General features: G+C 64.0%; 51 protein-coding genes and 2 pseudogenes (2 of these 53 cut by a window edge). 27 read left to right on the top strand and 26 right to left on the bottom strand.

What is annotated here, in order from left to right; translation table 11 throughout:
* Together CK220_RS07865 and CK220_RS07860 are read right to left on the bottom strand one after the other, a co-directional pair.
* Window positions 1-1,604: the 5' portion of an NADP-dependent malic enzyme gene (locus tag CK220_RS07865; RefSeq protein ID WP_095810979.1), read on the bottom strand. 718 nt of this gene lie to the left of the window's left edge; only the first 1,604 of its 2,322 coding nucleotides appear in the window; its start codon is at window positions 1,602-1,604; its stop codon lies off the left edge, out of view.
* 160 nt (window positions 1,605-1,764) lie between these two features.
* Window positions 1,765-2,544, bottom strand: coding sequence for an SDR family oxidoreductase (locus tag CK220_RS07860; protein WP_095810978.1), 780 nt, complete (start codon window positions 2,542-2,544; stop codon window positions 1,765-1,767).
* A 118-nt stretch (window positions 2,545-2,662) separates the two neighbouring features.
* Between CK220_RS07860 and CK220_RS07855 the strand changes: the two genes are divergently transcribed.
* Window positions 2,663-3,493, top strand: a complete 831-nt coding sequence (locus CK220_RS07855) for a UDP-2,3-diacylglucosamine diphosphatase (RefSeq protein ID WP_095811170.1) — start codon at window positions 2,663-2,665, stop codon at window positions 3,491-3,493.
* A 150-nt stretch (window positions 3,494-3,643) separates the two neighbouring features.
* Complete coding sequence (locus tag CK220_RS07850) at window positions 3,644-4,858, top strand: MFS transporter (protein ID WP_095810977.1); 1,215 nt, start codon at window positions 3,644-3,646, stop codon at window positions 4,856-4,858.
* Here the strand turns inward: CK220_RS07850 and dgcA are convergent.
* Window positions 4,829-5,812, bottom strand: coding sequence for an N-acetyl-D-Glu racemase DgcA (gene dgcA, locus CK220_RS07845; RefSeq protein ID WP_095811169.1), 984 nt, complete (start codon window positions 5,810-5,812; stop codon window positions 4,829-4,831). The genes CK220_RS07850 and dgcA overlap by 30 nt on opposite strands.
* A 77-nt stretch (window positions 5,813-5,889) precedes the next feature.
* Between dgcA and CK220_RS07840 the strand changes: the two genes are divergently transcribed.
* The 4 genes from CK220_RS07840 to CK220_RS07825 all read left to right on the top strand — a co-directional run bounded on the left by CK220_RS07840 (window position 5,890) and on the right by CK220_RS07825 (window position 9,964).
* Window positions 5,890-7,077, top strand: coding sequence for an ABC transporter permease (locus CK220_RS07840; protein WP_095810976.1), 1,188 nt, complete (start codon window positions 5,890-5,892; stop codon window positions 7,075-7,077).
* Between the two features lies 1 nt (window position 7,078).
* Complete coding sequence (locus CK220_RS07835) at window positions 7,079-7,897, top strand: ABC transporter ATP-binding protein (RefSeq protein ID WP_095810975.1); 819 nt, start codon at window positions 7,079-7,081, stop codon at window positions 7,895-7,897.
* 14 nt (window positions 7,898-7,911) lie between these two features.
* Window positions 7,912-9,285 (top strand): MlaD family protein, encoded by a 1,374-nt coding sequence (locus CK220_RS07830; RefSeq protein ID WP_095810974.1) that lies wholly within the window; start codon window positions 7,912-7,914, stop codon window positions 9,283-9,285.
* 88 nt (window positions 9,286-9,373) lie between these two features.
* Window positions 9,374-9,964, top strand: a complete 591-nt coding sequence (locus tag CK220_RS07825) for an ABC-type transport auxiliary lipoprotein family protein (RefSeq protein WP_095810973.1) — start codon at window positions 9,374-9,376, stop codon at window positions 9,962-9,964.
* 254 nt (window positions 9,965-10,218) lie between these two features.
* Here the strand turns inward: CK220_RS07825 and CK220_RS07820 are convergent, their stop codons facing one another.
* A complete protein-coding gene (locus tag CK220_RS07820; RefSeq protein ID WP_095810972.1) occupies window positions 10,219-16,422 on the bottom strand; it encodes a kinesin in 6,204 nt (2,067 codons plus the stop codon).
* A gap of 292 nt (window positions 16,423-16,714) precedes the next feature.
* Here CK220_RS07820 and CK220_RS07815 point away from each other — a divergent pair, with 292 nt between their 5' ends.
* The 3 genes from CK220_RS07815 to CK220_RS07805 all read left to right on the top strand — a co-directional run bounded on the left by CK220_RS07815 (window position 16,715) and on the right by CK220_RS07805 (window position 18,638).
* Complete coding sequence (locus CK220_RS07815; protein ID WP_095810971.1) at window positions 16,715-17,083, top strand: Hpt domain-containing protein; 369 nt, start codon at window positions 16,715-16,717, stop codon at window positions 17,081-17,083.
* Window positions 17,084-17,190: 107 nt separating this feature from the next.
* Window positions 17,191-17,511, top strand: a complete 321-nt coding sequence (locus CK220_RS07810; RefSeq protein WP_066992377.1) for a 2Fe-2S iron-sulfur cluster-binding protein — start codon at window positions 17,191-17,193, stop codon at window positions 17,509-17,511.
* Window positions 17,512-17,606: 95 nt separating this feature from the next.
* Window positions 17,607-18,638, top strand: coding sequence for an NAD(P)/FAD-dependent oxidoreductase (locus CK220_RS07805; protein ID WP_067319714.1), 1,032 nt, complete (start codon window positions 17,607-17,609; stop codon window positions 18,636-18,638).
* A 5-nt stretch (window positions 18,639-18,643) separates the two neighbouring features.
* Here the strand turns inward: CK220_RS07805 and CK220_RS07800 are convergent, their stop codons facing one another.
* On the bottom strand, window positions 18,644-20,131 hold the full coding sequence (locus CK220_RS07800) for an MDR family MFS transporter (protein WP_095810970.1): 1,488 nt from the start codon (window positions 20,129-20,131) through the stop codon (window positions 18,644-18,646).
* A gap of 218 nt (window positions 20,132-20,349) precedes the next feature.
* Window positions 20,350-20,970 (bottom strand): DUF922 domain-containing protein, encoded by a 621-nt coding sequence (locus CK220_RS07795; protein WP_095810969.1) that lies wholly within the window; start codon window positions 20,968-20,970, stop codon window positions 20,350-20,352.
* Between the two features lie 84 nt (window positions 20,971-21,054).
* On the opposite strand from CK220_RS07795, the gene folP reads away from it, so the two are divergent.
* The 3 genes from folP to folK are packed head-to-tail and all read left to right on the top strand — an operon-like array spanning window position 21,055 to window position 22,764.
* A complete protein-coding gene (gene folP, locus CK220_RS07790; protein ID WP_095810968.1) occupies window positions 21,055-21,906 on the top strand; it encodes a dihydropteroate synthase in 852 nt (283 codons plus the stop codon).
* A 2-nt stretch (window positions 21,907-21,908) separates the two neighbouring features.
* Window positions 21,909-22,268: a dihydroneopterin aldolase gene (folB, locus tag CK220_RS07785; protein ID WP_066992392.1), complete on the top strand. Its 360-nt coding sequence runs from the start codon at window positions 21,909-21,911 to the stop codon at window positions 22,266-22,268.
* Window positions 22,252-22,764 (top strand): 2-amino-4-hydroxy-6-hydroxymethyldihydropteridine diphosphokinase, encoded by a 513-nt coding sequence (folK, locus tag CK220_RS07780; RefSeq protein ID WP_095810967.1) that lies wholly within the window; start codon window positions 22,252-22,254, stop codon window positions 22,762-22,764. Before folB ends, folK begins: the two co-directional genes overlap by 17 nt.
* Window positions 22,765-22,829: 65 nt before the next feature.
* Here the strand turns inward: folK and CK220_RS07775 are convergent, their stop codons facing one another.
* A complete protein-coding gene (locus CK220_RS07775; protein WP_095810966.1) occupies window positions 22,830-23,378 on the bottom strand; it encodes a DUF924 family protein in 549 nt (182 codons plus the stop codon).
* 10 nt (window positions 23,379-23,388) lie between these two features.
* Window positions 23,389-25,224, bottom strand: a complete 1,836-nt coding sequence (locus tag CK220_RS07770) for a monovalent cation:proton antiporter-2 (CPA2) family protein (protein WP_095810965.1) — start codon at window positions 25,222-25,224, stop codon at window positions 23,389-23,391.
* Between the two features lie 265 nt (window positions 25,225-25,489).
* On the opposite strand from CK220_RS07770, the gene CK220_RS07765 reads away from it, so the two are divergent.
* Window positions 25,490-25,765: a hypothetical protein gene (locus CK220_RS07765; RefSeq protein ID WP_245429039.1), complete on the top strand. Its 276-nt coding sequence runs from the start codon at window positions 25,490-25,492 to the stop codon at window positions 25,763-25,765.
* Between the two features lie 70 nt (window positions 25,766-25,835).
* On the opposite strand, the gene CK220_RS07760 is transcribed toward CK220_RS07765, so the two are convergent.
* The 4 genes from CK220_RS07760 to CK220_RS07745 form a co-directional block, all read right to left on the bottom strand.
* Window positions 25,836-26,390 carry a hypothetical protein gene (locus CK220_RS07760; protein ID WP_095810963.1) on the bottom strand — a complete coding sequence of 185 codons (555 nt, stop codon included), beginning with the start codon at window positions 26,388-26,390 and terminating at the stop codon, window positions 25,836-25,838.
* A gap of 99 nt (window positions 26,391-26,489) precedes the next feature.
* Entirely contained in the window at window positions 26,490-27,569 is a 1,080-nt protein-coding gene (locus CK220_RS07755) for a TIGR01620 family protein (protein ID WP_095810962.1), read from the bottom strand.
* Complete coding sequence (locus CK220_RS07750; protein WP_095810961.1) at window positions 27,566-29,035, bottom strand: YcjX family protein; 1,470 nt, start codon at window positions 29,033-29,035, stop codon at window positions 27,566-27,568. The genes CK220_RS07755 and CK220_RS07750 overlap by 4 nt, the downstream gene beginning before the upstream one ends.
* A 63-nt stretch (window positions 29,036-29,098) precedes the next feature.
* Window positions 29,099-29,602: a histidine phosphatase family protein gene (locus CK220_RS07745; protein WP_095810960.1), complete on the bottom strand. Its 504-nt coding sequence runs from the start codon at window positions 29,600-29,602 to the stop codon at window positions 29,099-29,101.
* 255 nt (window positions 29,603-29,857) lie between these two features.
* On the opposite strand from CK220_RS07745, the gene dksA reads away from it, so the two are divergent.
* The gene (dksA, locus tag CK220_RS07740; RefSeq protein ID WP_040972254.1) at window positions 29,858-30,274 is read left to right on the top strand and encodes an RNA polymerase-binding protein DksA; all 417 of its coding nucleotides are present in this window, start codon (window positions 29,858-29,860) and stop codon (window positions 30,272-30,274) included.
* 92 nt (window positions 30,275-30,366) lie between these two features.
* On the opposite strand, the gene CK220_RS07735 is transcribed toward dksA, so the two are convergent.
* Window positions 30,367-31,077: a flagellar biosynthetic protein FliO gene (locus CK220_RS07735; RefSeq protein WP_176479021.1), complete on the bottom strand. Its 711-nt coding sequence runs from the start codon at window positions 31,075-31,077 to the stop codon at window positions 30,367-30,369.
* Window positions 31,078-31,285: 208 nt separating this feature from the next.
* On the opposite strand from CK220_RS07735, the gene CK220_RS07730 reads away from it, so the two are divergent.
* Window positions 31,286-33,862 carry an ATP-binding protein gene (locus tag CK220_RS07730; RefSeq protein WP_095810959.1) on the top strand — a complete coding sequence of 859 codons (2,577 nt, stop codon included), beginning with the start codon at window positions 31,286-31,288 and terminating at the stop codon, window positions 33,860-33,862.
* 170 nt (window positions 33,863-34,032) lie between these two features.
* Window positions 34,033-34,740 (top strand): purine-nucleoside phosphorylase, encoded by a 708-nt coding sequence (locus tag CK220_RS07725; RefSeq protein ID WP_095810958.1) that lies wholly within the window; start codon window positions 34,033-34,035, stop codon window positions 34,738-34,740.
* A 97-nt stretch (window positions 34,741-34,837) separates the two neighbouring features.
* On the opposite strand, the gene CK220_RS07720 is transcribed toward CK220_RS07725, so the two are convergent.
* Entirely contained in the window at window positions 34,838-35,230 is a 393-nt protein-coding gene (locus CK220_RS07720; protein WP_095810957.1) for a hypothetical protein, read from the bottom strand.
* A 306-nt stretch (window positions 35,231-35,536) separates the two neighbouring features.
* Between CK220_RS07720 and urtA the strand changes: the two genes are divergently transcribed.
* From urtA to CK220_RS07690, 6 genes and pseudogenes are all read left to right on the top strand, one after another.
* On the top strand, window positions 35,537-36,847 hold the full coding sequence (gene urtA / locus CK220_RS07715; protein ID WP_095810956.1) for an urea ABC transporter substrate-binding protein: 1,311 nt from the start codon (window positions 35,537-35,539) through the stop codon (window positions 36,845-36,847).
* Between the two features lie 111 nt (window positions 36,848-36,958).
* Complete coding sequence (gene urtB, locus CK220_RS07710) at window positions 36,959-38,575, top strand: urea ABC transporter permease subunit UrtB (protein WP_095810955.1); 1,617 nt, start codon at window positions 36,959-36,961, stop codon at window positions 38,573-38,575.
* Window positions 38,572-39,630: pseudogene (urtC, locus tag CK220_RS07705) on the top strand (urea ABC transporter permease subunit UrtC); the annotation flags it as partial. The gene urtB and the pseudogene urtC, both read left to right, overlap by 4 nt.
* A gap of 168 nt (window positions 39,631-39,798) precedes the next feature.
* On the top strand, window positions 39,799-40,545 hold the full coding sequence (urtD, locus tag CK220_RS07700) for an urea ABC transporter ATP-binding protein UrtD (RefSeq protein WP_095810953.1): 747 nt from the start codon (window positions 39,799-39,801) through the stop codon (window positions 40,543-40,545).
* 70 nt (window positions 40,546-40,615) lie between these two features.
* On the top strand, window positions 40,616-41,311 hold the full coding sequence (gene urtE / locus CK220_RS07695) for an urea ABC transporter ATP-binding subunit UrtE (RefSeq protein ID WP_095810952.1): 696 nt from the start codon (window positions 40,616-40,618) through the stop codon (window positions 41,309-41,311).
* Between the two features lie 351 nt (window positions 41,312-41,662).
* The gene (locus CK220_RS07690; RefSeq protein ID WP_082953673.1) at window positions 41,663-41,839 is read left to right on the top strand and encodes a hypothetical protein; all 177 of its coding nucleotides are present in this window, start codon (window positions 41,663-41,665) and stop codon (window positions 41,837-41,839) included.
* 362 nt (window positions 41,840-42,201) lie between these two features.
* On the opposite strand, the gene CK220_RS32355 is transcribed toward CK220_RS07690, so the two are convergent.
* The 9 genes from CK220_RS32355 to CK220_RS07645 all read right to left on the bottom strand — a co-directional run bounded on the left by CK220_RS32355 (window position 42,202) and on the right by CK220_RS07645 (window position 49,879).
* On the bottom strand, window positions 42,202-42,456 hold the full coding sequence (locus tag CK220_RS32355) for a hypothetical protein (RefSeq protein WP_095810951.1): 255 nt from the start codon (window positions 42,454-42,456) through the stop codon (window positions 42,202-42,204).
* Window positions 42,457-42,671: 215 nt separating this feature from the next.
* Window positions 42,672-43,475 (bottom strand): DUF72 domain-containing protein, encoded by an 804-nt coding sequence (locus CK220_RS07680; RefSeq protein WP_095810950.1) that lies wholly within the window; start codon window positions 43,473-43,475, stop codon window positions 42,672-42,674.
* A gap of 29 nt (window positions 43,476-43,504) precedes the next feature.
* Complete coding sequence (locus tag CK220_RS07675; protein ID WP_095810949.1) at window positions 43,505-43,969, bottom strand: GNAT family N-acetyltransferase; 465 nt, start codon at window positions 43,967-43,969, stop codon at window positions 43,505-43,507.
* 35 nt (window positions 43,970-44,004) lie between these two features.
* Window positions 44,005-46,926, bottom strand: coding sequence for an excinuclease ABC subunit UvrA (gene uvrA, locus CK220_RS07670; RefSeq protein ID WP_095810948.1), 2,922 nt, complete (start codon window positions 46,924-46,926; stop codon window positions 44,005-44,007).
* A gap of 751 nt (window positions 46,927-47,677) precedes the next feature.
* Window positions 47,678-47,944: a hypothetical protein gene (locus CK220_RS07665; protein WP_245429035.1), complete on the bottom strand. Its 267-nt coding sequence runs from the start codon at window positions 47,942-47,944 to the stop codon at window positions 47,678-47,680.
* 81 nt (window positions 47,945-48,025) lie between these two features.
* Entirely contained in the window at window positions 48,026-48,631 is a 606-nt protein-coding gene (locus CK220_RS07660; RefSeq protein WP_095810946.1) for an ATP-dependent Clp protease proteolytic subunit, read from the bottom strand.
* Between the two features lie 23 nt (window positions 48,632-48,654).
* The gene (locus tag CK220_RS07655; RefSeq protein ID WP_095810945.1) at window positions 48,655-49,143 is read right to left on the bottom strand and encodes an SRPBCC domain-containing protein; all 489 of its coding nucleotides are present in this window, start codon (window positions 49,141-49,143) and stop codon (window positions 48,655-48,657) included.
* Window positions 49,140-49,454, bottom strand: a complete 315-nt coding sequence (locus CK220_RS07650; RefSeq protein WP_095810944.1) for a metalloregulator ArsR/SmtB family transcription factor — start codon at window positions 49,452-49,454, stop codon at window positions 49,140-49,142. The genes CK220_RS07655 and CK220_RS07650 overlap by 4 nt, the downstream gene beginning before the upstream one ends.
* Before the next feature lie 44 nt (window positions 49,455-49,498).
* On the bottom strand, window positions 49,499-49,879 hold the full coding sequence (locus CK220_RS07645) for a cupin domain-containing protein (RefSeq protein ID WP_245429032.1): 381 nt from the start codon (window positions 49,877-49,879) through the stop codon (window positions 49,499-49,501).
* 194 nt (window positions 49,880-50,073) lie between these two features.
* Between CK220_RS07645 and CK220_RS07640 the strand changes: the two genes are divergently transcribed.
* The 3 genes from CK220_RS07640 (at window position 50,074) to CK220_RS07630 (ending at window position 51,553) form a co-directional block, all read left to right on the top strand.
* On the top strand, window positions 50,074-50,592 hold the full coding sequence (locus CK220_RS07640; protein WP_095811166.1) for a single-stranded DNA-binding protein: 519 nt from the start codon (window positions 50,074-50,076) through the stop codon (window positions 50,590-50,592).
* A 33-nt stretch (window positions 50,593-50,625) separates the two neighbouring features.
* Window positions 50,626-51,024: a DUF2306 domain-containing protein gene (locus tag CK220_RS07635; RefSeq protein WP_095810943.1), complete on the top strand. Its 399-nt coding sequence runs from the start codon at window positions 50,626-50,628 to the stop codon at window positions 51,022-51,024.
* A 103-nt stretch (window positions 51,025-51,127) separates the two neighbouring features.
* Window positions 51,128-51,553: an OsmC family protein gene (locus CK220_RS07630; protein ID WP_095810942.1), complete on the top strand. Its 426-nt coding sequence runs from the start codon at window positions 51,128-51,130 to the stop codon at window positions 51,551-51,553.
* Between the two features lie 17 nt (window positions 51,554-51,570).
* Here CK220_RS07630 and CK220_RS07625 read toward each other — a convergent pair whose 3' ends face one another.
* The 3 genes and pseudogenes from CK220_RS07625 to CK220_RS07615 all read right to left on the bottom strand — a co-directional run.
* Window positions 51,571-52,200 carry a MarC family protein gene (locus CK220_RS07625; protein WP_066992466.1) on the bottom strand — a complete coding sequence of 210 codons (630 nt, stop codon included), beginning with the start codon at window positions 52,198-52,200 and terminating at the stop codon, window positions 51,571-51,573.
* 92 nt (window positions 52,201-52,292) lie between these two features.
* A complete protein-coding gene (locus tag CK220_RS07620) occupies window positions 52,293-52,670 on the bottom strand; it encodes a VOC family protein (RefSeq protein ID WP_095811165.1) in 378 nt (125 codons plus the stop codon).
* 48 nt (window positions 52,671-52,718) lie between these two features.
* Window positions 52,719-53,235 (bottom strand): annotated as a pseudogene (locus CK220_RS07615) (hypothetical protein); the annotation flags it as partial.
* A gap of 85 nt (window positions 53,236-53,320) precedes the next feature.
* Here CK220_RS07615 and CK220_RS07610 point away from each other — a divergent pair.
* Both CK220_RS07610 and gyrA read left to right on the top strand, forming a co-directional pair.
* Window positions 53,321-54,157 (top strand): AraC family transcriptional regulator, encoded by an 837-nt coding sequence (locus CK220_RS07610; protein ID WP_095810941.1) that lies wholly within the window; start codon window positions 53,321-53,323, stop codon window positions 54,155-54,157.
* A 178-nt stretch (window positions 54,158-54,335) separates the two neighbouring features.
* Window positions 54,336-56,308: the 5' portion of a DNA gyrase subunit A gene (gene gyrA, locus CK220_RS07605; protein ID WP_095810940.1), read on the top strand. It continues 823 nt past the right edge of the window; the window shows 1,973 of its 2,796 coding nt (coding positions 1-1,973); its start codon is at window positions 54,336-54,338; its stop codon lies beyond the right edge, outside the window.

Here is a 56,308-nt window from a genome sequence, read left to right as displayed (position 1 = left end):
GCCTCCGTCGTTATACCGCGGCGGCCGGCGAGCTCGATCAAGAGGTCGACATAGTGCCGGTAGCGCGGATCGTCCTCCGGGTTGATCAGGCCGAAATCGGCGCCTGGCCGGATGCGCAACCCGTAACGCTTCAGCCGGACTTCCACGACATGCGGGCGGCCTATCAGGATCGGCTCGGCGATGCCTTCCTCCAGGACCACCTGTGCCGCCCGCAGCACGCGCTCGTCCTCGCCGTCGGCATAGATGACCCGCTTGGCGCTGGCGGCCTTGGCCGAGGAGAACACCGGTTTCATCACCAGGCCGGAGCGGAAGACGAAGCGGTTGAGCTTGTCGATATAGGCCGAGAAATCGGTGATCGGCCGCGTTGCCACGCCGGTGTCGCAGGCGGCTTTCGCCACCGCCGGCGCGATGCGCAGGATCAGCCGAGGGTCGAAGGGCGAGGGGATCAGGAAGTCCGGGCCGAAGACCGGCGTCTCGCCGGAATAGGCGCGCGCGGCGACGTCCGAGGGCTCTTCGCGCGCCAACGACGCGATCGCCCTGACCGCGGCCATCTTCATCTCCTCGTTGATGGCGCTCGCCCCGCAGTCCAGCGCGCCGCGGAAGATGTAGGGAAAACACAGCACATTATTGACTTGATTGGGAAAATCGGAGCGCCCGGTGCAGATCATGGCGTCGGGCCGTGCCGCGCGCGCAACCTCCGGCATGATCTCCGGCGTCGGGTTGGCGAGCGCCAGGATCAGCGGCTTCGGCGCCATATGCTGCAGGAGTTCGGGCTTCAGCACGCCGGCGGCGGAGAGGCCGAGAAAGACGTCGGCGCCGGCGATGACATCAACCAGCGTGCGCGCCTGGGTATCCTTCACATAAAGGTCTTTCCAGCGGTCCATCTCCTCGAGGCGGCCTTTGTAGGCGACGCCGAAACGATCGGTGACCCAGATGTTTTCGACCTTGGCCCCGAGCGAAACCAAAAGGTTGAGGCAGGCGAGCGCCGCAGCGCCCGCGCCGGAGGTGACGATCTTAATGTCGGAGATCGATTTGCCGGCGAATTCGAGACCGTTGAGCACCGCGGCGGCGACGATGATTGCCGTGCCATGCTGGTCGTCATGGAAAACCGGAATGCCCATGCGGGCCTTCAGCCGCTGCTCGACCTCGAAGCATTCAGGCGCCTTGATGTCCTCGAGATTGATACCGCCGAAGGTCGGCTCGAGCGCGGCCACCGTCTCGACCATGCGCTCGATTTCGGGCGCATCGATCTCGATGTCGAAGACGTCGATGCCGGCGAATTTCTTGAACAGCACCGCCTTGCCTTCCATCACCGGCTTGGAGGCGAGCGGGCCGATATTGCCCAGCCCAAGCACGGCGGAGCCGTTGGAGACGACGCCGACGAGGTTGGCGCGCGCCGTGTAGTCGGCGGCGGTCGCCGGATCGTCGCGTATCTCGAGACAAGGAGCGGCAACGCCCGGCGAATAGGCAAGCGCGAGATCCCGCTGGTTGCCCAGCGGCTTGGTCGCCTGGATTTCGAGCTTTCCCGGGCTGGGGTGCTTGTGGAAGAAGAGGGCGGCCTCATCGAGGTTCGATCGGGCCGTTTTCTTGCTCTCGCCGTCCATTCGCGGCCCTCCCTGCGCTTCTGCTTTCGAGCCTTTTAGCATGCAGCGACGATTCTTCGCGACGCCAAATATCGGCCCTGGCGTTCACAATGCCGCAGCGAAAATAATCGATCCATTTCAGACTGTTGGCTCGGAAACTTCCGGCGGACAGACGAGCTCGTCAGAACGCACTGACGTAGAGGCCGCCGTCGACGGGGATGTTCTGTCCAGTGAGATAGCCGGCATGAACCGAACAGAGGAAGGCGCAGATCTGGCCGAATTCCTCCGGTGTGCCGAGGCGCTTTGCCGGTACGTCGGCGCTGATGCGGGCCTTGCGCGCGGCGGCCGCTGCCGGGTCTTCCGGCGTGCCGGCCTCATGCGGGCCGCGCAGCCGGTCGGTGTCGAGCTTGCCGGGCAACAGGCTGTTGATGGTGACGTTGCGGTCGATCACCGTGCGCGCCACGCCGGCAAGGAACGAGGTCAGGCCGGCGCGCGATCCGGACGACAGGTCGAGGCCCGGGATCGGCACATAGACCGACAGCGAGGTGATGTTGACGATGCGGCCGAAGCCGCGCTTGGCCATGCCGTCGATCACCGCCTGAATCAGCTCGATCGGCGTCACCATGTTCTGCGTCACGCCTTCGAGGATTTTTGCGCGGTCGAGCTCGCGGAAATCGCGAAGCGGCGGGCCGCCATTGTTGTTGACCAGGATGTCGGGGGCGGGGCAGGCGGCAAGCAATGCCTTCTGCACTTCCGGCTTGGAGACGTCGCCGGCAATCTCGATCACCTCGACGCCGAATTTTTCGCGCATTTCCTGCGCCGTCTTCGCCAACAGCTCGGCGTTGCGGCCGTTGACGACAAGGTTGACGCCGGCTTCGGCGAGCGCCATCGCGCAGCCGCGCCCCAGGCCCTTGCTCGAGGCGCAGACGATGGCCTTCTTGCCGCGAATGCCGAGATTCATGGTGATTTCTCCTTTTTCGAAGGCGGCAAGCTAGCGCCTGGGCTGGACCAACCGCAACCGTCATACGGTTGTTGCATGAATCGAGGCATAGGCACGCCAAAGAAAGGTGGAAATCGCGATGTCCGGTCCAGAGCCCCGCACTTTTCGCACCATGTTCATTTCCGACGTGCATCTCGGCTCGAAAGCGGCCAAGGCCGATTTCCTGATCGACTTCCTGCGCCACCATGACGCCGATACCATCTACCTGGTCGGCGACATCGTCGACGGGTGGCGCCTGCGGCGCAGCTGGCATTGGCCGCAGAGCCATAACGACGTGGTGCAGAAATTGCTGCGCAAGGCGCGCAAGGGCGCCTCGATCACCTACATCGCCGGCAACCACGACGAGTTCGCCCGCCAATTCCAGGGCGTGCATTTCGGCGGCATCGTCGTTGCCGACCGCGCCATTCATGAGACCGCCGACGGCAGGCGGCTGCTCGTCATCCATGGCGACCAGTTCGACACTGTCGTGCACAACCAGCGGTGGCTCGCTTACCTCGGCGACTACGCCTATGACACGGCGATGCTGGTCAATCGCGTCGTGACCAGGCTGCGCCACCTGCTCGGCCTGCCTTACTGGTCGTTCTCGTCCTGGGCGAAGGTCAAGGTGAAGAAGGCGGTGAACTTCATCGGATCGTTCCAGACGGTGCTGTCCGAGGAAGCGCGGCGCTCGCATGTCAACGGCGTGATCTGCGGCCACATCCATCACGCCGCGATCGAAAGCTATGGCGACGTGCAATACATCAACACCGGCGACTGGGTGGAAAGCTGCACGGCGGTGGTCGAGCATTTCGACGGCCGCATGGAGATCCTGACCTGGGCGCATGTGCTGCCCGAAGTTCCGGCTAGCCAGGACGCGCTGGTGCGCGTCGATATCCTCGATCTCAAGGGCAGGGCGGTCAAAGCTGCCTGAGAGCCTTTCCGCTTTCTCGGCTTCGAGGTTCATTCTCTTTCAACAGCTTTAGCCAGATCGACTGGTCCAGGCAGTTCCGCCGCGCCTTGCCGCGTGATAGGGATCGAAACGCGTTGCTGGTCGTGGAATGCAGCGTAATTGGATCGATTCATGTCGCTGCCGCCGCTTTCGCCTGAGCAACTCGTCAAGCCCGCCCATTTCGAACTGCGCATGAGCCTGATCTTCGCGACATTGTTCGTGTCGCAGGGCACGCATCTGCCCTATTTTCCGCTCTGGCTGGAGGCGAAAGGCTTCCACGCCGAACAGATCGCCGTCATCCTGGCGGCGCCGATGTTCCTGCGCGTCGTGACGACGCCGATGCTCACCGCGCTTGCCGACCGGGCGAAGGACCGCGCCAATGTCTATATCGCGCTGGTTGCGGCGGCGATGATCATTTCGGCCGGCTATTTCCTGCCGGCCACCTATGCGGGCGTGCTGGCCGTTTCGCTCCTGCTTTCGATCCCCTGGACGCCGCATTCGCCGATGGCCGATTCGCTGGCTCTGTCGGGCGTGCGCCGTTTCGGCTCCAACTACACCGCCATGCGCAAATGGGGTTCGATCTCCTATTTCTGCGCCAATATATTAGGCGGCTTGATCCTGGCGGCCACAGGTCCTCAGGCCGTTCCCGTGATCATCTTCGTGGCGCTTGCCGCGGCGCTTGTCGCGGGGTTGTGGGCGCCGCGCATGGGCAAGCCTCGCAAGGCGTCGCCGCTGTCGGCGACCGACATTCAGCATTCGGCGCCAAGCCTCTTCAACGCTTATTTCCTCTATTTCACGCTCGGCGTCGGCATCATCACCGCCAGCCACGCCTTTCTTTACGGCTTCGTGTCGATCTACTGGAAGTCGATCGGCATCAGCGATTCCGTCGTGGGCCTGCTGTGGGCCTGGGGTGTGGTTGCCGAGGTCTGCATGTTCTTGTTCTTCAACCGCATTTTCGCCTCTGTATCGGTGGTCGGGGTGATGGTGATCGCCGGCATCGGCTCGATCCTGCGATGGGTCGCGTTTCCGCTGGTCTGGCCGCTCGGCCTTGGCGTCGTCGGCTTCTTCGGCGTCCAGACGCTGCATGCGGTTTCGGTCGCGATGGTGCTGATCGGCCTGCAGAAGATGATCGGCGAAACGGTTTCCGAAGAGCGCACGGGCGCCGCGCAAGGCATCGCCTATTTCTTCAACGGCTTCTTCATGGCCGCGGTCACGTTGGTTTCCGGCCCGCTCTACGATCGTCTTGGCGTCGACGGGTTCCTGGCGATGATCCCGATCGCGGTGATCGGCCTCGCGCTGATCGGTCTTGCCGCGCGCTCAGCCCCACAGCGCCGGCTCAGGGGGTGAGACCAGCGAGCCCTGGTAGACGAGCCCCGGCTCGCGGTCGCGCGCCAAGAGCAGCGGCCCGTCGAGGTCGACGAAATCGGCGCCTTGAGCCAACAGCACTGCCGGCGCCGTGGCGAGCGACGTGCCGACCATGCAGCCGACCATGATGCCGAAACCCAGCTCGCGAGCACGGTTGCGAAGGATCAGGGCCTCGGTCAGTCCGCCAGTTTTGTCGAGCTTGATGTTGACGGCGTCATAGACGCCGACCAGCGCTTCGAGGTTCTTCGCCTCGTGCACGCTTTCGTCGGCGCAGATCGGCACGGGATGCGCGATGTCGCGCAAGATGCCGTCGCGGCCGGCCGGCAGCGGTTGCTCGATCAGCGCTATGCCGTGCTCGGCCGCGAATGCGAGATTCTCGACGATGTTGTCATCGGTCCAGCCCTCGTTGGCGTCGAGGATGATGCGGCTTTGCGCGGCGGCTTGCGTCACGGCGCGAATCCTTGCCGCGTCGTTGTGGCCGCCGATCTTGACCTTGAGCAGCGGCCGCGAGGCATTGGCGCGGGCCTGTGCCGCCATCGCTTCAGGTTCGGCGAGCGACAGCGTGTAGGCAGTTTCCAGCGCCTTCGGCGAAACGACCCCGATCACGTCCGCCACCGGCCTAGCGCCCAGCTTGGCTTCAAGATCCCATAAGGCGCAGTCGATGGCATTGCGGGCCGCTCCCGCCGGCATGGCCGCGAGCAAGGCGGTGCGGCCGATGCCTTCGATGATCTGGCCGCGCATCGCCTCGATTGCGGCGCGCACGCCTTCCATCGTCTCGCCGTAGCGCCTGTAGGGTACGCATTCGCCGCGCCCGACATGTCCATTCTCGGCGATCGTCACGCTGATGACTTCGGCCTCGGTTTTCGATCCGCGCGAGATGGTGAACGTGCCCGCGATAGGGAATCGCTCCGCCTCGACCGAAATGACACGCGCCATATTTTTCTTCTCCGGCTGTGCGACACCGGTCTGCCGGCAAATCGACACGCCAGTCCCGTCACGCTAAACAGGACGCCATGTTGACCATCCGCAAACGCGACGCAAGCCGCACGCCCGCCGGTGATACCAATCACCAGCCGCGCATTGCCGTCGGCGAGGAAGGCGGCGTGCTCGGCTGCGCTTTCTCGGGTGTCTGGACGACGCGGACCGTCGCATCGGTCGATGCCGAGATGCGCAAGATCGAAAACCGCAACAGCGCCAAGACGCTGATGCTCGACCTTTCCCAGATCGAGAAGATGGACACGGCCGGCGCCTGGCTGATCGATCGGCTGGCGAGCGCCTTCGAGAAGAAAGGCGTCGAAGTCCATGTGCAGGGGCAGAGCGAGATCGCCTCGATCCTGCTCGGCGCGGTCGGCGACGCGGTGCGGCGCGAACCCGAATCAGGGCCGGCCGGACCACCCAACATCATTCTGCGCGCGCTGGAGCTGGTCGGCCGCCGCGTCTACGAGATGCGCGACGATTTTCTGGCCTCGATGAACATCCTCGGCGCCACCATCCGCGGCGCGCAGATGAAGCTTGGCCGCGGCCATGCCGTCAATCCGGCAGCAATCTTCAACCAGATCGATCGCATGGGCGTCGGCGCCATTCCCGTGGTGGTGCTGATGTCGGCCATCGTCGGCGCCATCGTCGCCCAGCAGGGCGCTTATCAGCTCAGCTATTTCGGCGCCGACATTTTCGTCGTCGATCTCGTCGGCGTGCTGATCCTGCGCGAGCTTGGCGTGCTGATGACCGCGATCATGCTCGCCGGCCGCTCGGGCAGCGCCATCACCGCCGAAATCGGCTCGATGAAGATGCGCGAGGAGGTCGACGCGCTCAAGGTGATCGGGTTGAACCCGATCGGCGTGCTGGTGTTTCCGCGGCTCGTCGCCCTGGTGATTGCGCTGCCGTGCTTGACGATCATTGCCAATTTCGCTGCGCTGGGGGGCGGCATCATCGCCGCCTGGCTCTATTCCGACATTCCACCGGCGGCATTCATCGATCGGCTGCGGGTTGCCATCGACCTCAGCACCATTTTTGCCGGGCTGATCAAGGCGCCGTTCATGGCCATGATCATCGGCACCATCGCTTCGGTCGAGGGCATGAAGGTCGGCGGCAGCGCCGAATCGTTGGGTCAGCACGTGACCGCCTCGGTGGTGAAGTCGATCTTCGTCGTCATCATCCTCGACGGGCTTTTCGCCATGTTCTACGCATCGATCGGGTTCTGAGATGGCGGTCGCAAGCGGCAACGGGGTCAAGACGGCGCAGAACACGGATGAAAGCGAGATCGTGCTTTCGGTCCATGAGGTCACCGTTGCCATCGAAGACAAGCTGATCCTCGACAAGCTTTCGCTCGACATCAAGCGCGGCGAGATCCTGGGCTTCGTCGGCGCCTCGGGCGCGGGCAAGTCGGTGTTGCTGCGCACCATCCTCGGGCTGATGCCGAAGCAATCCGGAACCATCAGGCTGTTCGGCGTCGACGTCGACAAGGCAAGCGAGATGGAACGCCTGCGCATCGATATGCGGCTTGGCGTCCTGTTCCAGCACGGCGCGCTGTTTTCGGCGCTGACGGTGCTGGAAAACGTGCAGGTGCCGATGCGCGAATATCTCGACCTGCCGAAGAAGCTGATGGACGAGCTCGCCATGCTCAAGGTCGAGCTGGTCGGGCTGCCGCCGGACGCAGCGCAGAAATTCCCCTCCGAGCTGTCGGGCGGCATGATCAAGCGCGCGGCGTTGGCCCGCGCGCTGGCTCTCGACCCGGACATCGTCTTCCTCGACGAGCCGACCTCGGGCCTCGATCCGATCAGCGCGGCCGAATTCGATGAATTGGTCGTCAAGCTGCGCGATACGATGGATTTGACGGTCTACATGGTCACGCACGATCTCGACACGCTGTTCACCGCCTGCGATCACGTGGCGGTGCTCGGCAAGAAGAGGGTGCTTGTGGAAGGCACGATCGACGACATGCTGAAGAGCGAGGAGCCGTGGGTGAAATCCTATTTCCGCGGAAAACGCGCCCGGCAACTTGATCTTGCGGCGCGCGCATAGCCATAAGTGGGGCAATGGAAACCAGAGCCAACTACGTAATCGTCGGCATTTTCACGCTGGCCGCGATCCTCGCGGCCTTCGCCTTCGTCTACTGGACGGCCGCGATCGGCGAGCGTGGTGAGACCACGCTGTTGCGCGTGCGCATCCCGGGCTCGGCTTCGGGCCTTGGCCGCGGCAGCTTCGTGCTGTTCAACGGCGTCAAGGTGGGCGACGTCAAACGGGTCTATATCGATGTCGACAACCCGACCGTCGCCATCGCCGACACCGAGATCGACCGGATGACTCCGATCACCAAGTCCACGCAGGCCGATATCGGGCTCGCCGGTCTGACCGGCCAGGCCAATATCGAGCTGAAAGGCGCCGATCCCAAGGAAGTGAAGCTGCTCGACCAGGCCGAGAAAGAAGGCAGGGTTCCGGAGATCGTCGCCAATCCGTCGGCGGTGACCAACCTGCTGCAGACGGCGCAGAACATCTTCACCCGTGCCGACAAGGTGCTTTCCGAGCTGGAAGGCTTCACCAAGGATGTTCGCGGGCCGCTGACGCAGACCGTCAAGAACGTCGAGACCTTCTCTAACGCGCTTGCCAAGAATTCGGACGGCATCGACAAATTCCTGTCCGCCGTGAGCTCGCTTTCGGCGCAATTGCAGAATGTGTCGGGCCGACTCGACAGCACGCTGAAGGCGGCCGAGGGCCTGCTCAATTCGGTCGACAAGGACCGGATCAAAAGCATCGTCGCCAATGTCGACACGGTCACCGCGAACCTCAAGGAAACCAGCGGGCAGTTGGACGGCGTGCTGAAGAACGTCGATGCCGCGGTGGGGTCGGTCAACGACTTCGCCAAGCAGACGCAAGGGACGCTCGCCAAGGTCAACGGCGTTCTCGATGGGATAGATCCGGCGGATGTCCGTACGGCGCTCGCCAACATCCAGAAGGCGAGCGACAGCGCCAACAAGGCGGCCGCTGACATCGCCAGGGTCACCGACAAGATCGCCAACCGCTCCGACGACATCAACGATACGATCAAGAATGCCCGCCAGCTTGCGCAACGCCTCAACGACGCCTCCGTGCGCGTCGACGGAATTCTCGAGAAAGTCGACAAGCTTCTCGGGTCCGGCGAAGCGAATGGCGTGATGGCCGATGCTCGGGCGACGCTGAAATCCTTCAAGCAGGTTGCCGATACGCTGAACTCTCGACTGGGCACCATCGTCGACAATCTGTCGCGCTTCTCCGGCCAGGGGCTGCAGGATGTCGAGGCGCTGGTTCAGGCCAGCCGGCGCTCGATCAGCCGAATCGAGGAGGCGGTGACCGATCTCAGCCGCAACCCGCAGCGCATACTGACGGGCGGCGAGGGGGAGGTCCGTCAGTTTGACGGCAGGGCACGGCGTTGACTTCCGCTGCTGCGAACGCCAAGAACATGGATTGCAGCTGTAAGTTGATCGTCAGATCCGGGGACAGTGGGGATCGCGCTTGAAGTCAGTGAGAGGGTTGAAGTCCGTTGCTGCCGCGGCGCTCGTGTTCACGCTTGCAGGCTGCGCGGTACTGGGGGGCAGGCCGGCGCCGCTCGACACGTTCGAGCTTTCCGCGCCTTCGGTCGACATGCGGGGCCACAGCCGCCGCCAGATCCTGATCGCCCAACCCTCTGCGCTGAAAGCGCTGGACAGCCAGAACATCGTCATCAGACCGTCCGACCAGTCGATCCAGTTCCTCAAGGGCGCGCAATGGGCGGACCGCCTGCCGCTGATCGTGCAGGCCAGGCTCGCCGAGACGTTCCAGCGTTCCGGCAGCTTTGCCGGCGTCGGCAAGCCGGGCGAGGGGCTGGCGATCGACTACCAGATCATCGTCGAGGTCCGCTCCTTCGAAGTCCGGGTCAACGGCGGCGAGCATGCCGATGTCGACCTGTTCGTGCGCATCCTCAACGACCGCAACGGCGAGGTGCGCGCCTCGAAGGACTTCACGGCGAGCGCACCGGTCTCCGGCAGCGGCAACGCCGCCTATGTCGGCGCGCTGGACAACGCCTTCGGCCTGGCGGCGAAGGACATCGTGCGCTGGACGGATTCGGTGATCTGAAAACGTTCCATCCGGTGAGGCCTTCGCCTCCCGGGCGAAAAGCTGAACTTCGGTGCTGCCCCTCGGTGCCCCTGCCGGGCATTCTCCGCGTATAGAGACGGGGAGAAAGACGCCGTCTTCAACGGTTTTCGTCAATCGCCAGCAAGCGCCAAGGCGTGGCCCCTCCCCGTCACTACCGAGGATATCTATCGCAGCTCACGTTCACAACCATGGCGGGACAAAGGAGTTTGTCCCGCCTTTCTTGTTACAGCCGCTCAGTGCAGGCGGCCGCTGGCGTGGGCCAGCATCGTGTAGACCTTGCCGGTGTCCGACGTGAGATAAGTCTGCGCCATGATGTTGTCGCGGTCGTTGCGCGACACGTCCTTGAGCAGCTTCTCGAAATCGTCGCAGTAGCGGTCGACGGCGGCGCGGAACTCGGCCTCGGCCTGATACTTGCGGCGGATCTCGTCGAAAGTCTGCTGGCCCTTCAGCGTGTAAAGCCGGCGCGTGAACACGTCGCGCTCGCCGCGGCGGTAGCGGTTCCATAGCTCGATCGAGGCGTCATGGTCGATGGCGCGGGCGATGTCGACGGACAGCGAGTTGAGCGATTCCATGACATGCAGCGGCGAACGCTGGGCAGGGGTCGCGCGCAGTGCTTCCGCGGGCGTCGCCGGCTTCAGCTCTTCCTCGCGCGAGGCGTTGGTCAGGAGATCGCGCACCCAGCCGCCCTGCTGCGTGCGGCCGTTCGGATCGCGGCGCGGCGCTTCCGCCGGGCGCTCGAGATCGAGCGTGCCGCGCAGCGTTGTCTCGCCGAGCTGTGCCTGCGGCGCCGGGCGCTCCGGCTGAGGCTGCTGCGGTGCCGGCGGACGGCGCAGCGGCTGCTCGGCGGGGCGGGCAGGCGCCTGCGGTGCGGGACGCAATCCACTCGGCTCGCCGGTCTCGCTGCTGCCGCTGCGGCCGGATTTGGCAACGATATCCGACAGTTCCTTGAGCGCGTTGATCTGCTCGGAGACGGCACGGCGGATGGCCGAGGTCGATTCCTTGGCCTCCTCCGGCATCTCGATGACGCCCTTCTTGAGCTCGGCGCGGGTGAGGTCGAGCTCGCTCTTGATGGAGCCCGCGGTGCGCCGCATCTCCTCGGTGGCGTCGGCGAAGCGCCGCGTCGCCGAATCGACGACCTCGGCGATGGCCGTGCGGATCTTCTCTGCCGATTCCATCGTCCGGCCCTCGGCATTCTGCATCGTCTGGCCGACAAGGCTCTCGAAGGAGCGCATGACTTTCTCGAGGTCTTCCGACTTCTTGACCAGGCCGACGGCGAGGTCTTCCAGCGAGGACTGCCGCTCCAGCGTGTGCTCGAGATTGCTCTGTGCGGAGCTCAGCAGGTCCGAGGCGCTCGACAGCAGGCGGCTGTGCTCGTCGAACTTGGTCGCGATCGAGGCGACCTCGCGCAACGTCGCCGACGACAGATCGGTGAGCCGCGTCGTGTTGGAATCGACGAGGCGCGCCGAGCTGGCAAAGGTCTGGGCCGCTTTCTCGGTGGTCGCCGCGAAACTCTGCGTGCTGCCGCTCAGGCGCTCCTCGACCTGGCCGAGATTGACGGCCGCCTGGTCGATCAACTGGCCGAGCTGCGCGCTGGAGGTCGACATTTGGCCGATAAGGTCGGCAACGCTGTCGGCCAGCGTCGAGCGCGCGCCCTCGACTGCCGAGAGCGTATCGGCAGTGCGGTTGGCGAGCGCATTGACGAGGGCGGCGTTTTCGCTGCGCAGCTTCTCGGTCGCCCGTTCGGTGACCTCTTCCATGCTCTTTTGCAGCTCGGAGCCGCCCTGGGCGAAGCGCTCGACCAGGGGACGCGCCGTCTCGTCGAGAATCTTCGACATTTCGGCGGAGCGCGCCGCAAGCATGGTGTTGAGCTCGCGGGTGTTGGCACCGATGGTCTTTGCCGCCTCGTTGGTGCTCTGGCCAATATGCTGGCCGACCGCCGTGAAGGTTTCGGCAATGACGTTGGCGCGCGAGATGAGCTGCGCCTCGGCGCTGGAGACCTGCTCGTTGAGCTTCTGGCCAATTGTTTCGGCGCCGTAGGCGAGGCGGTTCTCGACGCTCGCCACCTGCTCCTCGACACGGGCCGCCGCCGCAGCGGCGCTCGAGGCCAGCCGTTCGTCGGCACCGGCAAGCGCCTGCTCGATCTCGCGGGCGTGGACGGCGAGTTCCTGGCCGGTTTGGCGGGCACGGTCGGCGACGCGCTGCTCGGTGGCGGCGAATGCGCCGACAATGGTGTCGGCATGTTCGCCGATGGTCGAAGTGCTGCTGGCGATGCGCGACACCAAGCGGTTGTCGGCATCGTCGAAGATGCGGGCAATTTCGGACGCCCGCGACGACAGCGCTTCCGAACCCTCGGCAATGCGCGAGATCAGATGCTGGTCGGCGGCGTCGAAGATGCGGCCGAGATCAGAAGCGCGTGCTGCCAGCGCTTCGGCCGATTCGGTGATGCGCATGCTGAGGCGCTCGTCGGCGCCCTCGAAGTTGCGCAGGATGTCGCCGGCCCGGGCGGCCAGCGACTGCGCCGTTTCGACCGCGCGGGCGACCAGTTTCTGGTCGGCGGCGTCGAAAGTGCCGGCGATCTCGCCGGCGCGGGCGGCGAGTTTGTCGGCGGTTTCCTCGGCACGGGCCATGAGCGCGTTCGACGCGTCATCGGCGCGGGCCATCAGCATGCTGGAGGTGTCCTGAGCGCGCTCGTGCAGGCGGTGGTCGGCCTGCTCGAAGGCGTTGGCAATCTCTTCGGCCCTGGCGAGCAGCGCAGCCGAAGTCTGTTCGGCGCGTTCGGCAATCTTGCGATCGGCGTCGCTGAAGGCGACGCCCGCCTGCTCGTGCAGCGTGCTGGTGATTTCCATCACCTTGTCGCGCAGCGCGCCGGCAACGAAGACGGCGGTCTTTTCGAGAACGCCGCGGACATTGTCGACGCCGTTCGAGAGCGCACGCTCCATGGTGCCGGCCCGTTCTTCGATGACGCCGGTCTGGCGGCTGAAGGCCTGCTCGATCTTCTCGACATCGGCAGCGATGGCAGCCGAGATGTCGCTGCTTTTGGCCGCGATCTGGTCGATATGGCCGGATACCGAACGGTCGACGTCCTTGCGCGCTTCGGCGAGCTTGACGAGGTCATCTTCCAGCGCGCGGGCCAGCATGTCGCGGCCTTCGGACAGCTTGCCGATGTGCCCGGCGATGACGCCGTCGATCTCCGAGCGGCTTTCCGCCAGCTTCTGCAGATCGGATTCAAGCGCCCGCTTGAGGATGTCGCGACCCTCTGCGAGTTTTTCCACCTGGCCGGAGACCAGCCCGTCGATGCCGGCGCGGCTCTCGGCGAGCTTGGCCAGGTCGGCCTCGAGGGCGCGCGTGAGGACATCGCGGCCTTCCGAAAGCTTCTCCACCTGGGCGGCAACGAGGCCGTCGATCGAGGCACGGCTTTCGGCAAGCTTGGCGAGGTCCGCTTCGAGCGCACGCTTGAGGATATCGCGGCCTTCGGCGAGCTTCTCCACCTGGCCGGCGACCAGACCATCGATCGAGGAGCGGCTTTCGGCCAGCTTGGCGAGATCGTCCTCCAAGGCCTTGGACAGGGTCGAGCGGTCCTGGACCAGCCTGTCGGCGTGGGTCTGCATGAGGCCGCTGGCATTGGCCATGTCGGTATCCAGGACGCGCGACAGCTCGGCGCGATGGTCGGCGATCTTCTGCGAATGATCGACGATGGCGCCCTGGATGGTGTTGAGGTCCGCTTCCAGCGCGCGTTTGAGGATATCGCGGCCTTCGGCAAGCTTCTCGACCTGGCCGGCGACCAAGCCGTCGATGCTGGAACGGCTCTCGGCCAGCTTGGCCAGATCGTCCTCGAGCGATTTCGACAGCACAGCGCGGTCCTGGACCAGCCTGTTCTGGTGATCGGAGATTGCGCCGCCGACGGTCTGCAGGTCGGCCTCTAGGGCCTGCGACAGCTGGGCGCGTTCCTCCTGCACCTTCTCGGAGTGTCCCGCGATGGCACCCCTGATGGTGCTGATGTCGGCTTCCAGGGCGCGCTTCAAGATATCGCGGCCCTCGGCGAGCTTCTCGACCTGGCCGGCCACCAGGCCGTCGATCGAGGCGCGGCTCTCGGCCAACTTGGCGAGGTCGGATTCCAGCGTCTGCGACAGCAGGCTGCGGTCCTCGACAAGCTTGCCGGCGTGGCTGTCGATCAGGCTTCGGATTCCGCTCAGGTCGCCCTCCAGCGCGCGGCTGAGTTCGCCACGATCCTCGGCGAGCTTGGCCGAATGGGTCTCGATCAGGTTCCTTATCCCGGCAATGTCGGTCTCCAGCGCCTTGGCGAGCACGGCGCGGCCCTCGCCAATCTTCTCGACCTGGCCGGCGACCAGGCCGTCGATCGAGGCGCGGCTGTCCGCCAGCTTACCGAGATCGGCTTCCAGCGCGCGCGCCAGAATGTTGCGGCCCTCGGCCAGCTTGCCGACATGTCCGGCGACCATTTCGTCAATTATAGTGCGGGCTTGCACGAGTTTGCCGGAGTCTTCGTTCAGCGCCTGGGAGAGGCGGTTGCGACCCTCTTGGAGCTGTTCGAGATGGGCGCCGAGCGAGGCGTCGATGGCCGCGTGGGACTCGTTGACCTTGCGCAGGTCCTCTTCCAGCGCGCGAGAGATAAGGCTGCGGCCCTCGGCCAGTTTTTGGACCTGACTGGCCACGGCCTCATCGATGCCGGCGCGACTCTCGGCGAACTTCGCGAGGTCCTCTTGCATGGCAGCGGCCATACGGTTGCTGCTCTCGGAGAGCTTCCGGCTGTGGTCTTCGATGGCTTCGTCAATGCCGGCGCGGGCATCGGCGAGGCGCTGGATGTCGGAGTCGAACGCGCGCGACACGACATGGCGGGCCGCCTCCATGCGTCCGGCGAAATCCGTGGCGCGGGCTTCGAGCATGGAGGAGGTCGACGAGATGATGTCGGCCATGTCGGCACCGATCTGGGTCTTGCCCTGATCGATCATCGACGACAGCTGGTCCTTGCTCTCGGCGAAGGTGCTGGCGATCTCGCGCGCACGTTCGACCAGAGTTTCGTTGATCTGGCGGGCACGCGCTTCGAGCGCGGCATTGAGCTTCTGGGTGCCGGTGTCAAGTGCTTCGGCGCGGGTCTGGAACTCGCTGATCAGCGCCTGGCCGCGCTCGGCCAGCGTCCGCTCGATGCCGCTGAGGCTTGCTTCGAACTCGGAGTTCAGCGTGCGGGCGGCGCCGCCGAGCAGCGAAACCATGCCGTTGGTGCGGTCGTCGAGAAGATCGGTCAGCGAGCGGGTAAGGCCGTCCGTGGTGTCGGTCAGCTTGGCGATGCGGGTGTCGAGCAGGCTGGCGAAGGCCTCGCCCGAGGTCGACAGGCGTTCGGTGATCGTGTCGAGCCGGGTTTCCACCGAATCGAAGATCGACAGCGAGCTCTCGTTGATGCGATCGATCAGCGTGTCGCCCGAATTGTTGATTGTCATCGACAGCTTGGTCGAGGCATTGAGGATCGAATCGCGGATGATATCGCTGGCGGCACCGATCTCGTCGCGCAGCGTCTCGTGCGCGCCATGGATTGAAGCGCGTACGCGCTCGGCGTGGCTAACGACCGCTTCGCGCTCGCTGCCGAGCCCGTCGACCAGCGAGCGGATACGCGCTTCGTTCTCGGAATAGGAGCGCTCGATCTGGCTGACTTCGCTGTGGACCAGGGTTTCGAGCTCGACGGCGCGCGCCAAAGTGCGCTCGATGCCTTCGCCCATGGCGGCGACCTCGCGGCGAACGGCCTGGCCGATCATCATGACGCGGTCTTGGGCGAGGTTTTCCGGCTCGGCGAGGCGGAAAGCCACTTCGGTCATGGATTGCGCGGCGATGCGCATTTCCTGCGCGCGCCGGATCATGGCGGCGAAGGCCCAGAACAGGACGACCGGGATGATCGCCGCGACCGCCAGGCCGATCAGCTCGGGGCGGGCGAAGAACTGGTCGAGGGTGCGGATCTGCCAGATGCTTGGGCCGAACAGCAGGTTGGCGAGGCCGCCGGCGCCCGCGATCCAGGCGAGTGAGATGAACGCTATCACCCAGTAGACGGTGCTCGAAGCGCGCCGGTTGAGGCCATGCAGAAGCGTCCGGTAATCCTTTTGGCGATCGTCATTGGCCGGCGTGAAACCGGCGGGAGCCGGCGTAAAACCGTTCGGCTGAGAGGCGCGCGATTCGACCGGGCGCAGTTCCGCCGGCTTCGGCTGAGGCGCCGCCTTCGCGGCCTGAGGCTCATTTGCCGGCTCGATTCTATGGCTGCGGCCTTCGCGCGCCAGTTCGTCCGCGGCCGCCGAAATCTGGGCCTCGAGATCTTCCATCGACGCGGCCATGTCGAGCCCGCCTTCGTCGCCGTTCAGGTCAAGGTCAAGCGCCTTTTCCAGTTCCGCGGCCACGTCGCTCTCGAGAGATATGGTCGTCGTCGGTTTCTTAGCCATGCCTTCGCTACCCTGTACTAGCTGCCGCGGGACTTAATGATTTTGGCCTGATTCTGGCTTGTCTGGTCCCAGACAGGAGGCTGAAAATGGACGTTCGTATCGTAATGACACACACGGGTAAAGAAAACATGCATTCCCGGCGATACGTAAAACTTTAAATATAAGGTTAACGCAAGCGTGATTTGGCTGCCTCCGTGACAACATTTTTCCCCGGCAATCGTTAACCCGTTGGCGACCGGAATCCGCCTATTTTTGGGCGGCCGGCCGCCCTCTTCTTGGAGTAGCAGTGCGTATGCGTGGTGACAGTGGAATCGCGTTTTCCATGCCCGGCGGCGACGTGTCGGGAACGGCAGGGTCGCGACCTGTGGATATGGCCCACCTTGCGCGGCAGACGATGGATGATCGCGCGCTCGAACAGGAGGTGCTGGCGCTGTTCGTGCAGCAGGCGCTTTCGGTGCGCGACAAGATCGTCGATGCCGATGCCAAAGAACGGGTGCTGCTTGCACACGGCCTGAAAGGCTCGGCGCGCGGCATCGGCGCCTTTGCCGTCGCCGAATGCGCTGCAGCCATCGAAGAGCAGCCTGAGGATGGTCGCATCCTGAGGAAGCTGGGCGTGCTGATCGATGAAGTGCGGGACTTCATCGCCGCCATCAGCCGGTAGTCCTCCAGGGAGCACATCCAGAAAAAACGTCATGCGGTGGCGCTTTCGCGCCGCAGTTGACTTGTCCGGCGGAGTGATTATCTCGGCTGCGACTCCTCAGGTGACAAATGGCCAAGCTGACTTACATCGCCAATGACGGCACTCAATTCGACGTGGAGGCCGAGAACGGCTCGACCGTCATGGAAAACGCGATCCGCAACGCGGTGCCCGGCATCGAGGCCGAATGCGGCGGCGCCTGCGCCTGCGCGACCTGCCATGTCTATGTCGACGAGGCCTGGACGGGCGAGGTCGGCGAGCCGGAAGCGATGGAGGAGGACATGCTGGACTTCGCCTACGACGTCCGGCCCAACTCGCGCCTGTCCTGCCAGATCAAGGTGCGCGACGCGCTCGACGGGCTGGTCGTGCGCGTTCCCGAACGCCAGGGCTGAACCAAGTCTCCATTTTCCAATTTTGCCCGTGGCTGCTTGGCAGCGGGCCGATGCTCATGCACTGTCGCCACCATTCCCAAAATGGGGCGGAGCTGATGACGGACACGATCAAGACGGACGTACTTATTGTCGGGGCAGGGCCGGTCGGTCTGTTTGCCGTGTTCGAGCTCGGGCTCTTCGATATGAAGTGCCATCTCATCGACATCCTCGACCGTCCCGGCGGGCAATGTGCCGAGCTCTATCCGGAAAAGCCGATCTACGACATTCCCGGCTGGCCGATGATCACGGCGCAGGGTCTGGTCGACAAGCTGCTCGAACAGATTCACCCCTTCAAGCCGGACTTCACTTTCAACCGGATGGTCTCAAGCCTCGAAAAGCTCGAGGACGGCAGCTTCCGCGTCACCACGGACGAGGCTGAGGTGTTCGAAGCCAAGGTGGTGGTGATCGCCGCCGGCGGCGGCTCGTTCCAGCCCAAGCGACCGCCCATCCCGGGCATCGAGAGCTACGAAGGCAAGAGCGTCTTCTATTCGGTCCGGCGCATGGAAGATTTCCGCGGCCATGATCTCGTCATCGTCGGCGGCGGCGATTCGGCGCTTGACTGGACGCTCAACCTGCAGCCGATCGCCAAAAGCGTGACGCTTGTCCACCGGCGTCCGGAATTCCGGGCTGCGCCCGACAGCGTCAACAAGATGTACGCCATGCAGGAGATGAAAGAGCTGGAATTCCTGGTCGGTCAGGTGAGCGGGCTGGCGGGCGCCGACGGCCAGCTCTCGTCCGCGACCATCAAAGGTGGCCCGGACGGCGATATCGAGGTGCCATGCACGCGCATGCTGCCGTTCTTCGGCCTCACCATGAAACTCGGGCCGATCGCCGAATGGGGGCTGAACCTGCATGAGAATCTCATCCCGGTCGACACCGAGAAATTCCAGACGTCGGTTCCCGGCATCTTCGCCATCGGCGACATCAACTGGTATCCGGGCAAGCTGAAGCTGATCCTGTCAGGCTTCCATGAGGTCGCCCTGATGGCGCAGGCTGCGAAACGCATCGTCAGCCCGGGCGAGCGCATCGTCTTCCAATACACGACCTCGTCGACCAGCCTGCAAAAGAAGCTCGGCGTCCACGATTGACGTGATCATTCGGCGAGCACGGGCGCTGCGTGCTCGTCCTTGCCGCGCAGCGGCTTTTCCGGCATCAGCGCCAGCGCGATCAATGCCAGGACCAGGGTGATGCCGGCGGTGAGGAAGATCATCACGAACGGCATCGCCGATGTCAGCTCGAGATGCGTCTGCGAGCCCTCGGCGGCTAGCGGCAGGCCGTAGCCGAGCGCGACGGCGCCGAGCAGGGCGACGCCGAGCGCGCCGCCCAGCGAACGCAGGAAGGTCAGGACGCCGGTCGCGACACCGAGATGGGCGCGATCGACCGCGTTCTGGACCGAGACGGTGCTGACCGGGAAGGTCGTGCCGCTGCCGAGGCCAATGAGGGTCGTCAGGATTTCGACTTCGAGCACCGAGGCGTGTGCCGCAATGGCACTGAGCACCCCGATGCAGGCGATCGCCAGAATGATGCCGACCATGGCAATGCGCTTGTAGTGGACGAAGCGCGGGATCATGCGGCCGCTGAAAGCGGCACCGGCAACGGTGCCGAGCAGGAGACCCAGCATGGCGGTGCCGGATTCGCTGACCGAGAGCCCGACGACCGACTGCAGATAGACCGGCAGGTACACAGACGCACCGATGTTTGCCGCCTGCAGCAGGAACATCGACAACGTGCCGGCGAGCACGATCGGGTTGCCCAGCACTTCGAGCGAGATCAAAGGCTCACTGGCCCTCAGCAGCCGCAGCGCGAACAACGCCCAGAACGCGGCCGAGCAGGCCACCAGTCCAAGGATTTCCGGCGAGAACCACGGATAGGTGCTGCCACCCCAGTTGAGCGCCAGAAGCAGCAGCGCCGTGGCGATCACTAAGAGCACTGCGCCCAACCCGTCGATGCGGTGATATTTGGCCGCGATCGGCAACTTCTTCAGCGGATTGTTGATGATCGCCATCGCCAGGAAGCCGATCGGCAGGTTGATCCAGAAGATCAACGACCAGTGGAGATGCTCTGCGAAGACACCGCCAAGCAGGGGGCCGGCGACGCTTGCGACCGCCCAGGTGCCGGAGATCCATGCGGCGTAGCGGGCCCGCTCGCGTGGCGGCACCAGATCGCCGATGACGGTTTGCGTCAGCGCGAAAAGGCCGCCGCCGCCGGCCCCCTGGATCGCCCGGCCGATGACCAGCACCAGCATGTTGGGGGCCAGAGCGCTGACCAGCGATCCCAGAAGAAAGATCAGGATGGCGGCGTAAATGACCGGCCGGCGGCCGTAGACGTCGGAAATCTTGCCGTAGAGCGGCGCCATCGCGGTAGCCGTCAGCAGATAGCCGGTCACGATCCAGGGCAGGTATTCGGCGTGGCCGAGCGCATGCGCGATGGTCGGCAAGGCAGGCGCCACAATAGTCTGGTCAAGCGCCGCCAAAAGCATCGACAAGAGCACTCCGCCGATGATGGCGTTTTTCTCGCTCTCGCTGATCGAAGGCGAGGCGGTTGTCCCCATCGTCGTGCGATTGTCGACGGTCTGGTCCATGCGTCACTCTTTCAAGGTCGGTGCGCCGTCGGCAAGAAGCAGCCGGTGCGGGGCGTCCTGCGCCCGTCATTCGTATCTCGTATTTCCAAGGAGCGCCGGACGGCGAACACCATATGTCGTTCGATATAGGCCGCTTTCGACCGGTGCTTGAAAGTTTTGCGAACCTGGCACCATTGTTTCGGCAGGATTGGCTTTCGCCGGCACCACCGTTCCAATGGTCAAGCCGGGGGCAACCGGCCACTTTGGGTGCGCTGCATCCGGTAGCGCAGGAGCCGAATGATTCGACTCTCGAAGTTGACGCTTTCGACGCGGTCGAACTGCACCTGGGCGCGATCGTGCTTGACGAGGATGGCGGCCGAGATTTGGGCGGCCCGGGCCTTTGCGGCTTCGCAGGTCCTCTGAGGATAAGTCGCCTTCAGTGCGTCCTCGAGTTCGCGCGCGTGGTTCTTGGCGATCTCGACATGGCGCTCTTCGTGCCGCTTGATGTCGGCCGACAGCGTATCCCAGAACAGCCTGACCTCCGGATCGGCCTTGCGCGGTCGCCGCCATTCCGGGAGGATCACCTTGACCTTCACGGTCACCTGCGCGTTCGCAATCCGGCACGAATTCGCGGTCTGCGCGTAGCTGACGCGCGTGGTGAAAGCCATCTGCGTTGCGCCTGGATGCCGCGAGCCGGTGCTCTTCACTTCCGGCCCGTTTTTCGTCAGCTGTTTTTCGATGTCGTCCAGCGTGCGGCCGCCGACGCTGAAATAGCTGTAGGTCTTCACCAGATTCGCCGCAGCGGCCGGCGTGGCGGCGAGCGCGACCATCAGGGCGCAGAGCAGGGGACGGTTCATCATGTTGCCTCTTCACGCACCTTGCTTTACGGCCGTTGCCGGCGCAACGAAATTGATTTCGCGCGGATCACGCATGGTTGATGGACAATGACGACAAGGCGATGGCAACTCGCGCATGGACGCCATCTCGACCTCGGCCCCAAGTCGGTCGTGGTCGGCATCCTCAACGTCACGCCGGACAGTTTCTCCGACGGGGGATTGTTCATCGCGCCCGAGAAGGCGTTAGCCCAGGCGCGCCGCATGGCGGAAGAGGGCGCGGCCATCATCGACGTCGGCGGGGAATCGACGCGGCCTGGTTTTGCCCCGATCAGCGCCGAAGAAGAGCAGGCGCGGGTGCTGCCGGTCATCGAGGCGCTCGCGACATCGGGCGAGGCTCTGATTTCGGTCGACACCTATCGCGAGGACACCGCGCGGCGGGCCGTCGCTGCCGGCGCGCATATCGTCAACGATGTCTGGGGACTGCAGCGCGAGCCCGGCATCGCGAAAGTCGCGGCCGAGACCGGCGCCGGCCTGATCATCATGCATACCGGCCGTGAACGCCGGAAGCTGCCGGACGTGATCGAGGACCAGCTTCTGTTCCTCAGTAAATCGCTGGAAATCGCGCGCGCCAGCAATGTAGCCGATGACCAGATCGTGCTCGACCCCGGCTTCGGCTTTGCCAAGGAAACGACCGAGGAAAACCTCGATCTGATGGCGCGGTTCTCCGAGCTTCAGGCGCTTGGCTTTCCACTGATGGCGGGGACGTCGCGAAAGCGCTTCATCGGTGGCGTCACCCGGCGCGAGCCCGCTGAGCGGGCTGTTGGAACGGCGGCCACGAGCGTCATCCTGCGGCTCAAGGGAGCCGATCTTTTTCGCGTCCACGATGTCGCAATCAACGTGGATGCGCTGGCGATGGCCGATGCTATGCTGGCCCGAGAAAAACTTTCTCCCGGACGCTGACGATGTATGTCATCCGCATGAAGAACTGCGCCTTCTTTGCCCGGCACGGCGTGCTGGACGAGGAGGAGACGCTCGGTCAGCGTTTTTATGTCGACGCCGAACTCACGGTCGAGCCGAGCCGCCCGCTGGAGGACGATTCCATCGAGGATACCGTCAACTACGGCATCGCCTTTGCGGTTATCGAGAAGATCGTCACCGGGCACCGGCGTTTCCTGATCGAGGCGCTGGCGTTGGAAGTTGCGAAGGCGCTGGCGGCGCGGTTTCCGCAGATCAGGAAAGCGGAAATTACCGTGCGCAAGCCGAACGCCCCGGTCCCGGGCGTGCTCGATCATGTCGAGGTGACCGTTGTCTGGCCTCAATAGCGCCGTCTACCTCAGTCTCGGCGGCAATCTCGGCGACCCGGCGAAATCCATGGCCGCGGCGCTGCGCATGCTGGACGGTGACGACAAGACGCGCGTCACCGCCGTTTCCTCGCTCTACCGCACGCCGCCCTGGGGCAAGCTCGACCAGCCGGATTTTCTCAATGCCTCGGCCGCGATCGAAACGGCGCTCTCGCCACGCGACCTGCTCGATCTCTGCCTGGACGTCGAAAGGCGCCTGAAGCGGGTGCGCGAGGAACGTTGGGGGCCGCGCCTGATCGACATCGACATTCTGGTGTTCGGTGACCGGGTGATCCACGAGACGGGCCTTGAGGTTCCCCATCCGCGCATGCTGAAGCGGGCCTTCGTGCTGGCGCCGCTGGCCGAGATCGCGCCCGATCTTGTGGTCGGCGGCAGAAGCGTGTCGGAACGGCTCGGTGCCGTCGATACCTCGGGGATCGAGCGCCTCCCGTCGGGCCGGGAATGGTGGCTCGGCTGAGCCGTTTGTTTTCAAGCAGTTTTCTGGGCGGAAAACCGCTACACTTTCTGGAATTGGTCCGGCTATCAGCCGGAGAAACCGCCGCCGTCGAGAAACATCTTTTCCTCGGGCGTCGTCTCGCGGCCGAGCATTTTGTTTCGGTGCGGAAAGCGACCGAAGCGCTGGATGATCTCCAGGTGCTCCTTGGCGTATTTGAGATAATCCGGCGCCCTCGCGGCTGTGAGATCGACCGACCGTTCCTGATCCACGAGCGATTCCGAATGCTCGAAGGGGAGATAGAGGAAGACACGGAGTGACTCTTCAAGCGCCATATCCTGGCCGGCTGCGATGGCTTTGTCGGCGAAATGCCTGGCCAGCGGGTCGGTCGCATACATATGCCCGGTGCCGCGGAAGCAGTTGCGCGGAAACTGGTCGAGCAGGATCATCAGCGCCAGTGATCCTTCGGCATGCTCGTTCCAGTCGTCGCATTCGCGCCGCGCGGCGGCATGGTGCAGCTCGAGGAAGCAGGTGCGGAAATCCGAGTCGAACGCGTCGTTCTTCTCGAACCAGGCGTCCTCGCCGGCATCGCGCCAGAATTTGGTGACGGCAAGCGCCCGCGGGTCAAGTTCTGCCATGCGTGGCTCCTCAGCTCTTCGTCTCTGCCTTGTTCAGCACGCCGGCCGTCTCCTCGTTCAGCGCCCGGCCGGCGCGGCGCGGCTGCGCAAGCGGTGTCGGGATCGGCGTGCCGATATTGCCCTTGAGAAAGCGCTGGCCGGCGCGGATACCTTCGGCGAGCTGTGTCTCGAAGCGAGCTGTGTCGCGGCGGCGGACGTCCTCGATCACCTCGGCGACCTCTTCCGGATCGACGCCCAGCGCTTCCAACGCCGAGCCGCCGAAGACGAGCGCCGATTCGAAGGTCTCGCGCAACTGATAGTCGACGCCGGCGCGCACGAGCTGCAGCGCGGTGCCGCGATCGAAGGCGCGCGCCAGGATGGTGACCAGCGGAAATTCCGCCTTGATCAGCTGCGCGATGCGCACTGCCGCCTCCGGCTTGTCGACGCAGATCAGCACGGCGCGCGCTCGGCCGGCGCCGGCCGCGTGCAGGATGTCGAGGCGCGTGCCGTCGCCGTAATAGACCTTGAAGCCGAAATCGGCCGCCGCCTGGATCATCTCGACCTCATTGTCGATGATCGAGACGTCGAGGCCGCGCAAAAGCAACGGCTGGCTGGCGATCTGGCCGAAGCGGCCGAAGCCGATGATCAGCACGCTGCCGGTTAGCCCGTCGGCGATGTCGACTCCTTCCAGCGATTGCTCGTCGCGCGGGGTGAGGTAGCGCAGTGCCAAGATAGCCACAGGGGTCAGCACCATGGAGATGATGATGATGGCGGTCAGCGTCGCATTGGCCTGGCCGTCGATGATGCCGACGGCAGCGGCCGAGGAATAGAGCACGAAGGCGAATTCGCCGCCCTGCGCCATGAAGACGGCCCGCTCGAGCGCCTCGCGATGGCCGCTCTTGAGCATGCGCGCGACAAGATAGATGCCGAGCCCCTTCATGATCATGTAGGCGACGACGTAGACAGCGACGAGGCGCCAGTTCTGGGCGACCACGCCGAGGTCGAGTGACATGCCGACGGCAAGAAAGAACAGGCCGAGCAGGATGCCGCGAAACGGCTCGATATCGGCTTCGAGCTGGTGGCGGAAGGTCGATTCGGAGAGCAGCACGCCGGCGAGGAAGGCACCCATAGCCATCGACAGACCGGAAAGCTGCATGGCTAGCGCCGACCCAAGCACCACCAACAGGGCGGCGGCCGTCATCACCTCGCGGGCGCGGGCATCGGCCAGGATGCGAAAGAGCGGGTTGAGCAGATAGCGACCGGCGACGACAAGGCCGACGATCGCCGCGATCCCGATCCCCACTTCGGTCAAGCGCTCAGACAGGCTGGTCTCCGCGCCCCCCGGCGCCAGGAACGCCACCAGCGCCAGAAGCGGCACGATCATCAGGTCTTCGAGCAGAAGGATCGAGACGATGCGCTGCCCCTTGGGCGTGGCGATCTCGCCGCGCTCCTCGAGCAGTTGCATGACGATCGCGGTCGAGGTCAGCACGAAGCCGGCCCCGGCGACGAAGGATTGCGCGATCGGAAAGCCTCCGGCCAGACCGACAAGCGTCAACAGAACGGCGCAGACGCCAACCTGAAGCGCGCCGAGACCGAAGATTTCCCGGCGCAGGCCCCAGAGCCGCGACGGCTGCATTTCCAGGCCGATGATGAACAGGAACATGACGACGCCAAGCTCGGCGACGTGAAGGATGGCTTCCGATTCGGAAAATATGCGGAGGCCGAACGGCCCGATGACCAGGCCGGCAGCGAGATAGCCCAGGATGGAGCCCAGCCCGACACGTTTGAAGATCGGCACGGCGATCACGCCGGCAGCGAGCAGCGCCACTACCTGTACGAGATCGCTGCTCGATGCTTCAGCCGCCATGCCTGCCGTCCTTTCGTTTCAGCACTCCTCGCATGCAGCGGGAGTTCGAGGCAAGTGCAGGTGGGCTGGCAGGAAGAGCAGGGGTATCGGCCGGGAAACGAGCGCGTGCCTGTCAGGCAAACTCCTGTTGCAGCCTCGTACACAAGTTTGCGCGGCCCGGTCGTTGCGTGCCGTCACAATCAAAGGTTAAGGCACGGTCGGCTTTGGCCATAAGGCTTCGGCCATTGGAAGGCAGCGGCGATGGGCCCCTGCCTTTTTTGAGGAGATGACTGACATGAAGAATTTTTTGCTCGTTGCCGTTGGTGTTGCGGCGCTGGCCGTTTCGGCCTGTTCGAAGGGACCGGAGTGCACACAGGAGATCGCCACCAAGAAGGCGCAGGACATGGCTGCCGCGCTTCAGGCAGCAATCACTAAGGATCCGAGCAAGGCGGCTGATCTGACGGCCAAGGTGCAGGCCGTGACGACGAAATATCAGAACGCCACGACTCTGGACGAGGCTTGCAAGGCCTATGATGAAGTGACCGCCGCCATCAAGAGTTGAGCTAAGTCAAAAACGAAAAGAAGGCGGTGGCCATTGGCTGCCGCCTTTGTCTATCCTTTAGTGCCGCTGCTCAGTTCTTGGCGATCGAGCCGACTTCGACCGTATCGACCCGCTTTAGGCTCATGCCGATGACCGGCACCAGCTGCTTGTCGACGCGCACGGCGACCGTCACGGTCATCGAATTGTCGTCGGGGACGCGCGCCTGCATGACGCCGTTCAACTGATTGCGGTTAATGGTGAAGACGACCTTCTGGGGATCGACGACATTGCCACCGACAATATCCATGCCGTTGCCGCTCGAGCCGCCCATGAAAGTGCCTTTGTAGCCATCCCGGCCCCGGCGTTCGACCGTCGCCGACATTTTCTGGGTGAAGACGCCGACCCGGCAGTCGCCGTCCAGCGTCATGCCGACCTTGCCGTCCGGCGTGGAGCCGTTGAAATTGCAAGTGAATTTCGTGCCCTTGTATTTGCCGGCGATGATTTCGCCAGGGCCGACCCATTTGCCTTCGACCGAGCGGAAAAACTGCTTGTCAGGCTCTGCCCCAACGGCCTTTTCGACGACGCCAAGCGGTGCGGCGACCGCAGTCGTTACCATCATGACGCAGGACAAGATTACGCTTTTCATGGACAACACCCGGCACGAACGAGTCTGCTGTTGGAACCAGAGTGACCATGAAGAAGATTGGTTAATGCTTCGTCACTGGCGACCGTTTCTGCATTTACCTTACTGCTCGCTTTGGCCATCCTTTCGCGTCGCGAACGAGGTCAATGCCGAGAGGAAATCGCCTAGCCCCGGTCGCTTTACCGCAATGAACGGCAGCGGGCGCGTCGTCTCCATCGCCGCGATGCCGATGCGCGCCGTCATCATGCCGTTGACGACGCCTTCACCAAGCTTTGCCGAGAGCTTCGCGGCAAGGCCGTGGCCGACGATCTGCTGCACGAAACTGTCGCCGACGGCGAGCGAGCCGGTCACCGCCAGATGGGCGAGCACACCGCGCGCCAGGCGGAAGAAGCCCAGCGTACCGGGACGGCCGCCATAAAGTTCCGAAAGGCGCCGGATCAACCGGCCGGCTTCGAACACGACATAGGCGACGTCGACCAACGCGCGCGGGCTGACCGCCGTCACCAGCGAAACGCGCTTCGCGGCCTCCAGGATCATCATCTTGGCGCGGGCATCGAGCGGCGACAGAATCTCGGTTTCGGCGAGCCGCACCAGATTGGCGCCATCGATAATCTCGCCGCGCAATTCGGCGAGCGAGCGGCGGCCGGCCGCGGTCTCCGGTTTTGCCGCGACGAAGGCGGAAAGCTCGTCGACCAAAGCGCGCGCGGCCTTGGGGTCGTCGCGCGCCACCGCATCCACGGCCCGTCGCTGCAGTTTCTCGACTTCGGCGAGGCGTGCGATGGCGAGGAACTCGCGGATCAGGACGACGAGCAGCGACAAAAGCGCGATGGCCGCCATGCCGGCCGCCAGCCAGCCCAGCCATTCGGCGCGCGCGAAAAGATCACGGATGAGCTGATCCGTCCACAAGCCGACCGCGAGCGAGACAAGCACGCCGAAGGCGCCGAAAAACAGGCGTGCCAGCAGCGAGCGCTTCCTTGGAGCGGTCGCCGGCGGGGGAGCGGCCTGCTCGATATCCGGTTGGTCGAAAACGTCGATCTCCGAGGGAATGACCACGGCGACATCGGCCCTGGCGACGCGTGGCCTGCGCACGGGCTGGTCGGTGCGATGCTTCTGCGGCGTCTCGTGCCTTGGCGCGGGCTCGGGCTCGATGCGGAAGGCCGCCGGTTTGCGGGGCGGATTCATGCCAGACGATCTCCGATCAGGAACTGCAGGGCGCGGTCGAGGCGGATATGCGGCAGCGAGAGCGTGACGCCTTCGGCCGTACGCTCGAGCTTCGGTGGACGAAAGCGCACGAAACGGATCGCCGGTTCATTGTTTTCCGCTTGCTGCCGGGAAACGTCGAACACGGGATCGACCTTTTCCGGCAAGTCACCGGGAAATATGGCTGTTTCGGCTTTGCCATCGAATGTCTCGCCGTTGATCTTCTCGCCTTTCAAGGGCGTGCCGATGATCACCGGCAATGTGTCGCGGCCTTGCTTCACGGTGCCCTCGCGGGTCGAGCGCACTGCCGCCATGGCGACCACATCGACATCGGCGCCGCTGAAATTGGCCCGCGCCACTGCCCGGTCGGCCAGCCGGCGCACGATCGCCTGCAGCCGGTCATGGCTTTCGTGGTGCAACTGGTCGGCCTTGGTCGCCGCCACCAGAATGCGGTCGATGCGCCTCGAAAACAGGTCGGCGACGAAATTGCCCCGCCCGGGCCGGAAACAGGAGAGAATTTCGGTGACGGCCCGTTCGAGATCGGCCATGGCGGCGGGACCGGCATTGAGCGCCTGCATGGCGTCGATCAGCACGATCTGGCGGTCGAGACGGGTGATGTGCTCGCGAAAGAACGGTTTTACGACATGCGTTTTGTACGCCTCGTAGCGACGTTCCATCATCGCCTGCAGCGATCCGGGGCGCCGCCGTTCGGACAGTTTCATCATCGGCGCGAAGGTCAGCGCCGGCGAGCCTTCGAGATCGCCCGGCATCAGGAAACGACCCGGCGGCAGCGTCGAAAGGGCGCGTTCGTCGAGCTTGCAGGCCTTGAGATAGGCGGCGAAGCTTTCGGCGAGGCGGCGCGCCGTCATCTCGTCGGCGTCGGCGTCCGGATCGATCGAGGAGGCCAGCCCCTGCCAGGCCTGTGAGAGGTCCGAGCGGACCGGCAGGGCCGCCAGCTCCATCGCCTCGCGGGAAAAATCGGCAAAGGATTTACCGAGCAGCGGCAAGTCAAGCAGCCACTCGCCGGGATAGTCGACGATGTCGATCGAGAGCTTTCCGGCCGAAAACAGCCGGTTCCAGCCTGAGGCCGACTCGTATTCGATGGTCAGCCTCAGCTCTGAAATGGCGCGCGTCGAATCCGGCCAGACGCGGTCGTCGACCAGGGCCGCGACATGGTCCTCGTACTGGAAGCGCGGGACGGCGTCGTCCGGCTGCTCCTCGAGCGAGGCGCGGGCGATGCGACCCGATTTTTGCGCCTCGAACAGCGGCAGCCGCCCGCCGTGGATAAGGTTGTGCACGAGAGCGGAAATGAACACCGTCTTGCCGGCGCGGGAGAGGCCGGTGACGCCCAGTCGCAGGGATGGTGAGAAGAGCCCGGCGGCCCGGCCCGACAACGTGTCGAGCGCAATCCTCGCCTCGTCGGTGAAAGTGGTCAGCGATGATGCCAAATCTGCCTCTGGGTCGCCCGTCAGGGCCCGATATAGGCCTTGGGCAAGGCGTTTGAAATGGTGTCAGAGATCGGCGGGACTGAGAAAGGCCTCGAGATAACCAATGCCCTGGCCTGCTTCACCGAGATTGCCGGGAAAACGCACGACGGCGAGTCCGGAGGTGGGAAAGCCATGGTTGAGCATGCCTCGCGCGGTCTCATCGCCGTCGCCCGACACCGCCATGGCCAGGTCCTCGGTCATCGGATTGTGGCCGATCACCAGCAATGAGCCGGCCCCGCTATTCTTGCGAATGATATCGAGGTAACCGGCGGCATCTTCGCTGTAGAGCGTGTCGAAGAACAGCACCCGGCCGGTGTCGGTGCGGCCCGCAAGGCCTTCCAGGGTCTGCCGTGCTCGCTTGGCGTTGGAGCAGAGCGTAACATCCGGCACGTAGTCGCGGGCCCGCATGGCGTCACCCATCGCCCCGGCATCGGCCATGCCCGATTCGTCGAGCGGACGATCGAAGTCACGAACGCCGGGCAGCGCCCATCCGGCCTTGGCATGCCTCAACAGATAAAGTCTGCTCAACCGGCTCCCCCTTTATGTTGAACGCGCTGAGCGTTTTGGCGATTAGTCACCAGAACAGTGTCGTGCACAATGGCATAGGACGCGCAACCGCGCCGAATCGCTGATGAATTCGATCTCGACCGTTGAGAAATGGCCGTCGCGAATGCCTGCTGCTGCGAAGACTAACAAATGCGTGAAACTGTTATCGTTTCCGCTTGTGCAGCCCCTTGTCCGCGAATATATAGGCGCCAAATTTGGGGTTGTTGGGTGAGTCGAATGAACGACATCGTTACCGCCGATTACGTACCCTCCGAAGACGAGCCGTTCATGAACGAACGGCAGAAATCATACTTCCGCCAGAAGCTTATCACATGGAAGAATGACATCCTTCGCGAAGCGCGTGAAACACTCGAAATCCTCCAGCAAGAAAACGCCAACCATCCCGACCTAGCCGACCGCGCCTCTTCCGAAACCGACCGAGCCATCGAACTGCGCGCCCGCGATCGCCAGCGCAAGCTGATCTCGAAAATCGACTCCGCGTTGCAGCGCATCGACGAAGGCACCTATGGCTATTGCGAGGAAACCGGCGAGCCGATCGCCCTGAAGCGGCTCGACGCCCGCCCGATCGCGACGCTGTCGATCGAGGCGCAGGAGCGCCACGAGCGCCGCGAGAAGGTCTACCGCGACGACTGACGCGGGTTGGGACAGACACAGGATTTAGACCATGGCCGGATCTTTCCGGCCATTTTCTTTTTCAGATCATGGTTTTGGACGGCCGATCCTTATCAGCGTTTGTGGCTGGCCAACTCGCCGAGAAGCTTGGTCATCTCGTCATCAAGCGAGGGCTTCGCCGCCGGCTTGCTTGCCGGTTTGGAATGGGACTCGTCCAAGGATGCCTCGAGTTCGTGCATCAGTGTGTCGTCGATCGAGTCGTTGGACGGCTGCGGCGGGGCCTGCCGGCTGGTGCCATTCGTCCCATACGCGGGGAGCGGCATGACCTTCGCGGTCGGGGGAGGCGGTACCACCGGCTTTGCCGGAAGGGGCGCCGCGCGCGGGCGCGATACGGGCTCGCTCACGGGAGCCGGCGCCGGTGCGGTCGGCTGCCTGGCCGGGGCGGGTGCGGGCTGAGGCGCCCGCGGGCGCGGCGCGGCGGCCTGTTGCTGGCCGCTGTCTCCGGTCAGCGCCGGGCGACGAGGTGCTGCCAGCCTTATGTCGCGTTCGACCACGACATCAGTCGGGCCGCCGATCAGGATGAGGTGTTCGATATCGTCGCGCCGCACCAGCACCAGCCGGCGGTGGCTGTCGACAGCGGTGGCGTCCATGACGGCGAGCCGTGTCTTGCGATTCCTGCCGCCGGCAACGAAGGTGCCGAAAGTCAGGTTGCGGACCACCTTGATGACGAGCAGGACGACGACCAGCAGAATAAGGGCCGCGAACGTCCAAAGGATTGCAGCGACGTAACCCGGCCCCGCTACGCTATCCAGCCACTGCAGCATCGGTGCACCCAATCGCCTTTGAAGTGACGCGACACTAGACCTTAGGGACTAGGCTCCGCAAGGCGACAGCACCCATCGTGAACAGTTTGAAACATGAATCGTTGATTTTATCGGACATTTGCCGTCCGGGCCTTTTCCGCTACAGGAGAATGTGATTCAACCGGCCGTTCGCGGGTGTCGGGGCATCGGAATCACGAGCAGGGGGCACATGGCCAAGGAAACGCGCGGCGATTTCTATCCGGTACCGATCGTCGACCAAAACACGCGTCCGGGCGCCATCGCCAGGCTCATCATTTTCATCGTCGTTTTGACCGGCGCCGCGGTCGTCTTCGGGTTGTTCCGCGAGCGCCTGGGCGATCCGTTCCTGCTCGGCATGCTGGGCGTGCTCGCCATGATCGGCGTCGGCTTTCTGTTCGCGACGGCGATCGGCTTCGTGCAGATCGCGCCGCGTTCAACCGGCGACGAGTTGTCCAAAGCCTTCGTCGATTCAATGTCGCAAGGCCTCCTGGTCACCGACACCAAGGGCCGCGTTATCTACGCCAACCGGGCCTATGCCGAGATGACGGGCGCCGCTTCGGCGGCCGACCTCAAGACGGTCGAGGGGCTGCTTTCGGATGTCCCCGAGGCCTCGATGACCATCTACCGGCTGGCGTCCGGCCTGCGCGACGGCCAGGCAGGCGACGGTGAATTCCGCCTGGCGCAGTCGATCAAGCCTGGGGCCGAGCCGGGCGCGCGCTGGTACCGCGCCCGCGCCCGCGCCTTCAACGTGCCGGGCCAGCGGCTGCCGATGCTTGCCTGGCAGATCGCAGACATCTCGCAGGAGCGGGCGGAACAGGAGCGTTTCTTCCTCGACCTGCAAAAGGCGATAGACCATCTCGACCACGCGCCGGCAGGCTTCTTCTCAGCCGACCAGGAAGGCCGCGTCACCTATATTAATGCGACACTTGCCGAATGGCTGGGCATCGACCTTGCCAGCTTCACCCCGGGCGCGGTCACGCTGCCGGAGATCGTCGCCGGCGACGGCATGGCGCTCGTCCGCTCGGTCAAGGCTGATCCCGGCGCCACGCGCAACGCCGTCATCGACCTTGATCTCACGACAATGAGCGGCCAGGCACTGCCGGTCCGCTTCATGCACCGCGTTTCGGCAAGCCGCGAAGGAGTGAACGGGCCGACCCGCACCATCGTGCTCAACCGCACCCAGGGTGAGGACGCGTCCGCCGACCTGCGCGCCTCGGAGGTGCGCTTCACTCGTTTCTTCAACTCGACGCCGATGGCGATAGCCGGCGTCGATGCCGGCGGGCGCATCCTGCGCACCAATGCGCCGTTCCTGTCGCTGTTTTCGTCCGTCGTCGACCGAGACGCTGTCGACCGGCGTGTGCGCTTCGAGAGCGTGGTGCATGAACGTGACCGGCCGGCCTTCGCCGCCGCCTTCGAGAAGGCGAGGCAGCGGCAGGCCAATATCGAGCCGATCGACTCGCTGCTGCCCGGCCATGAGGAGCGCCACATCCGCTTCTACGTGAATGCGGTCGCCGACGGCGCCGGCGGCGAGGGTGCGGAGGAATCGGCCATCGTCTACGCCGTCGAGACCACCGAGCAGAAGGCGCTCGAGGGTCAGATGGCCCAGAGCCAAAAGATGCAGGCGGTCGGCCAGCTTGCCGGCGGCATCGCGCACGACTTCAACAACGTGCTCACCGCCATCATCATGGCGTCGGACCTCCTGCTCACCAACCACCGGCCGTCGGACCCGTCCTTCCCCGACATCATGAACATCAAGCAGAACGCCAACCGTGCGGCGTCGCTTGTCAGGCAATTGCTCGCCTTCTCGCGCAAGCAGACCTTGCGGCCGGAAGTTCTCAACCTGACCGATGTGCTTGCCGACCTGCGCATGCTGCTTGCCCGCCTGGTCGGCAACGATATCAGGCTGAAGATCGACCACGGCCGCGATCTGTGGCCGGTCAAGGTCGACATCGGCCAATTCGAGCAGGTGGTGGTCAATCTCGCCGTCAACGCGCGCGATGCGATGCCCACCGGCGGCGATCTTACCGTGCGCACCCGCAACGTCATGGCCGAGGAGTGCAAATCCTTCGCGTATCGCGAGCTTATCCCGGCCGACTATGTGCTGGTCGAGGTCGAGGACACGGGCAGCGGCATCGCGCCGGACGTGCTGAAGAAGATATTCGAGCCGTTCTTCACCACAAAGGAGGTCGGCAAGGGAACGGGCCTTGGCCTCTCGATGGTCTATGGCATCATCAAGCAGACCGGCGGCTTCATCTACTGCGATTCCGAAGTCGGCAAGGGCACCGTGTTCCGCATCTTCCTGCCGCGCCATGTGGCAGAGGTGAAGAAGGTGAGCGAGCCTGGCGACACCGCGGCGGCAGCTCCAGCCAAGCCGGCCGACACGGTGAAGGACCTCTCAGGTTCGGCGACCGTGCTTCTGGTCGAGGACGAGGACGCCGTTCGCATGGGCGGCGTCAGGGCGCTGACCTCGCGCGGCTATACCGTTCACGAGGCTTCCTCCGGCGTCGAGGCGCTGGAGGTCTTCGAGGCGCTCGGCGGCAAGGTCGACATCGTCGTGTCCGATGTGGTGATGCCGGAAATGGACGGGCCGACGCTGCTCGGCGAACTGCGCAAGCGGCAGCCGGATATAAAATTCGTCTTCGTTTCCGGCTATGCCGAGGACGCCTTTGCCAAAAATCTGCCGGCCGACGCGCATTTCGGCTTCTTGCCCAAGCCCTTCTCGCTCAAGCAACTGGCGACGATCGTCAAAGACGTGCTGGAATCTTAAGCGCGTCGCGCCGGGGCGGACGCGCTTCAAATCTTTGTTTGACGCATGTCGTTCTCCCAAAAGCGCTGCGCACTTTTACGCGACATGTCTTAAACAGCTACCGCTTGCACATTGCGGCGACCCTGCCCATGATGGAGATCGGATGGGTCCTGTCATGGGGGTGGTAGCGCGTGACGCCGCACATCGAGGCGGGCAGGGGAGATTATGCCGAAACGGTGCTGCTGCCGGGCGACCCCGAGCGTGCGCAGTGGATGGCGCAAACTTTTCTGGAGGCGCCGCGTTGCGTCAATCTCCGTCGGGGCGCTCTCGGCTTCACCGGCCGTTTCCGCGGCAAGCCGGTCAGCATCCAGGCAACCGGCATCGGCGTCTCTTCTTTCCTGATCTATGCCCATGAACTGCTGGACTATCATGGCGTGAAGACGCTGATCCGCACAGGAACCTGCGGCGCATTGTCGGATGACGTTCCGCTGCGGGGCTTGGTCGTTTCCAGCGCCGTGCGCGCCGAGGGCCCCATCAGCGGGCAGGTGTTCGGACTTTACCAGTCGGCCGGCCCCGATGAGGCGCTTCATGCGCTGGCGCTGCAGCGGGCCGCCGATCTCGGTATCGCCTGCAGCGCCGGCCTCACCGTCTGCAGCGACATCTTCCATCATCCCGATGGCCGCGCCCGCTTCGACGAGCCCAGGGCGCTCGGCGCGCTGGCGGTCGACATGGAAACCAGCGCGCTCTACCGCATCTCGGCGCAGTTCGGCGCGCGCGCCCTATCGCTGCTGACCGTGGTCGACCACGTCGCCGCCGACGAGCAGACCGACTATTCCGAACGCCAAGCGCTGTTCACCGACATGACACGCCTGGCGCTGGACGTCGCGGTCAATGCTTAGGCAACTTCCCGCTTCAGTTGCCCTCGGCTGTCGGCCGGCGACCCGCAGATAAAGCGCGCAGGTGGTGCGCAGCATCGAAGCGAAGTTCCTTTTTCGATCAGTGTTTCGTGCAGGTGGAGGCGGTGAAGGCGCCGTCCTGCTGCTTCATGATGATGTCGAAGGCGGGACTGCTTGGATCATCGAGCGTCGCCTGCGTCAGTGAGATCGAGTTGCCGCCGCTCGTATAGCCGCCGAGCGGGCCCAGCCAGCTGATCTCGCCATTGGCGTCCATCTGGTAGTTGTAGGTTCCCGAAGTGCCGAAGGTCACCGGACCGCTATAGACATTGCCCTTGATGGTGATGTCGCCGAGGTTGATGAAGAGGCCGAGCAGGTAGACCTCGCAGTGATAGACGCCGTCCGGCAGCTTGCCTTCGGCGAAGTCGGCGCGGGCGTTGCAGACGGCCGACGCAAGAAGCAGGAACGTCATAGCAATGCGAATCAGGATGGCCATTAGGTCGCTCATTTCGACGGCGACCTTGCCCCATTTTGCCGCTGCCCCGCAACCGCCGCTGGACTGCCGTATGCGGGGCCGAGATTAAAGTTTAGGCATTTTTACCATTTGGGCAAAATCTAGGCAGGTGTGCGCAAAGTTTTCTCAATCCTCATGCATCCGAGACGCCCGCCGCGTTCGCCGGCTATCCGATAAGCAGTTGTAAATATTTATCTATCGCTCCCCACATCGCCATGCTTCCGCGTTTGGCACGTCGCTTGCACCACCTTGTTGCGATGCAAAACAGCCAGCTTGGGAGCGTGGAACATGAGGGGTAATTTCTCGACGATAACAAAAATGTTTTCGGCCGGCGTAGTCGCTGCCGGCCTGTCAATGTCGGCTCCCGCCAAGGCGGCCGAAGGCACGATCAAGGTCGGCATCCTCCATTCGCTGTCGGGGACCATGGCGATTTCGGAGACGACGCTGAAGGACGTCATGCTGATGCTGATCGATGAGCAGAACGCCAAGGGCGGCCTGCTCGGCAAGAAGCTTGAGGCCGTCGTCGTCGATCCAGCGTCAAACTGGCCGCTCTTCGCCGAGAAGGCGCGAGAGCTGATTTCAAAGGACAAGGTGGCGGCGGTGTTCGGCTGCTGGACCTCGGTGTCGCGCAAGTCTGTGCTGCCGGTGTTCAGCGAACTCGACAACATCCTCTTCTACCCCGTCCAATATGAGGGCGAGGAGAGCGAGCGCAACGTCTTCTACACCGGCGCTGCCCCGAACCAGCAGGCGATTCCTGCCGTCGATTATCTGATGAGCGCGGATGGCGGCTCGGTGAAGCGCTGGGTGCTCGAAGGCACCGACTATGTCTACCCGCGCACCACCAACAAGATCCTCGAAGCGTATCTGAAGTCGAAGGGCGTGCCGGCCGAGGACATCATGGTCAACTACACACCGTTCGGTTTCTCCGACTGGCAGACCGAGGTCTCGGCGATCAAGAAGTTCGGCTCGGCCGGCAAAAAGACGGCCGTCGTGTCGACCGTCAACGGCGACGCCAACGTGCCGTTCTACAAGGAACTCGGCAACCAGGGCATCAAGGCCGAGGACATCCCGGTCATGGCCTTCTCGGTCGGCGAGGAAGAGCTGGCCGGTCTCGATACCGGTCCGCTGGTCGGCCATCTCGCCGCCTGGAACTACTTCGAAAGCGTCGACACGCCGGAGAACAAGAAGTTCATCGACGACTGGCACAAGTTCATCAAGAACGACAAGCGCACCACCAACGACCCGATGGAAGCCCACTATATCGGCTTCAACATGTGGGTGAAGGCGGTCGAGAAGGCCGGCACCACCGATCCGGACAAGGTCATCGACGCCATGGTTGGGGTCTCGGTGCCGAACCTCACCGGCGGCTATTCGACCATGATGCCGAACCACCACATCACCAAGCCGGTGCTGATCGGCGAGATCCAGGCCGACGGCCAGTTCGAGACCGTCTCGCAGACGCCCGGCCTGGTTATGGGCGACGAATGGTCCAACTACCTGCCGGATTCCAAGAACCTGATCTCCGATTGGCGTGCCCCTCTGTCGTGCGGCAACTTCAACGTCGCCACCGGCAAATGCGGCGGCAAGGGAACCAACTGATCCTCCCAGGTCTGCCGGGTTGCGGAGTGGCCCCGCGATCCGAGACCGCTGCCCGGGCGGGCCTGCCCGCCCGGGCAAAATCCTCCAACCTTTGAGAACCGCTCGAAGACGATGATCCTGTTGCGCGTGATAGGGATGATGCTGCTGCTGACGATGGCAAGCCTGCTGCCGTCGAGCGCCGCCGAGAGCGACCTTCGTGCCACCATCGCCAAATTCGCGACAGCCACCAATTTCTCGGCCACGGAAGCGGTTGTGCGCGAGCTTGCCGCGAGCGGCGATCCGGCGGTCGAAAAGCCGCTGGCGGCGCTCGCCGGCGGCAATCTCTATATCCGCAAGGCCGACTCCCAGATCTTCGTCGGCAAGGAGTCCGGCGACGGCATCCAACTGCTCGATCCGCTGAGCGGCGACAAGGCTGCCGCCGCCGCCAAGGCCGACCTTAGCAAAATCAAGGTCAACAATGGGCTGCGTCGCACGATCCGCGATGTGCTGGGCACGCTGACGCTGCGCGCCAAGGACCCGGCCGTGCGCCTCGCCGCCGCAGCCACGATGTTCAAGGCTCCAGATGCGGCGAATATCGAGCCGCTCGATGCTGCGATCGCTGGCGAGACCGTTCCGAGCGTCAAGGCCCTGTTCGACCAGGCGCGCGCAGCCTCAATTCTCGTCTCCGACAAACCGGAAGCCGACAAGCTGGACGCGATCTCTGCCATCGCGGCGCGCGGCGACCGTGACGCGCTCTCCCTGCTTACGCTGACGGAGGCCGCTTCCCAAGGGGCGGTCAAGGACGCGGCGGCCGCCGCGATCGGCCACATCAATTCGACGCTGGCGCTGTGGGATGCCGGCCAAAACATCTGGTACGGCATTTCGCTGGGGTCGGTGCTGCTGCTTGCCGCGATCGGCCTCGCTATCACTTTCGGCGTCATGGGCGTCATCAACATGGCGCATGGCGAGATGGTGATGCTCGGCGCCTATACGACCTTCGTCGTCCAGCAAGTGATCCGCACATCCTTCCCCGGCCTATTCGACTGGTCGCTGGTCATCGCGCTGCCGCTCGCCTTCCTCGTCTCAGCACTTGTCGGCCTCGCCATAGAGCGCGGCGTCATTCGCTTCCTCTATGGTCGCCCGCTGGAGACGCTTCTGGCCACCTGGGGCATTTCCCTTATCCTGCAGCAGGCGGTGCGTACCATCTTCGGTCCGACCAACCAGGAGGTCGGCAATCCGTCCTGGATGTCAGGATCGTTCGACATCGGCCAACTGGCCATCACCTGGAACCGGCTGTGGATCCTGGTATTCGCGCTGCTGGTGTTGGCGGTGCTGCTCTATGTCATGAAGTGGACGCGGTGGGGGCTGCAGATGCGCGCCGTCACCGCCAACCGCCGCATGGCCGCCTCGATGGGCATCAGGACGCCATGGGTCGACGCGCTCACCTTCGCACTCGGCTCGGGCATCGCCGGCATCGCGGGTGTGGCGCTCAGCCAGATCGACAACGTCTCGCCCAATCTCGGCCGCGGCTACATCATCGACAGTTTCATGGTCGTTGTCTTCGGCGGCGTCGGCAATCTCTGGGGCACGCTGGTCGGCGCCTTCTCGCTCGGCATCGTCAACAAGTTCCTCGAGCCCTATGCCGGTGCCGTGCTCGGCAAGATCGTCGTGCTGGTGCTGATCATCCTCTTCATCCAGAAACGCCCGCGCGGCCTGTTCGCGCTGAAGGGCAGGGCGGTGGAAGCATGATCACGCAGCGCTTCTTTTCCGCCGACCGGCGCATCGCGACCACCATAGTCATCCTGCTGGCGGCGGCGGTCATCGTGCCGCTGCTCAACCTCGCGGTCTCGCCGGCAAGCGCCTTCCATATCCCGCCCTATATCGTGGCGCTGGTCGGCAAGTATCTCTGCTACGCACTGCTGGCGCTGGCGCTCGATCTCGTCTGGGGCTATTGCGGCATCCTTTCGCTCGGCCATGGCGCCTTCTTCGCGCTCGGCGGCTACGCGATGGGCATGTATCTGATGCGCCAGATCGGCTCGCGCGGCGTCTACGGGAATCCGATCCTGCCGGACTTCATGGTGTTCCTGAACTACAAGGAACTGCCCTGGTTCTGGTACGGCTTCGACCATTTCTGGTTCGCGGCAACGATGGTGCTGGCCGTGCCCGGCCTGCTCGCCTTCGTCTTCGGCTGGTTCGCCTTCCGCAGTCGCGTTACCGGCGTCTATCTCTCGATCATCACCCAGGCGATGACCTATGCGCTGCTTCTGGCCTTCTTCCGCAACGACATGGGTTTCGGCGGCAACAACGGCCTGACCGACTTCAAGGACATACTGGGCTTCAACGTGCAGGCCGACGCGACGCGCTCGGCGCTGTTTGCGGCCAGCGCCGTGACGCTGGCGTTGGCCGTCTTCCTCACCGCGGCGATCGTGCGCTCCAAATACGGCAAGCTGCTGATGGCGGTGCGCGACGCCGAGAGCCGCACCCGCTTCCTCGGCTGGCGGGCGGAGAACGTCAAGTTGTTCGCCTTCACCGTCTCGGCTGTAATGGCCGGCATTGCCGGCGCGCTCTACGTGCCGCAGGTCGGCATCATCAATCCCGGCGAGTTCGATCCGGCCAATTCGATCGAAGTGGTGATCTGGACCGCCGTCGGCGGGCGCGGCACCATCGTCGGCCCGATCATCGGCGCGCTGCTCGTCAATGCCGGAAAATCCTGGTTTACCGGCGTGCTGCCGGAGTTCTGGCTGTTCGCCCTAGGTGGGTTGTTCGTCGCCGTCACGCTATTCCTGCCCAAGGGCATCGTCGGCATGTGGGACAGCTGGCGCGGCAACGCCCGAGCGATGCGAGCAGACGCGCTTATCGCAGAAGCCAGCGCCGGTGCGGAAAAGCCAGAGCCGAAGATCGTGCGCTCGGCAGCGAGGATCCCGGGCGCGTGGTCCGCTTCCGGCGCCGAGCCGCAGCCGGCGGAGTGAACGATGAGCAAGTCGAACACCATTCTCTATCTCGACGGCGTCTCGGTTTCCTTCGACGGTTTTCGCGCCATCAACAATCTGTCGCTGGTGCTCGACAAGGGCGAGATGCGCGCGATCATCGGGCCTAACGGCGCCGGCAAGACGACGATGATGGACATCGTCACCGGCAAGACGCGGCCGGACGAAGGCGAGGTTTTCTTCGACGGCCAGGTCGACCTGACCCGGCGTGACGAAGCCGAGATCGCCATGATGGGTATCGGCCGCAAATTCCAGAAGCCGACCGTCTTCGAGAGCCATAGCGTCGAGGACAATCTAATGCTTGCGCTGAAGGGGCCGCGTTCAATCTTCCCGGCCCTGTTCCACCGCAGCTCCGCCGCAGAGACGCGGCGCATCGACGACATTCTCGGCATCATCCGTCTCGGCGACAAGCGCGAGGAACTCGCCGCCAATCTCAGCCACGGCCAGAAGCAGTGGCTGGAGATCGGCATGCTTTTGGCGCAAGACCCGAAGCTGCTGCTTGTCGATGAGCCGGTTGCCGGTATGACCGACGCCGAGACCGAGGAGACGGCGCGGCTGCTCAAGGACATTGCCCGTGACCATTCGGTGATCGTCGTCGAGCACGACATGCATTTCGTGCGCGAGCTCGGCGTCAAGGTCACCTGCCTGCATGAAGGCTCGGTGTTGTCGGAAGGCACGCTCGATTTCGTCTCGGCCGACGAGCGTGTCGTCGAAGTCTATCTGGGGCGATGAGCATGGTCTGGCGGGTTCCGTTCCACCGTTTCGATTTCGCTTTCCTGAAGCGCTGGAGAAGAGGCTCACCATGCTAGAAGTCTCCAATGCCACGCTGCATTACGGCGCTGCCCAGGCGCTGCGAGGTGTTTCGCTGAAAGCCGGCGCCGGCAAGATCACCTGCGTGCTCGGCCGCAACGGCGTCGGCAAGACCAGTTTGATGAGATCCATCGTCGGCCATCATAGGCTGACGAGCGGAAGCGTTGCCTTCGAGGGGAAGGCGCTCGACCGGAGCGCGGCGTATGACCGCGCCCGGTCGGGCATCGCATTCGTGCCGCAGGGCAGGGAGATCTTTCCCCTGCTGACGGTGCGCGAGAACCTGGAATCGGGCTTCGCGCCGCTGAGGCGCGGCGACCGCAACGTTCCGGCTTATGTTTTCGAGCTATTTCCGGTGCTGAAGCAGATGCTGTCGCGGCGCGGCGGCGACCTGTCCGGCGGCCAGCAGCAGCAACTCGCCATCGGGCGGGCGCTGGTGATGCAGCCGAAGCTGCTCGTGCTCGACGAACCGACCGAAGGCATCCAGCCGTCGATCATCAAGGATATCGGCCACGCCATCCGCTATCTGCGCGACCAGGCGGGCATCGCCGTGCTTCTGGTCGAGCAATATCTCGGCTTCTGCCGCGAGCTTGCCGACGAGGTCAACATCATGGACCGCGGCCAGATCGTCCACACCGGGCCGGCCGCGGATCTCGATCGGGCGGATGTGCGGAAGTTCCTGACGGTGTAGCGCCGTCGCGGGGTGCCGCGATACAGAATAGATTCCTCGTGCGGACGCCTGGATCATTGCTGATTCTGCACCGTTAGTGGTGCTTCCAAGTAACGGACTGGATCCTTGGGTCTTCGCTCCGCTTCGCGTCGCTACGCACAAGGATGACGAAGTGTTCGACAGCTCTGGCGCGGCCAATAGCGCATGCTAGTCTTTCCGTGGCCTGGTGAGTCGGCCTCTTTCCGTATCAGTCGCGCATGAAGGGGGATGGCGCGGGCTCCGCCCGCAAGGTCCGCGCAAGCAAGCCTGCCTAGCTTTCCCCGCAGTGATTGTCGGTCGATGCGTCCAACAAAGAACTTGCCAGGGGAAGCGATGGAACGTTTTGTCGAGGACTACCAGAAGCGGCGCCTCACCGAACGTGTCGACATCATGACAGCGATCAACATCCTGATGTCGCAGGGCTACGACGAGGACGATCTGCTCGGCGAAATAACCAAGGTTTTTTACGTCGACCTCGACGCCTACAACGAAGTGATCGGCCACCACTGACGGCTCGAAACGTCCAAGCTTCAGGCGCAGCGGTCAATGTCGAGCACGCGGTTGCGACCGCCGCGCTTGGACGCGTAAAAGCGACTTGTCGGCGGGGCTGAGCACCTTGTCGAAGCTAATACGTTCGAAGGTGAAGCCGGCGCGGATTCAGGCCGCGAACGCGGTTCTGATCCGTTCGGCGGCCCCTCGACCATCTTCGGCAAGGTGCGCTTCAGCACCGGCGCTACCTCCTCGCCGCCCATGCGGGCCGCCAATCATTCGGGCGCAGATTCCTGACAAATCTTCGGCGAAGCCCTTCATAGCGGTGAAGACTCCGTCATTCCGTGACGTCAGAGGACGAACACCGACAACAGCACGTGACGTCAGAGGACGAACACCGACAACAGCAGTACAATGCCCACCGCCATCATCGCCAGACCTGGCCAATTCTGAGATAGGCCGAGGAAACGGAGTCCGCGTCGCCGCGGCTCCAGCGTCGGGCCTGGTGTTGCCAGCTCCGGCGCCGGACGGTCCGGCGCTGCAGATGCTGGATCACTTAGGCGTCCACGCCTCAAAGTGGCGCCTGCCATGTACACGACGCCTGCGATGGTAAGCAAGGCACCGAGGATAACGGTCATCTTCCCTCGCTCCTTTCCGACGCTGCGGGCTTTGGCGAGCGTTTCGCGAGGCGAACCTCGCCGTACCGATCTTTCGGCGAGATAACCTTGTGCCGACCTTGCGGTCGGCGGCTGAGACAGAACGGTCAAGATGGCGGCAGGTTCCGACAAGCCAACCGCCGACAGCGTCGCGCGCCGGGCAAACTTCGGGCCTTTCAACAAAGAGCCGCCGCAGTTTAGGCTGTCACCCGCTTCATCAGCGCCATGGCGCCGAAGGGCGCGCGTACCTTGCCCTCGCTTATGAAATAGGCGAACACGTCGCGCGGCTTGACCGGCGCGTCGGACTTGGGATGGGCGCGCGGCAGGTCGGCCGGCTGCCCGCCTTCCGCCCAGGTCTTGACGCGGTCCGCCCATTCGTCGAGCCCTTTCGGCGTGTAGCAATCGGGATTGTCGTCGCTGCCGCTCTGCAGCCGCGCATAGACGAAGTCGCCGGTGATGTCCGCGATCGCCGGATATTTGGCGTGGTCTGCATAGACGATCGCGGCATTGTATTTGCGCGCGAGCGCCGGAAATTCCGGCACGATGAAGCTGTCGTGCCGCACTTCGAGCGCATGGCGCAGCGGCACGCCGTCCTGCTTCTCGGGCAGCAGCTTCAGGAAGGCCTCGAGATCGTCCGCATCGAAATTCTTCGTCGGCGCGAACTGCCACAGGATCGGTCCCAGCTTGTCGCCAAGCGCGACAATGCCCGAGCCGAGGAAGCGCATTATCGATTCCCCGGCCTCGCCGAGCACGCGGCGGTTGGTAACGAAGCGGTTGCCCTTGAGCGAAAAGACGAAGCCGTACGGCGTATCGTTCGCCCACTTGACGAAGGTCGGTTCCTTGAAGCTGGAATAATAGGTGCCGTTGACCTCGATGCTTGGGACCTGGCGGCTGGCATAGTGCAACTGCTTGGCCTTGGCGAGCTTCTCCGGATAGAAGGAGGTGTCCCAGGGCTCGAAGGTCCAGCCGCCCATCCCGGAGCGGATCGTTCCTTGGCTCATCGTCTTCCTCCTCCGAGTTTTTGAGCGCGTCAGGCCGCTTTGTCGACCGGCTTGGCCATGTCGACCAATGTCCATCCTGGCCGGTAGGGGTTGGCGCGGCGACCCGTTTCGCGATAGCCGTAAGCCGAATAGAGCGCGATGTTCCGCTCCATTCGCGAATTGGTGTAGAGCCGCACCTCCGGCAAGCCCCAAGAGCGCGTCTGCCCGTCGGCGAAGTTCAGCAGTGCGATGCCGAGCTTCCTGCCCTGGAAGGCCGGCGAAACGGCAACGCTGAAGATCATGGCATGGTCGGGGTGCCGTTCCAGCACGATCAGCCCGGCCAGTTCGCCGCCGCTCTCCAGCAGCCAGATCTCGCCACGTTCGATGCGCGGCGAGTAGTCCTCGGTGACCGGGATCGGCGGCGCGCGGAACAGGGCGGTGTAGGGGGCGTAGGCTTCCGTGGTTAGCGCGACGACACCTTGGAGATCACCTCGAAGCGCTTGTCTGATCTTCATTTGAGACTTTTCCAAACGCTCGCCGACCTACTCGCTCACTCGGCCGCTTCGCGCTTGCCCCCGGGGCGCCGCTCCAGAAGCTCCTTGAGGAACTGGCCGGTGTAGCTGCGCTTTTCGCGCACGATCGCTTCCGGGGTGCCGGAGGCGACCAGCTCACCGCCGCCGTCTCCGCCTTCGGGGCCGAGATCGAGCACCCAGTCGGCGGTCTTGATCACCTCGAGATTGTGCTCGATCACCACCACCGTGTTGCCCTGGTCGACCAGCTCGTGCAGCACTTCGAGCAGCTTGGCGACGTCGTGGAAATGCAGGCCAGTGGTCGGCTCGTCGAGGATATAGAGCGTCTTGCCGGTCGCCTTGCGCGACAGCTCCTTGGCGAGTTTTATCCGCTGCGCCTCGCCGCCCGACAGCGTCGTCGCCTGCTGGCCGATATGGATGTAGCCGAGCCCGACCTGCTTCAGCGTCTCCAGCTTGTCGCGCACGCCGGGCACCGCCGAGAAGAACTCGACGCCTTCCTCGACCGTCATGTCCAAAACGTCGGCGATCGACTTGCCCTTGAACTGCACGTCCAGCGTCTCGCGGTTGTATCGCTTGCCGTGGCAGACGTCGCAGGTGACGTAGACGTCGGGCAGGAAGTGCATCTCGATCTTGATGACGCCGTCGCCCTGGCAGGCCTCGCAGCGGCCGCCCTTGACGTTGAACGAGAAGCGGCCTGGCTGATAGCCGCGCGCCTTGGCCTCCGGCAGGCCGGCGAACCAGTCTCGGATCGGCGTGAAGGCGCCGGTATAGGTGGCCGGATTGGAGCGCGGCGTGCGGCCGATCGGCGACTGGTCGATATCGATGACCTTGTCGAGGAACTCCAGGCCCTCGATGCGATCATGCTCGGCCGGATGCTCGCGCGAGCCCATGATGCGGCGCGACGCCGCCTTGAACAGCGTCTCGATCAGGAAGGTCGACTTGCCGCCGCCGGAGACGCCGGTGACACAAGTGAAAGTGCCGAGCGGGATCTCCGCCGTGACGTTCTTCAGATTGTTGCCGCGCGCGCCGACGACCTTGATCCGCCGGTTCTTCTTCGCCTCGCGGCGCACCGAAGGCGTCGCCACTTCGAGCTCGCCCGACAAATATTTGCCGGTGATCGAGGCGGGCGTCGCCATGATCTGCTGCGGCGTCCCCTGGGCGATGATCTCACCGCCATGGATGCCGGCGGCCGGGCCGATATCGACGACATAATCGGCATGCAGGATCGCGTCCTCGTCATGCTCGACGACGATCACCGTGTTGCCGATGTCGCGCAGGTGCTTCAGCGTATCGAGCAGACGCGCATTGTCGCGCTGGTGCAGACCGATGGACGGCTCGTCCAGCACATAGAGCACGCCTGTCAAGCCGGAGCCGATCTGCGAGGCCAGACGAATGCGCTGGCTCTCGCCGCCCGAAAGCGTGCCCGAGTTGCGCGACAGGGTCAGATAGTCGAGACCGACATCGTTCAAGAAACGCAGCCGCTCGCGAATTTCCTTCAGCACCCGGACAGCGATCTCATTCTGCTTCTCGTTGAGCTGCGCCGGCAGGCCGGTGAACCACTGGTCGGCCTTGCGGATCGACAGCTCGGTAACCTCGCCGATGTGCTTGCCGGCGATCTTGACCGCCAGCGCTTCCGGCTTCAGCCGGTAGCCATTGCAGGCGGGGCAGGGCGTGGCCGACATGAAGCGCTCGATCTCCTCGCGCATCCAGGCCGATTCCGTTTCCTTCCAGCGCCGGTCGAGGTTGGGGATGACGCCCTCGAAGGTCTTGGTCGTTTTGTAGGAGCGCAGGCCGTCGTCATACTGGAAGGTGATCTCGCGCTCGCCCGTGCCGTGCAGCACCGCCTGCTGCGCCTCGGCGCTCAGATCCTTGAACTTGTCGCCGAGCTTGAAGCCGTAGGCCTTGCCCAAGGCCTCAAGCGTCTGCGCGTAATAGGGCGAGGTCGATTTCGCCCACGGGCTGATGGCGCCGTCCCGCAGCGAGACATTCTCGTCAGGCACGACGAGGTTGGGGTCGATGGCGCGCTGGCTGCCGAGGCCGTCGCAGGTCGGGCAGGCGCCGAACGGATTGTTGAAGGAGAACAGCCTGGGCTCGATCTCGGGAATGGTAAAGCCGGAAACCGGGCAGGCGAATTTTTCCGAGAACATGATGCGCTCATGCGTCTCGTTCTTCGACTTGTTGACCGAGTCCTCGCCCGTCTGGCTGGCGTCGAGCGGCCGGTCGGCGAACTCGGCGACCGCCAGCCCCTCGGCGAGCTTCAGCGCCGTCTCCATCGAATCCGCAAGCCGAGTCGCCAGATCGCCGCGCACGACGATGCGGTCGACGACCACATCGATGTCGTGCTTGTATTTCTTGTCCAGCGCCGGCACGTCGGCGATCTCGTAGAAGACGCCGTCGACCTTGACGCGCTGGAAACCCTTTTTCTGCAGCTCTAGAAGTTCCTTGCGGTATTCGCCCTTGCGGCCGCGCACGATCGGCGCCAGCAGGTAGAGACGCGTGCCTTCGTCCAGCGCGAGCACGCGGTCAACCATCTGGCTGACCGTCTGGCTTTCGATCGGCAGGCCGGTGGCCGGCGAATAGGGAATGCCGACGCGCGCGAAGAGCAGGCGCATATAGTCGTAGATTTCGGTGACGGTGCCGACCGTCGAGCGCGGGTTGCGCGAGGTCGTCTTCTGCTCGATCGAGATGGCGGGAGACAAGCCGTCGATCTGGTCGACGTCCGGCTTCTGCATCATCTCCAGGAATTGGCGGGCATAGGCCGAAAGGCTTTCGACATAGCGACGCTGACCCTCGGCATAGATCGTGTCGAAGGCGAGCGACGACTTGCCGGATCCCGACAGGCCGGTCATGACGATCAGGCTGTCGCGCGGCAGGTCGAGATCGACGTTCTTGAGATTGTGTTCGCGCGCGCCGCGAATGGAAAGGTATTTTTGGTCGGCCATCGCCGGTCGCCGCCTCAGGTCTGGAATTTGCTGGATTGGCGGGTTTGTCCCGGCCATCCCCTATGTAGGTAATTTCGTCGCCGCGTCGAGAGACGCCACAGTCTCGACCCAAAGCGTTTAACCGTCTTTCGCGCGGGCGGGCAAGCGGAAAGAACAAAGGCCGAACACGCTCCTGACATTGCGCTGTGGAAACAGCGGCTGCAAAAAATTGTCCCGATCGATCGGCGAAAGGCATTCGACTTACCTGGACGTAACCTCCGACCTATCACATTTTGCTGTAACCGACTTTTCAACGGTTGACGTCTCCGACCCAGGGGGGCAGTCTCAAAGGCGTCAACGAAGCCGGCCGTCTGTCGATGGCCTCGTCACCCAGAGGTGGCCTGCGAGACGCCGCAGGTGTTAGCGATTTGCGCTTCGGACGACATTGCCACAACGGACCCAGGAGCGGAGCATGACGCCACCGGACAGTCCCTTGAGGCTCCACGAAGCGATGGAGCCGCGGCGGGCATAGTGTCAGGGTAGGCGTGAGCGCCACCCGAAAACGTGACCTGCCGATTCCTACAATCAGAGACCATAGTCGGATCGTCGGCTGAAAGCCGCGTTGCATCCGAAACAGAACGCCGGCAGTCCACTCCCGGCTAAAATTGGGTTTCAGATCCATGAAAGCCCCGTCCACCTGCGGAAGCAGTGGCGGGGCTTGCATTTTGCGAGCCGGAGGTCCGTCCCTTGCGTCTGCGATGCCGCGTGCGCTTCAGTGGTTGGGAGGCCTGATGCCGCCCGTTGCCATGTCGATGGTTATGCTGCCCGAAATCCTGACATCGGTGTCGCCGATCTTGAACGTGCCGTCGCCGCCGGCCGGCAGTGCGTCGGCAGGCTCGGGCTGCGGGGCAGGCTTAGCGATACGATAGTCGCCGCTCACGCCGGGCAATTTTTGTGTCGCATTGTCATCGGCAAAAGCGGCGGTGCCGGCCGCGAGCACGCCGGCCAGTGCGACGACGGCAATACCCAGATTCGTCAAGGAACGGTCTCGGATCATCCGCGAACTATATAGGCGCGCCGAAGGCGAGGCCAGCCGCGCCGCAATCAATTTGCCGCGCGGTCAGGCCGCCTTCTTGCGCGTGTCGTAGACATGGTCGACGAGGCCCCAGGCCTTTGCTTCCTCGGCGGTCATGAAATAGTCCCGGTCGAGGGTGCGCTCGACCTCTTCGTACGTCCGGCCGCAATGCTTGGCGTAAAGCTCCGTCATATGGCGCTTGGTGCGCAGGATATCCTCGGCGTGGCGCTGGATATCGGAGGCCTGGCCCTGGAAGCCGCCGAGCGGCTGATGCAGCACGATCCTGGTGTTGGGCAGCGCGATGCGCCGCCCTGGCGAGCCTGCCATCAACAGGAATGAGCCCATCGAGGCGGCAAAGCCCATGCACACCGTCGACACCGGGCAGGAGATATACTGCATCGTATCATAGATGGCGAAGCCGCTGGTCACCACGCCGCCCGGCGAGTTGATGTAGATCGATATCTCCTTGTCGGGATGGTCCGATTCCAGCGACAGGAGCTGAGCGCAGACCAGCGCCGACACGCCGTCATTGATCTCGCCGTTGATGAAGACGATACGTTCGCGCAGCAGCCGCGAGAAAATGTCGAAGGCGCGTTCGCCGCGGCTCGACTGCTCGATCACCATCGGCACGAGATTGGCAAAGGCGCTCATCGCAGATCTCCTCGGTTCCTTGATCAAGCCGCGCGCAGCATCATGCTTGGCGCGTTGGCGGCAGTTGGGCTCTTGCGCGCATCGAGCGAAAGCCCACAGCCGGCGCCGGAAACGGCGACCACAGGCTGCGCCACCGGCGCGAAGCCGTCATGGACGATGCTGAGATGCGTGCCGCCGGAAATTGTGCGCGCGAGCGTGAAGGTGACGATGCTGTCGAAGATGGGGCTGTTGAATGCCGGTAGCCGGTCGGCAGCGTTCGCGCCCGGTCGCTCGCGCCAGGAATAGCGCAGCAGCTTGCCGGGCTCGGCCTCGATCACTTCGCACTCGATTGGCGCGTTTGGTCCGGCAAAGGCGAAGCGCTCGCCGATCCCCGGCTTGATGTCGTTGGGCATCAGCCACGCGGCGAGCAGTTCCGGCTCGGTCAACGCCCGCCAGACTTTTTCCGGCGGGTCGTGAAGCTCGCATTCGAAGCTGAGCTGTGCGTTTGCGGTCGGGTGTTTTGTTGTTGTCATTGGTCCATTTCCTTCAGAACCGTCTTCAACCTCTCGATGCGCTCCGGCCAGAAGGCGCGGTAGCGTTCGATCCAGCCGAGCAAGGGATCGAGCCCTTGCGGGTCGGCGCGATAAAAAGCGTTGCGGCCGGCGCGCCGCTCGATCACGAGGCCGGCGCCGCGCAGCACGGCAAGATGCTGCGAGACGGCGGGCTGCGACACGCTCATGCCGGCGCGCAGCTCGGATACCGTCAATTCGCCGGCCGCGAGCCGCTCGTAGACGGCGCGGCGTGTCGGATCGGCCAGGGCCCGGAAAATCTCTGCTTCGATCATACGTGAAGCATAAGTCGATACTTATTGGTTTGGCAAGCGCCGTTTTAGGGTGTCCAGCGTCTCACCGGCTCCGCGGCTCCGTCGAAGCTTGCCTCGAAGAGCGGCGATGCGAGCACGGCATGGATGTGAAGCGTGCCGGAACCTACGTTTCGAAAGCCATGTTTGCGGTGCGCGGGAATGATCAGGGACTGCCCGGCGATAAGCACGGCCCGTCGGTCGTCGATCCACATTTCGGCTTCGCCGGCAATCACCGTCAGCACTTCCTCGACCGTATGCGCATGCGTTGGCGCGCCGGAATCCGGTCCGACCCACTGCTCGAATATGCAAAGGCCAGCCGCGCCATTGGCGGCGGCAACATGCATGCGGGTTTCGACCCCGGCCCGCCACGTTTCGCGCGGCTGATCCTCATGCGAAACAATGTTCATTCCGATGTCCCCTTTGTTTCCAGCCCAGGAATACTACCTGTTGCTGACATTCCTTGACAGGAACAGCGGTCGAGACTAGAACGAAAAGAGAACAAAAACCTTGTGGGAAAAGCCAGCCTTCGCGGGCATGGGCGAACCGCAGGCTGTAAGGTGAGCGACTTAAAATTTGTTTCGGATGAGCGCGGAGAAGTATGATGGCGGGTAGCGTCAACAAGGTCATTCTGGTCGGCAATCTCGGGGCGGATCCTGAAATCCGCCGCCTGAATTCGGGCGACCCGGTCGTCAACATCCGCATCGCCACGTCGGAAAGCTGGCGCGACAAGAATTCCGGCGAGCGCAAGGAAAAGACGGAGTGGCACAATGTCGTCATCTTCAACGACCAGCTCGCCAAGGTGGCGGAGCAGTATTTGAAGAAGGGCATGAAGGTCTATGTCGAGGGCCAGCTGCAGACGCGCAAATGGCAGGACCAGACCGGCAACGACCGCTACACGACCGAGGTCGTATTGCAGAAATTCCGTGGCGAGCTGCAGATGCTCGACGCGCGCGGCGAAGGCGGCGGCCAGGTCGGCAACTACGCCGGCGGCGGCAACAACCGTGGTTCCGATTTCGGCCAGTCGGGCCCGAACGAAGGCTTCAGCCGTGGCGGCGGTGGCGGTTCCAGGGGTGGTGGCGGCGGTTCGTCGCGCGAGCTGGATGACGAGATTCCGTTCTGAGGGTCTCGCAATCGTCGTTTGAGGGAAGGCGCGATGTCGCTCGGACCGTTGCTGACAGCGCCTCCTCCTATTCCATGGCATGCGTTCGCCGCCTTCGCCGCACTGGCGATAGGCGGGGCGCAACTGGCATTGCCGAAAGGCACGACACGCCACCGCGTCCTGGGCTATGCCTGGGCCGCGCTGATGCTGGTTGTCGCCCTGTCGAGCTTCTGGATCCAGAAGATACGCCTGATCGGGCCGTTCAGCCCGATCCACATCCTGTCGATCCTGGTGGTTGTCACCGCACCGCTGGCCGTGTGGTATGCGCACACGCATAAGGTGGCCGCGCATCGTAGCGCCATGATCAAGCTCTACCTATTCGCGCTGATCGGCGCCGGCATCTTCACCTTGCTGCCCGGCCGCATCATGCACACGGTCGTGTTCGGCCAATAAGCAATTTCCAGCGAAGGTGCGTGGCGGTTTTCCGCCCGGAATTGGCTATAGTCGATAGTTGCAGCGATAGTCCGCTGCAAAGCAGCGTTTAAGGAAGATCATCGTGAAAGCACGCGTCAAATGGATTGAGGAACGCACCTTTGTCGGCGAGTCCGGCAGCGGCCACAAAATCGTGCTGGGCACGGCGCATGGGCCGGAAGGCCGGACGCCAGGGCCGAGTCCAATGGAGCTGGTGCTGATCGGCACCGGCGGCTGCTCGGCCTATGACGTCGTCCACATCCTCGAAAAAGGTCGCGAGGCGGTCGAGGACTGCGTGGTGGAGCTGGACGCGGATCGTGCCGAGACCGAACCGCGCGTCTTCACCCGCATCCACATGCATTTCATCGTCAAGGGTCGCGCGCTGTCGCGCGACAAGGTGAAACGGGCGATCGATCTGTCGATCGAGAAATACTGCTCGGCCACCGCCATGATGGCCAAGACGGCGGCGGTCACGCATGATTTCGAGGTGGTCGATACAGTAGTGAAATAAGGCAGTAGGGATGCTGCTCAGGCGGCCATCAGCGCCCTGACGCCGTCGGCGACGAACTGCACCGCAAGCGCCGCCAGGATGACGCCGAGCAGCCTCGTCAGGATCGAGCGGCCGGTCTGGCCGAGGATGCGGTCGATGCGCTCTGCCAGCACGAACACCAGAAAGGTGAGCACAAGACAGATCGCGATGATGCCGACCAACGCCGCTTGGGCGGCAAAGCCCTCGAAGTGTCCTGACAGCAGCACGGTCGCCGATATGGCGCCGGGACCGGCGATCAGCGGGATCGCCAGCGGGAAGGCGGCGATGTTGTGGATCATATCCTTGGTGATGGCAACGTCGCCGATCTTCTCCTTGCGGTCCTGACGGCGCTCGAACACCATTTCGAACGCGATGAAGAAAAGCAGGAAGCCGCCGGCGACGCGGAAGGCCGGCAGCGTGATGCCGAACACCGACAGGATCGAGGCGCCGGCGACGGCGAACAGCGCCATCACCAGAAAGCCGATCACCGAAGCTCGCACCGAGACCTGCTGGCGCTCGTCGCGGTTCATGCCGCGCGTGACGGCGAGGAAGAGCGGTGCCAGCCCGGGCGGATCGATGGTCACCAGGATGGTGACGAAGGCGTTGAACAGGGTGTCGAAGCTCGGCATCGCTGGTCCCCTCCCGCCTGGCGAAGCCCAAGCCCTGCAATTCGTAGAGCAAAGCCGGGGCGCTGAAAACAGGCGGGAGGGAAATCAGCCGGCTATTCCGCTTTGCGACAATAAGCCTCGAGCCGGTAGCCGTCCGGGTCGATGACGAAGGCGGCGTAGTAGTTGTCGCCATAGGCGGCGCGCAGGCCGGGCTGGCCATTGTCCTTGCCACCCTCAAGCAAAGCCGCCGCATGGAAGGCATCGACGCCGGCGCGTGTCGGTGCGGCAAAGCAGAAATGCAGGCCGGAGTCCGCGTCGGCCGGGACCGGCCGGCCGGCCTCATTGACCCAGAGCTCTACCGTTCTCGCGCCGTAGCCGAGCGAGCCGGGTGACTGGCTGAGGCAGGAGTAGCCGAGGGGCTGCAAAGCGGCGTCGTAGAAGCGTTTCGAGGCGTCGCTGTCGCGGACGCCGATCGAGATATGGTCAAGCATCGTTTTCTCCATAATTGCAGGTGGTTGATCGGTCAGGCTGGAGTCGAGACGCCGCGCCAGGAACTCGACCTCGATGCGCCAGGTTTTGCCGCCGTCATGCGAACGCTCGCCCAGCCAGCGGAAGGAGTTCTTGGTGATGTGCGAAAAGCTCCAGCGCACCGAGGGGCCGGTGCCGTCGGCGCCGATCTGCACGATCGTGTCGCCTTCGGCGCGGCCGAGTTGGCGGCTGTAATACTGGTTGCGCGGGTCGCTCCAGAAAATATGCCAGGCGTTCCCCGCCGGGGTCGTAGACGCGCAACGTCGTGCCATAAAAGGTCCACGGCCCGAGAGAGGCTTGCACCCCGGTGTCCCGCGCGGGCAGGATCCAGACGTCCTGGACCGCCTTGCCTTCGAGAACCCAGCCGAAATGCACCTCGCCGCGCCCCGTAAGCCTGGTGCCGTCCTCCAGTGTGCGCGAGGCCTCGAAGGTCCAGGCGCCAATGAAACGGCCATAGAGTTTCAGCTTTTCGGCGAGATCCGGATTGGGAGCGTCGCTGTGCAGGGCTTCGGTAAAGGGATCGGTCATCGTTGCTGCCTCGTTTGTCAGGAGAGGGCGAGCAATAGGGCCATGGCGGGGTTCCGGGCTTGGGAGAAATTGCTATTTTTCGGCGATGGCGACGACCCAGAAAAACCTGGCCTCAGGGCATGGCTGGCAGGTATCCGACGTGATCTGCACGGCTCGCGCCGGCGATCGCCCGTTTGAGGAGCAGCATCGCGGTTTCTGCGTCGCCGCCGTGACCAGAGGCACGTTCCGCTACCGGACGCGCCAAGGCGCGGCGATGCTTGCTCCAGGCGCCATGCTGCTCGGCAATCCGGGCGCCTGCTACGAGTGCGGCCACGAGCAGGGCGCCGGCGACCGCTGCCTCTCCTTCCATTTTTCGCCGGCCTATATGGAGCGCGTCGTCGCCGATGTGCCGGGCGCAAACCGGCTCGGCTTTGCCGCCCCGCGCCTGCCGCCCTTGCCGGTGCTGGCGCCGCTGCTGGCGCAAGCCGAGGCGGCGCAGCAAACGGGCGACGGCGAGGCGTTCGAGGAACTCGGTCTGCGCATTGCCGGCGCGGTGGTCGGGGCTGCGGCCAACACGTCCGATGTTGCCCGGACACCCAGCCCTCGCGACCAGAAACGCGTTGCCGAAGCGGTGCGCTTGATCGAACTCGAAGCCGACCGCCCGCTATCGTTGACCGAGCTCGCCGACGGCACGGCGACCAGTCCGTATCATTTCCTGCGCACCTTCCGTCATGTCGCCGGCATGACCCCCTATCAATTCCTGCTGAGGACCAGGCTGCATCGGGCCGCGGTGCGGCTGCGTGCGTCGAACGAAGCGATCTCGACAATTGCTTTCGATGCCGGCTTCAACGACCTTTCGACCTTCAACCGCCGGTTCCGGCGCGAGATGGGAGAAGCGCCCCGTGCCTATCGCTGCAAACGGGCAAGCGGACGCGGGCAATAGCCAAGGCCGTTCGAGTCGACCTGGGGCGAAGGTGTGGCTTGGCCATATCGTCGCAATCAGCGATATCCATTTGAAATTGCCACCGAAATTGTCTCTGAAAAAGTCTCCCAGCCATTGGAGTTTCAGCCCGGCTTCCTATATAAGCGGCCAGTGATTCCCGACTGGATTGTGACCTGATTTGACCGACCAGAAGACACCGCGCGGGCCGGAGGGTGGCCCCACCGGCATCGAGCCGATTTCCATCATCGAGGAGATGCAGCGCTCCTATCTCGATTACGCCATGAGCGTGATCGTCAGTCGGGCGCTGCCCGACGTGCGCGACGGCCTGAAGCCGGTGCACCGCCGCATCCTCTATGCCTCGCATGAGAGCGGCTACCACTGGAACCGCAAATATGTGAAGTCGGCGCGCCCGGTCGCCGACGTGATGGGTAAATACCATCCGCATGGCGACGCCTCGATCTATGACGCGCTGGTGCGCATGGCGCAGGACTGGTCGCTGCGCGTCCCCCTGATCGACGGTCAAGGCAATTTCGGTTCGATCGACGGCGATCCGCCGGCGGCAATGCGCTACACCGAGTCCCGGCTGACCAAGGTTGCGCATGAGCTGCTGGAGGACATCGACAAGGAAACCGTCGATTTCCAAGACACTTACGACGCCTCCGCCACCGAGCCCAAGGTGCTGCCGGCGCGCTTCCCGAACCTGCTGGTCAACGGCTCGGGCGGCATCGCCGTCGGCATGGCCACCAACATCCCGCCGCACAATCTGGCCGAAGTCTGCAACGGCGCCATCGCGATCATCGACAATCCGGCGATCGACCTGCCTGCGCTGATGGAGATCGTGCCCGGTCCGGATTTCCCGACCGGCGGCATCGTGCTTGGCCGCTCCGGCATCTACAATGCCTATTCGACGGGCCGCGGCTCGATCGTCATGCGCGGCCGCGTCAACATCGAGGCGCGCGGCAACGACCGTGAATCGATCATCATCACCGAGATTCCCTATCAGGTGAACAAAGCGGCGATGATCGAGAAGATGGCCGAACTCGTGCGCGAGAAGCGCATCGAGGGCATCTCCGACATCCGCGACGAGAGCGACCGCCAGGGCTACCGTGTCGTCGTCGAGCTCAAGCGCGAGGCCGTCGCCGACGTCATTTTGAACCAGCTTTACCGCTTCACGCCGCTGCAGACCTCCTTCGGCGCCAATATGGTGGCGCTGAACGGCGGCAAGCCGGAAGTGTTGACGCTGATCGACATGCTGAAGGCCTTTGTCGGCTTCCGCGAGGAGGTGATCAGCCGGCGCACGAAATATCTTCTGCGCAAGGCACGCGAGCGCGCCCATGTGCTGGTCGGTCTCGCCATCGCCGTCGCCAACATCGACGAGGTGATCAAGCTGATCCGCACCGCGCCAGATCCGCAGACGGCGCGCGAGCAGTTGATGGAACGGCGCTGGCCATCGCACGACGTTGCTCCGCTGATCCAACTGATCGACGATCCGCGCCACCGCATCAATGAGGACGGCACCTACAATCTCTCCGAGGAGCAGGCGCGCGCCATCCTCGACCTGCGCCTGCAGCGCCTGACCGCGCTCGGCCGCGACGAGATCGCCGACGAATTGAACAAGATCGGCGCCGAAATCGTTGACTATCTTGACATCCTGTCTTCTCGCGCGCGCATCCAGCACATCGTCAAGGACGAGCTGGTCGCCGTCCGCGACGAGTTCGGCACGCCGCGCCGCACCGAGCTCGCCGAGGGCGGGGCGGACATGGAAGACGAGGACCTGATCCAGCGTGAGGACATGGTCGTCACGGTCAGCCATTCCGGCTACATCAAGCGCGTGCCGCTGTCCCTCTACCGGGCGCAGCGTCGCGGCGGCAAGGGCCGCTCCGGCATGTCAACCAAGGAAGAGGATTTCGTCACCCGTCTATTCGTCGCCAACACGCATACGCCGGTGCTGTTCTTCTCCTCGCGCGGCATCGTCTACAAGGAAAAGGTCTGGCGCCTGCCGGTCGGCAACCCGCAGTCGCGCGGCAAGGCGCTGATCAACATGCTGCCGCTCGAGCAGGGCGAGCGCATCACCACCATCATGCCGCTGCCGGAAGACGAGACGAGCTGGGGCGAGCTCGACGTGATGTTCGCCACCACCCGCGGGACCGT

It is taken from the genome of Mesorhizobium sp. WSM3860, assembly GCF_002294995.1.
GTDB lineage: Bacteria > Pseudomonadota > Alphaproteobacteria > Rhizobiales > Rhizobiaceae > Mesorhizobium.
The sequence above is the reverse complement of the archived record's forward strand: the minus strand, read 5'-3'. Positions and strand labels throughout refer to the sequence as shown.

What these genes read in the sequence shown, in the direction of transcription:
- CK220_RS07860 (WP_095810978.1), bottom strand. Translation starts at nt 2,544, where the DNA reads ATGAATCTCGGCATTCGCGGCAAGAAGGCCATCGTCTGCGCCTCGAGC.
- CK220_RS07855 (WP_095811170.1), top strand. Translation starts at nt 2,663, where the DNA reads ATGTCCGGTCCAGAGCCCCGCACTTTTCGCACCATGTTCATTTCCGAC.
- CK220_RS07850 (WP_095810977.1), top strand. Translation starts at nt 3,644, where the DNA reads ATGTCGCTGCCGCCGCTTTCGCCTGAGCAACTCGTCAAGCCCGCCCAT.
- dgcA (WP_095811169.1), bottom strand. Translation starts at nt 5,812, where the DNA reads ATGGCGCGTGTCATTTCGGTCGAGGCGGAGCGATTCCCTATCGCGGGC.
- CK220_RS07840 (WP_095810976.1), top strand. Translation starts at nt 5,890, where the DNA reads ATGTTGACCATCCGCAAACGCGACGCAAGCCGCACGCCCGCCGGTGAT.
- CK220_RS07835 (WP_095810975.1), top strand. Translation starts at nt 7,079, where the DNA reads ATGGCGGTCGCAAGCGGCAACGGGGTCAAGACGGCGCAGAACACGGAT.
- CK220_RS07830 (WP_095810974.1), top strand. Translation starts at nt 7,912, where the DNA reads ATGGAAACCAGAGCCAACTACGTAATCGTCGGCATTTTCACGCTGGCC.
- CK220_RS07820 (WP_095810972.1), bottom strand. Translation starts at nt 16,422, where the DNA reads ATGGCTAAGAAACCGACGACGACCATATCTCTCGAGAGCGACGTGGCC.
- CK220_RS07815 (WP_095810971.1), top strand. Translation starts at nt 16,715, where the DNA reads ATGCGTGGTGACAGTGGAATCGCGTTTTCCATGCCCGGCGGCGACGTG.
- CK220_RS07810 (WP_066992377.1), top strand. Translation starts at nt 17,191, where the DNA reads ATGGCCAAGCTGACTTACATCGCCAATGACGGCACTCAATTCGACGTG.
- CK220_RS07805 (WP_067319714.1), top strand. Translation starts at nt 17,607, where the DNA reads ATGACGGACACGATCAAGACGGACGTACTTATTGTCGGGGCAGGGCCG.
- CK220_RS07800 (WP_095810970.1), bottom strand. Translation starts at nt 20,131, where the DNA reads ATGGACCAGACCGTCGACAATCGCACGACGATGGGGACAACCGCCTCG.
- CK220_RS07795 (WP_095810969.1), bottom strand. Translation starts at nt 20,970, where the DNA reads ATGATGAACCGTCCCCTGCTCTGCGCCCTGATGGTCGCGCTCGCCGCC.
- folP (WP_095810968.1), top strand. Translation starts at nt 21,055, where the DNA reads ATGACGACAAGGCGATGGCAACTCGCGCATGGACGCCATCTCGACCTC.
- folB (WP_066992392.1), top strand. Translation starts at nt 21,909, where the DNA reads ATGTATGTCATCCGCATGAAGAACTGCGCCTTCTTTGCCCGGCACGGC.
- CK220_RS07775 (WP_095810966.1), bottom strand. Translation starts at nt 23,378, where the DNA reads ATGGCAGAACTTGACCCGCGGGCGCTTGCCGTCACCAAATTCTGGCGC.
- CK220_RS07770 (WP_095810965.1), bottom strand. Translation starts at nt 25,224, where the DNA reads ATGGCGGCTGAAGCATCGAGCAGCGATCTCGTACAGGTAGTGGCGCTG.
- CK220_RS07765 (WP_245429039.1), top strand. Translation starts at nt 25,490, where the DNA reads ATGACTGACATGAAGAATTTTTTGCTCGTTGCCGTTGGTGTTGCGGCG.
- CK220_RS07760 (WP_095810963.1), bottom strand. Translation starts at nt 26,390, where the DNA reads ATGAAAAGCGTAATCTTGTCCTGCGTCATGATGGTAACGACTGCGGTC.
- CK220_RS07755 (WP_095810962.1), bottom strand. Translation starts at nt 27,569, where the DNA reads ATGAATCCGCCCCGCAAACCGGCGGCCTTCCGCATCGAGCCCGAGCCC.
- dksA (WP_040972254.1), top strand. Translation starts at nt 29,858, where the DNA reads ATGAACGACATCGTTACCGCCGATTACGTACCCTCCGAAGACGAGCCG.
- CK220_RS07735 (WP_176479021.1), bottom strand. Translation starts at nt 31,077, where the DNA reads ATGCTGCAGTGGCTGGATAGCGTAGCGGGGCCGGGTTACGTCGCTGCA.
- CK220_RS07730 (WP_095810959.1), top strand. Translation starts at nt 31,286, where the DNA reads ATGGCCAAGGAAACGCGCGGCGATTTCTATCCGGTACCGATCGTCGAC.
- CK220_RS07720 (WP_095810957.1), bottom strand. Translation starts at nt 35,230, where the DNA reads ATGGCCATCCTGATTCGCATTGCTATGACGTTCCTGCTTCTTGCGTCG.
- urtA (WP_095810956.1), top strand. Translation starts at nt 35,537, where the DNA reads ATGAGGGGTAATTTCTCGACGATAACAAAAATGTTTTCGGCCGGCGTA.
- urtB (WP_095810955.1), top strand. Translation starts at nt 36,959, where the DNA reads ATGATCCTGTTGCGCGTGATAGGGATGATGCTGCTGCTGACGATGGCA.
- urtD (WP_095810953.1), top strand. Translation starts at nt 39,799, where the DNA reads ATGAGCAAGTCGAACACCATTCTCTATCTCGACGGCGTCTCGGTTTCC.
- urtE (WP_095810952.1), top strand. Translation starts at nt 40,616, where the DNA reads ATGCTAGAAGTCTCCAATGCCACGCTGCATTACGGCGCTGCCCAGGCG.
- CK220_RS07690 (WP_082953673.1), top strand. Translation starts at nt 41,663, where the DNA reads ATGGAACGTTTTGTCGAGGACTACCAGAAGCGGCGCCTCACCGAACGT.
- CK220_RS32355 (WP_095810951.1), bottom strand. Translation starts at nt 42,456, where the DNA reads ATGACCGTTATCCTCGGTGCCTTGCTTACCATCGCAGGCGTCGTGTAC.
- CK220_RS07680 (WP_095810950.1), bottom strand. Translation starts at nt 43,475, where the DNA reads ATGAGCCAAGGAACGATCCGCTCCGGGATGGGCGGCTGGACCTTCGAG.
- CK220_RS07675 (WP_095810949.1), bottom strand. Translation starts at nt 43,969, where the DNA reads ATGAAGATCAGACAAGCGCTTCGAGGTGATCTCCAAGGTGTCGTCGCG.
- uvrA (WP_095810948.1), bottom strand. Translation starts at nt 46,926, where the DNA reads ATGGCCGACCAAAAATACCTTTCCATTCGCGGCGCGCGCGAACACAAT.
- CK220_RS07660 (WP_095810946.1), bottom strand. Translation starts at nt 48,631, where the DNA reads ATGAGCGCCTTTGCCAATCTCGTGCCGATGGTGATCGAGCAGTCGAGC.
- CK220_RS07655 (WP_095810945.1), bottom strand. Translation starts at nt 49,143, where the DNA reads ATGACAACAACAAAACACCCGACCGCAAACGCACAGCTCAGCTTCGAA.
- CK220_RS07650 (WP_095810944.1), bottom strand. Translation starts at nt 49,454, where the DNA reads ATGATCGAAGCAGAGATTTTCCGGGCCCTGGCCGATCCGACACGCCGC.
- CK220_RS07645 (WP_245429032.1), bottom strand. Translation starts at nt 49,879, where the DNA reads ATGAACATTGTTTCGCATGAGGATCAGCCGCGCGAAACGTGGCGGGCC.
- CK220_RS07640 (WP_095811166.1), top strand. Translation starts at nt 50,074, where the DNA reads ATGGCGGGTAGCGTCAACAAGGTCATTCTGGTCGGCAATCTCGGGGCG.
- CK220_RS07635 (WP_095810943.1), top strand. Translation starts at nt 50,626, where the DNA reads ATGTCGCTCGGACCGTTGCTGACAGCGCCTCCTCCTATTCCATGGCAT.
- CK220_RS07625 (WP_066992466.1), bottom strand. Translation starts at nt 52,200, where the DNA reads ATGCCGAGCTTCGACACCCTGTTCAACGCCTTCGTCACCATCCTGGTG.
- CK220_RS07620 (WP_095811165.1), bottom strand. Translation starts at nt 52,670, where the DNA reads ATGCTTGACCATATCTCGATCGGCGTCCGCGACAGCGACGCCTCGAAA.
- CK220_RS07610 (WP_095810941.1), top strand. Translation starts at nt 53,321, where the DNA reads ATGGCGACGACCCAGAAAAACCTGGCCTCAGGGCATGGCTGGCAGGTA.